Origin of the sequence: Streptomyces sp. NPDC047886, from assembly GCF_043204435.1 — a bacterium.
Taxonomy (GTDB): Bacteria; Actinomycetota; Actinomycetes; order Streptomycetales; family Streptomycetaceae; genus Streptomyces.
This window is the reverse complement of sequence record NZ_JBIDCF010000001.1, coordinates 251,179-308,483: the sequence shown is the minus strand read 5'-3', so window position 1 is coordinate 308,483 and position 57,305 is coordinate 251,179. Positions and strand designations below refer to the sequence as shown.

General features: G+C 73.1%; 51 protein-coding genes (2 of these 51 only partly in view). 32 read left to right on the top strand and 19 right to left on the bottom strand.

Annotated features, from left to right (window positions below):
* The 4 genes from ACGF5U_RS01390 to ACGF5U_RS01375 form a co-directional block, all read right to left on the bottom strand.
* Positions 1–588, bottom strand: the 5' portion of a protein-coding gene (locus ACGF5U_RS01390) for an alkaline phosphatase D family protein (protein ID WP_392713981.1). The gene continues 1,056 nt to the left of window position 1, outside the view; the window shows 588 of its 1,644 coding nt (coding positions 1–588); it begins with the start codon at positions 586–588; its stop codon lies beyond the left edge, outside the window.
* Between the two features lie 99 nt (positions 589–687).
* Positions 688–1,503, bottom strand: a complete 816-nt coding sequence (locus ACGF5U_RS01385) for a DsbA family protein (RefSeq protein ID WP_392713983.1) — start codon at positions 1,501–1,503, stop codon at positions 688–690.
* Positions 1,504–1,559: 56 nt separating this feature from the next.
* On the bottom strand, positions 1,560–2,273 hold the full coding sequence (locus ACGF5U_RS01380; RefSeq protein ID WP_392713985.1) for a hypothetical protein: 714 nt from the start codon (positions 2,271–2,273) through the stop codon (positions 1,560–1,562).
* Between the two features lie 239 nt (positions 2,274–2,512).
* Positions 2,513–3,841 (bottom strand): DUF2252 domain-containing protein, encoded by a 1,329-nt coding sequence (locus ACGF5U_RS01375; protein WP_392714397.1) that lies wholly within the window; start codon positions 3,839–3,841, stop codon positions 2,513–2,515.
* A 168-nt stretch (positions 3,842–4,009) separates the two neighbouring features.
* On the opposite strand from ACGF5U_RS01375, the gene dnaE reads away from it, so the two are divergent.
* Positions 4,010–7,549, top strand: a complete 3,540-nt coding sequence (gene dnaE, locus ACGF5U_RS01370) for a DNA polymerase III subunit alpha (RefSeq protein WP_392713987.1) — start codon at positions 4,010–4,012, stop codon at positions 7,547–7,549.
* 111 nt (positions 7,550–7,660) lie between these two features.
* On the opposite strand, the gene ACGF5U_RS01365 is transcribed toward dnaE, so the two are convergent.
* Positions 7,661–7,834, bottom strand: a complete 174-nt coding sequence (locus tag ACGF5U_RS01365) for a hypothetical protein (protein ID WP_392713989.1) — start codon at positions 7,832–7,834, stop codon at positions 7,661–7,663.
* 222 nt (positions 7,835–8,056) lie between these two features.
* On the opposite strand from ACGF5U_RS01365, the gene ACGF5U_RS01360 reads away from it, so the two are divergent.
* From ACGF5U_RS01360 to ACGF5U_RS01340, 5 genes are all read left to right on the top strand, one after another.
* Positions 8,057–9,352, top strand: a complete 1,296-nt coding sequence (locus ACGF5U_RS01360) for an NYN domain-containing protein (protein ID WP_392713991.1) — start codon at positions 8,057–8,059, stop codon at positions 9,350–9,352.
* Between the two features lie 85 nt (positions 9,353–9,437).
* Positions 9,438–10,418 carry an ABC transporter ATP-binding protein gene (locus tag ACGF5U_RS01355; RefSeq protein WP_392713993.1) on the top strand — a complete coding sequence of 327 codons (981 nt, stop codon included), beginning with the start codon at positions 9,438–9,440 and terminating at the stop codon, positions 10,416–10,418.
* A gap of 17 nt (positions 10,419–10,435) precedes the next feature.
* The gene (locus ACGF5U_RS01350) at positions 10,436–10,645 is read left to right on the top strand and encodes a hypothetical protein (protein WP_392713995.1); all 210 of its coding nucleotides are present in this window, start codon (positions 10,436–10,438) and stop codon (positions 10,643–10,645) included.
* Positions 10,646–10,665: 20 nt separating this feature from the next.
* Positions 10,666–11,535 carry an ABC transporter permease gene (locus ACGF5U_RS01345; RefSeq protein WP_392714399.1) on the top strand — a complete coding sequence of 290 codons (870 nt, stop codon included), beginning with the start codon at positions 10,666–10,668 and terminating at the stop codon, positions 11,533–11,535.
* A 50-nt stretch (positions 11,536–11,585) separates the two neighbouring features.
* Complete coding sequence (locus ACGF5U_RS01340) at positions 11,586–12,368, top strand: DUF2567 domain-containing protein (RefSeq protein ID WP_392713997.1); 783 nt, start codon at positions 11,586–11,588, stop codon at positions 12,366–12,368.
* Between the two features lie 166 nt (positions 12,369–12,534).
* Here ACGF5U_RS01340 and ybaK read toward each other — a convergent pair whose 3' ends face one another.
* The 4 genes from ybaK to ACGF5U_RS01320 form a co-directional block, all read right to left on the bottom strand.
* Positions 12,535–13,032, bottom strand: a complete 498-nt coding sequence (gene ybaK / locus ACGF5U_RS01335) for a Cys-tRNA(Pro) deacylase (protein ID WP_392713998.1) — start codon at positions 13,030–13,032, stop codon at positions 12,535–12,537.
* A 96-nt stretch (positions 13,033–13,128) separates the two neighbouring features.
* Positions 13,129–13,869, bottom strand: coding sequence for an LON peptidase substrate-binding domain-containing protein (locus ACGF5U_RS01330; protein WP_392714000.1), 741 nt, complete (start codon positions 13,867–13,869; stop codon positions 13,129–13,131).
* A 5-nt stretch (positions 13,870–13,874) separates the two neighbouring features.
* Positions 13,875–15,116 carry a hypothetical protein gene (locus tag ACGF5U_RS01325; protein WP_392714002.1) on the bottom strand — a complete coding sequence of 414 codons (1,242 nt, stop codon included), beginning with the start codon at positions 15,114–15,116 and terminating at the stop codon, positions 13,875–13,877.
* A gap of 134 nt (positions 15,117–15,250) precedes the next feature.
* Positions 15,251–16,864 (bottom strand): oxidoreductase, encoded by a 1,614-nt coding sequence (locus tag ACGF5U_RS01320; RefSeq protein WP_392714004.1) that lies wholly within the window; start codon positions 16,862–16,864, stop codon positions 15,251–15,253.
* A gap of 163 nt (positions 16,865–17,027) precedes the next feature.
* On the opposite strand from ACGF5U_RS01320, the gene hisD reads away from it, so the two are divergent.
* The 8 genes from hisD (at position 17,028) to hisF (ending at position 22,820) form a co-directional block, all read left to right on the top strand.
* Positions 17,028–18,362 carry a histidinol dehydrogenase gene (hisD, locus tag ACGF5U_RS01315; protein ID WP_392714401.1) on the top strand — a complete coding sequence of 445 codons (1,335 nt, stop codon included), beginning with the start codon at positions 17,028–17,030 and terminating at the stop codon, positions 18,360–18,362.
* Positions 18,359–19,468 (top strand): histidinol-phosphate transaminase, encoded by a 1,110-nt coding sequence (locus ACGF5U_RS01310; RefSeq protein ID WP_392714006.1) that lies wholly within the window; start codon positions 18,359–18,361, stop codon positions 19,466–19,468. Before hisD ends, ACGF5U_RS01310 begins: the two co-directional genes overlap by 4 nt.
* Positions 19,465–20,058 carry an imidazoleglycerol-phosphate dehydratase HisB gene (hisB, locus tag ACGF5U_RS01305; RefSeq protein WP_058941846.1) on the top strand — a complete coding sequence of 198 codons (594 nt, stop codon included), beginning with the start codon at positions 19,465–19,467 and terminating at the stop codon, positions 20,056–20,058. Before ACGF5U_RS01310 ends, hisB begins: the two co-directional genes overlap by 4 nt.
* Complete coding sequence (locus ACGF5U_RS01300) at positions 20,055–20,222, top strand: hypothetical protein (protein ID WP_392714007.1); 168 nt, start codon at positions 20,055–20,057, stop codon at positions 20,220–20,222. The genes hisB and ACGF5U_RS01300 overlap by 4 nt, the downstream gene beginning before the upstream one ends.
* Entirely contained in the window at positions 20,219–20,860 is a 642-nt protein-coding gene (gene hisH / locus ACGF5U_RS01295) for an imidazole glycerol phosphate synthase subunit HisH (RefSeq protein ID WP_392714008.1), read from the top strand. The genes ACGF5U_RS01300 and hisH overlap by 4 nt, the downstream gene beginning before the upstream one ends.
* Before the next feature lie 72 nt (positions 20,861–20,932).
* Positions 20,933–21,658, top strand: coding sequence for a bifunctional 1-(5-phosphoribosyl)-5-((5-phosphoribosylamino)methylideneamino)imidazole-4-carboxamide isomerase/phosphoribosylanthranilate isomerase PriA (gene priA, locus ACGF5U_RS01290; RefSeq protein ID WP_392714010.1), 726 nt, complete (start codon positions 20,933–20,935; stop codon positions 21,656–21,658).
* Complete coding sequence (locus ACGF5U_RS01285) at positions 21,655–22,053, top strand: RidA family protein (RefSeq protein ID WP_392714012.1); 399 nt, start codon at positions 21,655–21,657, stop codon at positions 22,051–22,053. Before priA ends, ACGF5U_RS01285 begins: the two co-directional genes overlap by 4 nt.
* Positions 22,050–22,820: an imidazole glycerol phosphate synthase subunit HisF gene (hisF, locus tag ACGF5U_RS01280; protein WP_392714013.1), complete on the top strand. Its 771-nt coding sequence runs from the start codon at positions 22,050–22,052 to the stop codon at positions 22,818–22,820. The genes ACGF5U_RS01285 and hisF overlap by 4 nt, the downstream gene beginning before the upstream one ends.
* Before the next feature lie 23 nt (positions 22,821–22,843).
* Here the strand turns inward: hisF and ACGF5U_RS01275 are convergent, their stop codons facing one another.
* Together ACGF5U_RS01275 and ACGF5U_RS01270 are read right to left on the bottom strand one after the other, a co-directional pair.
* Entirely contained in the window at positions 22,844–23,230 is a 387-nt protein-coding gene (locus ACGF5U_RS01275) for a VOC family protein (RefSeq protein ID WP_392714015.1), read from the bottom strand.
* A gap of 282 nt (positions 23,231–23,512) precedes the next feature.
* Entirely contained in the window at positions 23,513–24,148 is a 636-nt protein-coding gene (locus ACGF5U_RS01270) for a TIGR03085 family metal-binding protein (RefSeq protein WP_392714017.1), read from the bottom strand.
* 83 nt (positions 24,149–24,231) lie between these two features.
* Here ACGF5U_RS01270 and hisI point away from each other — a divergent pair, with 83 nt between their 5' ends.
* The 11 genes from hisI (at position 24,232) to lgt (ending at position 33,482) form a co-directional block, all read left to right on the top strand.
* The gene (gene hisI, locus ACGF5U_RS01265) at positions 24,232–24,597 is read left to right on the top strand and encodes a phosphoribosyl-AMP cyclohydrolase (protein WP_392714019.1); all 366 of its coding nucleotides are present in this window, start codon (positions 24,232–24,234) and stop codon (positions 24,595–24,597) included.
* A gap of 11 nt (positions 24,598–24,608) precedes the next feature.
* Entirely contained in the window at positions 24,609–26,099 is a 1,491-nt protein-coding gene (locus ACGF5U_RS01260; RefSeq protein ID WP_392714021.1) for an anthranilate synthase component I, read from the top strand.
* 14 nt (positions 26,100–26,113) lie between these two features.
* Positions 26,114–26,773, top strand: a complete 660-nt coding sequence (locus ACGF5U_RS01255) for a TIGR02234 family membrane protein (RefSeq protein WP_392714022.1) — start codon at positions 26,114–26,116, stop codon at positions 26,771–26,773.
* Between the two features lie 139 nt (positions 26,774–26,912).
* Positions 26,913–27,164 (top strand): HGxxPAAW family protein, encoded by a 252-nt coding sequence (locus ACGF5U_RS01250; protein WP_392714024.1) that lies wholly within the window; start codon positions 26,913–26,915, stop codon positions 27,162–27,164.
* Positions 27,165–27,485: 321 nt separating this feature from the next.
* Positions 27,486–27,950: a DUF2752 domain-containing protein gene (locus ACGF5U_RS01245; protein ID WP_392714402.1), complete on the top strand. Its 465-nt coding sequence runs from the start codon at positions 27,486–27,488 to the stop codon at positions 27,948–27,950.
* 116 nt (positions 27,951–28,066) lie between these two features.
* Positions 28,067–28,876, top strand: a complete 810-nt coding sequence (gene trpC / locus ACGF5U_RS01240) for an indole-3-glycerol phosphate synthase TrpC (protein ID WP_392714026.1) — start codon at positions 28,067–28,069, stop codon at positions 28,874–28,876.
* Positions 28,877–28,884: 8 nt separating this feature from the next.
* The gene (gene trpM, locus ACGF5U_RS01235) at positions 28,885–29,175 is read left to right on the top strand and encodes a tryptophan biosynthesis modulator TrpM (protein WP_392714027.1); all 291 of its coding nucleotides are present in this window, start codon (positions 28,885–28,887) and stop codon (positions 29,173–29,175) included.
* Positions 29,176–29,331: 156 nt separating this feature from the next.
* Positions 29,332–30,576, top strand: coding sequence for a tryptophan synthase subunit beta (gene trpB / locus ACGF5U_RS01230; protein WP_392714031.1), 1,245 nt, complete (start codon positions 29,332–29,334; stop codon positions 30,574–30,576).
* On the top strand, positions 30,573–31,400 hold the full coding sequence (gene trpA / locus ACGF5U_RS01225) for a tryptophan synthase subunit alpha (protein WP_392714033.1): 828 nt from the start codon (positions 30,573–30,575) through the stop codon (positions 31,398–31,400). The genes trpB and trpA overlap by 4 nt, the downstream gene beginning before the upstream one ends.
* A gap of 72 nt (positions 31,401–31,472) precedes the next feature.
* A complete protein-coding gene (locus ACGF5U_RS01220) occupies positions 31,473–32,432 on the top strand; it encodes a DsbA family protein (RefSeq protein ID WP_392714035.1) in 960 nt (319 codons plus the stop codon).
* 87 nt (positions 32,433–32,519) lie between these two features.
* On the top strand, positions 32,520–33,482 hold the full coding sequence (gene lgt / locus ACGF5U_RS01215) for a prolipoprotein diacylglyceryl transferase (RefSeq protein ID WP_392714037.1): 963 nt from the start codon (positions 32,520–32,522) through the stop codon (positions 33,480–33,482).
* 113 nt (positions 33,483–33,595) lie between these two features.
* Here lgt and ACGF5U_RS01210 read toward each other — a convergent pair whose 3' ends face one another.
* Genes ACGF5U_RS01210 through ACGF5U_RS01180 form a run of 7 tightly spaced genes read right to left on the bottom strand, consistent with a single transcriptional unit; the run spans position 33,596 to position 41,649 of the window.
* Positions 33,596–34,399 (bottom strand): HpcH/HpaI aldolase/citrate lyase family protein, encoded by an 804-nt coding sequence (locus tag ACGF5U_RS01210; RefSeq protein WP_392714039.1) that lies wholly within the window; start codon positions 34,397–34,399, stop codon positions 33,596–33,598.
* Positions 34,396–35,694, bottom strand: a complete 1,299-nt coding sequence (locus tag ACGF5U_RS01205; RefSeq protein ID WP_392714041.1) for a CaiB/BaiF CoA transferase family protein — start codon at positions 35,692–35,694, stop codon at positions 34,396–34,398. The genes ACGF5U_RS01210 and ACGF5U_RS01205 overlap by 4 nt, the downstream gene beginning before the upstream one ends.
* Positions 35,691–36,575 carry a ribokinase gene (rbsK, locus tag ACGF5U_RS01200; RefSeq protein WP_392714043.1) on the bottom strand — a complete coding sequence of 295 codons (885 nt, stop codon included), beginning with the start codon at positions 36,573–36,575 and terminating at the stop codon, positions 35,691–35,693. The genes ACGF5U_RS01205 and rbsK overlap by 4 nt, the downstream gene beginning before the upstream one ends.
* Positions 36,572–37,954 carry an ADP-ribosylglycohydrolase family protein gene (locus tag ACGF5U_RS01195; protein ID WP_392714045.1) on the bottom strand — a complete coding sequence of 461 codons (1,383 nt, stop codon included), beginning with the start codon at positions 37,952–37,954 and terminating at the stop codon, positions 36,572–36,574. Before ACGF5U_RS01195 ends, rbsK begins: the two co-directional genes overlap by 4 nt.
* Entirely contained in the window at positions 37,951–39,123 is a 1,173-nt protein-coding gene (locus ACGF5U_RS01190) for an ADP-ribosylglycohydrolase family protein (protein ID WP_392714047.1), read from the bottom strand. Before ACGF5U_RS01190 ends, ACGF5U_RS01195 begins: the two co-directional genes overlap by 4 nt.
* Complete coding sequence (locus ACGF5U_RS01185; protein ID WP_392714049.1) at positions 39,053–40,501, bottom strand: ADP-ribosylglycohydrolase family protein; 1,449 nt, start codon at positions 40,499–40,501, stop codon at positions 39,053–39,055. The genes ACGF5U_RS01190 and ACGF5U_RS01185 overlap by 71 nt, the downstream gene beginning before the upstream one ends.
* Positions 40,498–41,649 (bottom strand): ADP-ribosylglycohydrolase family protein, encoded by a 1,152-nt coding sequence (locus tag ACGF5U_RS01180; RefSeq protein WP_392714051.1) that lies wholly within the window; start codon positions 41,647–41,649, stop codon positions 40,498–40,500. Before ACGF5U_RS01180 ends, ACGF5U_RS01185 begins: the two co-directional genes overlap by 4 nt.
* A gap of 238 nt (positions 41,650–41,887) precedes the next feature.
* On the opposite strand from ACGF5U_RS01180, the gene ACGF5U_RS01175 reads away from it, so the two are divergent.
* The 6 genes from ACGF5U_RS01175 (at position 41,888) to ACGF5U_RS01150 (ending at position 51,862) form a co-directional block, all read left to right on the top strand.
* Entirely contained in the window at positions 41,888–42,616 is a 729-nt protein-coding gene (locus tag ACGF5U_RS01175) for a VIT1/CCC1 transporter family protein (protein ID WP_392714052.1), read from the top strand.
* A 577-nt stretch (positions 42,617–43,193) separates the two neighbouring features.
* Positions 43,194–47,777, top strand: a complete 4,584-nt coding sequence (gene gltB / locus ACGF5U_RS01170) for a glutamate synthase large subunit (RefSeq protein WP_392714054.1) — start codon at positions 43,194–43,196, stop codon at positions 47,775–47,777.
* Positions 47,770–49,230, top strand: a complete 1,461-nt coding sequence (locus ACGF5U_RS01165; protein WP_392714056.1) for a glutamate synthase subunit beta — start codon at positions 47,770–47,772, stop codon at positions 49,228–49,230. The genes gltB and ACGF5U_RS01165 overlap by 8 nt, the downstream gene beginning before the upstream one ends.
* Before the next feature lie 185 nt (positions 49,231–49,415).
* Positions 49,416–50,381: a hypothetical protein gene (locus tag ACGF5U_RS01160; protein ID WP_392714058.1), complete on the top strand. Its 966-nt coding sequence runs from the start codon at positions 49,416–49,418 to the stop codon at positions 50,379–50,381.
* Positions 50,382–50,391: 10 nt separating this feature from the next.
* A complete protein-coding gene (locus tag ACGF5U_RS01155; RefSeq protein WP_392714060.1) occupies positions 50,392–51,033 on the top strand; it encodes a hypothetical protein in 642 nt (213 codons plus the stop codon).
* A complete protein-coding gene (locus ACGF5U_RS01150) occupies positions 51,014–51,862 on the top strand; it encodes an inositol monophosphatase family protein (RefSeq protein WP_392714062.1) in 849 nt (282 codons plus the stop codon). Before ACGF5U_RS01155 ends, ACGF5U_RS01150 begins: the two co-directional genes overlap by 20 nt.
* 172 nt (positions 51,863–52,034) lie before the next feature.
* Here ACGF5U_RS01150 and ACGF5U_RS01145 read toward each other — a convergent pair whose 3' ends face one another.
* Complete coding sequence (locus tag ACGF5U_RS01145) at positions 52,035–53,198, bottom strand: SLC13 family permease (protein WP_392714404.1); 1,164 nt, start codon at positions 53,196–53,198, stop codon at positions 52,035–52,037.
* Between the two features lie 149 nt (positions 53,199–53,347).
* Between ACGF5U_RS01145 and ACGF5U_RS01140 the strand changes: the two genes are divergently transcribed.
* Positions 53,348–57,305 carry the 5' portion of a TIR domain-containing protein gene (locus ACGF5U_RS01140; protein WP_392714064.1) on the top strand. The gene runs 1,916 nt beyond the window's last position, so only the first 3,958 of its 5,874 coding nucleotides appear in the window; its start codon is at positions 53,348–53,350; its stop codon lies off the right edge, out of view.

The following is a 57,305-nucleotide window of genomic DNA, read 5'->3' as shown; positions in this document are numbered from 1 at the left end:
GCCGCCGCTCTCGTACTCGTAGATGTAGTCGCCGAGATGGAGGACGGCGTCCAGGTCCGCGCGCCGGGCGAGATGCCGGTACGCGGCGAAGTGGCCCGACTCCCAGTTGGCGCAGGACACCACACCGAACCGGACGCCGGGCGTCACGGCGTCGGCGGCCGGGGTGGTGCGGGTACGGCCGACGGACGAGACGGCCGTACCGGCGGTGAAGCGGAAGTAGTACGCGGTCGCCGGACGCAGACCGCGGACGTCCACCTTGACGGTGTGGTCGGCCGCGGCGGTCGCGACCGTCGTCCCGCGGGCGACGGTCCTGGCGAAGCCGCTGTCCTCCGCGACCTCCCATCTCACCTCGGTGTCCGGGCCCTTGCCGGAACCCGGGACCGCGTCGTCGGTCGGGGTCACCCGGGTCCACAGCAGGACGCCGTCGGAGAGCGGATCGCCGGAGGCGACACCGTGGAGGAACGCGGGGGAGAGGGTGGCGGCGACGGCGGAGGCGGCCGGGGCGATGACGGGAACCGCGACGGCGGCGGTGGCCGCGGCCTTGACAACGGCACGACGGCTTGGAGCAGAAACGTTTCGACTGGTCACGGCCGATCAGATTACTGATCAGTAAGGCCGACGGGCAGGCGAAAACCGGTAAGTTCGCCTGCCCGTTGGCCGACGGCCGTGGGGTCGTCACCAGCGGCGTTACCCCTGAAGGGCCTTGTCGATCGCCTTGGTGAACTCGGCCGACGTCATGGGGGAGTTCTGGCCGCCCTCGTCGGTCACCTTCCTGCCGTCCATCTGCAGCGTCGGCGTACCCGTCACCCCGCTCTTGTCGAACGTCTCGGACATCTTCATCGCCCAGGCGTCGAAGGTGCCCTCCTCGACGTTCTTCTTGAACGCCGCGTTGTTCTTCAGCGCGGGAACGGTGTCCGCGATCTCCAGCAGGTACGCGTCCTTGGCGAACTTGTCCTGCGGCTCCTCCGGGTGGAACTTCGCGGAGTACAGCGCCGCCTTGAAGTCCAGGAACGCCTCCGGGCTGACGTCCAGCGCGGCGCCCATGGCCGACAGCGCGTTCTTGGAGCCCTCACCGTTGTCGGAGTTGTCGAGGAACGTCGCGCCGATGAACCGGAGCTTGTACTTGCCGGCCTCGACGTCCTTCTCGATCGTCTCGCCCACCTGCTGCTCGAAGATGCCGCAGACCGGGCAGCGCGCGTCCTCGTACACCTCCAGCGTCTTCTTCGCGGTCGGCTTGCCGACGACGACCGTCGTGCCGTTCTCGCCCGAGGTGTTCCTGGGCGCCGTGACGCTCTTCGCGTCCTTCGCCGCGTCCCAGGCGGACGGCTTGCCCGCCTGCACGACGGCGTAGCCGATACCGCCGGCCAGCGCCAGCACGGCGACCGCCGACAGGGCGACGGTGAGCTGCCGGCGCGCCTTCTCCTTCTTGGCCTGACGCTCGCGCTCCTCGCGCAGCCGCTCGCGCGCCGCCGCCTTGTTGGCCTTGCTGTTACGTGAACTCATGGTGATGCTCTCCGTCGATGGATCGTGAAAAGAAAAGGGGGTTCGGGACTGCCGGCTCAGGCGGCGAGAGCCGTGCGCGGCGGTCCCCGCCGTCCGACGGAGTGCACGAGAAGGCGCGTACGGGACGACCGGGGCCGGCTCGCGGGCGGCGCGGCCCGCCGTACCCGGAAGCGGGGCGCCCCCACGGCGGCGAACGCGACCAGCAGCGGCCGCAGCGTGAGAGCAGCCGCCGACCGCAGCAGCCGGGCCAGCGCGCTCTCGCCGCGCCGCAGCCAGGCGGCGGCGAAGAGGCCGACCGCGACATGGGCGGCGAGCAGCAGCCACGGCACCGCGGGGTCGGGCGAGTGCAGCAGCGAGGCCATCCGGTCGGCGGGGGTGACGGCACCGGCGAGTCCGGCGCCCAGAGTGCCCGCGCCCGCGCTCGCGCCGGGGCCCGTGCCGCCGCACAGCACGTCGACGCCGAAGGAGCGCAGGGAGCCCGCGACGGGCCCGCCGGCCGGTCCGTAACAGGCGTGCTGCCCGGTGGTGAAGACCGTGTCGGCCGCCAGCTCCAACGGGACGAACAGCCCCGCGATGCGCCAGTAGCCGCGCTCGCGCCCCGCGGTCGCGTACGCCACGGCGTAGACACCGGCCGTGACGAGGCCGACGGTGGCGAGCGGCAGAGGAACTCCGGACAGCAGCACATGGGAGGCGACGGACAGCGTCACGACCAGTGCCGTGAAGATCGCCGCCCGCAGCCCTCTGAGCCGCGTCCCTGTCATGTCCTCCATCGCCGCAAGAGTGTGCCATGCCCATGGATAAGCGATGCCTAAGGTGCCCCCTCCGGCCCCGCCCGAGAAGACCCCGCAGGTCCCCGCCCGGCTTCCGCCCGGGACGCCCTCGGCTTCCGCCTGGGACGCCGCTCGGCTTCGGCCCGGGACGCCCTCGGCTCCGCGCCCCGGGCGGCCTCGGCTCCGCGCCCCGGGCGGCCTCGGCTCCGCGCCCCGGGCGGCCCCGGCCGCCGGGCGCCCTACAGGCCCGGTATGCGGCCGTTGCGGAACAGGTCCACGAAGATCTGGTGGTCCGCCCGCGCCCGCGCGCCGTAGCGGTGTGCGAAGTCCACCAGGAGCTCCCCGAAGCCCTCCTCGTCGGCCGCGATCGCCGCGTCGATCGCCCGCTCCGTGGAGAACGGCACCAGCGAGTGGCCGCTCTGGTCGTCCGCCGCCGCGTGCATGGTGGCCGTCGCCCGCCCGAGGTCGGCGACGGTCGCGGCCATCATCGGGAGGTCGTCGATATCGGACCAGTCCAGGTCCACGGCGTACGGGGAGATCTCCGCGACCAGCTGGCCCGCGCCGTCCAGCTCGGTCCAGCCCAGCCACGGGTCGGCGTGCGCCTGGAGGGCCCGCTGCGAGATGACGGTGCGGTGCCCCTCGTGGTGGAAGTAGTCGCGGACCGCCGGGTCGGTGACGTGCCGGGCGACCGCCGGGGTCTGGCCCTGCTTCATGTAGATCACGACGTCGTTCTCCAGGGCGTCGCTGTTGCCTTCGAGCAGGATGTTGTACGACGGCAGGCCGGCCGACCCTATGCCGACCCCGCGCCGGCCCACGACGTCCTTCACCCGGTACGAGTCGGGGCGGGCCAGGCTCGACTCCGGCAGCGTCTCCAGGTAGCCGTCGAAGGCGGCCAGCACCTTGTAGCGGGTCGCCGCGTCCAGCTCGACCGTCCCGTCGCCCGGCGCGAACCGGCGCTCGAACTCCCGGATCTCGGTCATGCCGGCGAGCAGCCCGAACCGGGTCAGCGAGCGCGCGGCGCGCAGCGCGTCCAGCAGCGGGCCGTCGGCGGTGTCGAGCGTGAAGGGCGCGGGCTCCTCGCCCCGGGCGCCCGTCGCCAGCGCGTGCACCCGCTCGCGGTAGGCGGCGGCGAAGATCCGCACGAGGTCGCCGATCTGCTCGTCGCCGAGCGCCTTGGCGTACCCGAGCAGCGCCAGCGAGGCGGCCAGCCGCTTCAGGTCCCAGGTGAAGGGCCCCACGTACGCCTCGTCGAAGTCGTTGACGTTGAACACCAGCCGGCCGTTGGCGTCCATGTACGTGCCGAAGTTCTCGGCGTGCAGGTCGCCGTGGATCCAGACCCGGCCGGTGCGGTCGTCCAGATACGGCCCGCCGTTCTGCCGCCCGGTGTCCAGATCCGCGTAGAAGAGGCAGGCCGAGCCCCGGTAGAAGGCGAAGGCGGAGGCCGCCATCTTGCGGAACTTGATCCGGAACGCGGCCGGGTCGGCGGCCAGGAGCTCACCGAAGGCGGTGCCGAAGACGGCGAGGATCTGTTCGCCGCGCTCCTCGGCGGGGGACTGCGGGACCGTCATCGCGGGCTGCCTCCAGACGTGCACGCCGCTGACGGCGTGCATGACAAAACGGACGGATGTTCCGCCCCCTCCAACGCCCGGCCGCCGCCGCGAGTGCCCGCCGGGTGTCGGTCGCGAGACGTAGACTTCCGAGCTGTCCCCTTCTCCCGACCCCCGGAGGCCGCAGCCGTGTCGAAGCCGCCGTTCACGCACCTTCACGTGCACACCCAGTACTCGCTGCTGGACGGTGCCGCGCGGCTCAAGGACATGTTCAACGCCTGCGGCGAGATGGGCATGACCCATATCGCCATGAGCGACCACGGCAACCTGCACGGGGCGTACGACTTCTTCCACTCGGCGAAGAAGGCGGGCATCACGCCGATCATCGGCATCGAGGCGTACGTCGCGCCGGAGTCCCGGCGCAACAAGCGCAAGATCCAGTGGGGCCAGCCCCACCAGAAGCGCGACGACGTCTCCGGTTCCGGTGGTTACACGCACAAGACGATCTGGGCGGCCAACGCCACCGGCCTGCACAACCTGTTCCGGCTCTCCTCCGACGCGTACAAGGAGGGCTGGCTCCAGAAGTGGCCGCGTATGGACAAGGAGACCATCGCCCAGTGGTCCGAGGGGCTCATCGCCTCCACGGGCTGCCCCTCCGGCGAGCTCCAGACCCGGCTGCGCCTCGGCCAGTTCGACGAGGCCCTGAAGGCCGCCTCCGAGTACCAGGACATCTTCGGCAAGGACCGGTACTTCCTGGAGCTGATGGACCACGGCATCGAGATCGAGCGCCGCGTCCGCGACGGCCTGCTGGAGATCGGCAAGAAGCTCGGCATCCCGCCGCTGGTCACCAACGACTCGCACTACACGTACGCGCACGAGGCCGGCGCGCACGACGCGCTGCTGTGCATCCAGACCGGCAAGAACCTCTCCGACCCGGACCGCTTCAAGTTCGACGGCACCGGCTACTACCTCAAGTCCACCGACGAGATGTACGCCATCGACTCGTCGGACGCCTGGCAGGAGGGGTGCAGGAACACCCTCCTGGTCGCCGAGCAGATCGACACCACCGGGATGTTCGAGAAGCGCGACCTGATGCCGAAGTTCGACATCCCCGAGGGCCACACCGAGGTCACGTGGTTCAAGGAGGAGGTCCGGCGCGGCATGGAGCGCCGCTTCCCCGGCGGCATCCCCGAGGACCGCCAGCGGCAGGCGGACTACGAGATGGACGTCATCATCCAGATGGGGTTCCCCGGCTACTTCCTCGTGGTCGCCGACTTCATCATGTGGGCCAAGAACAACGGCATCGCCGTCGGCCCCGGCCGAGGCTCCGCGGCCGGTTCGATCGTGGCGTACGCGATGGGCATCACCGACCTCGACCCCATCCCGCACGGACTGATCTTCGAGCGGTTCCTCAACCCCGAGCGCGTCTCCATGCCCGATGTCGACATCGACTTCGACGAGCGCAGGCGCGTCGAGGTGATCAGGTACGTGACCGAGAAGTACGGCGCCGACAAGGTCGCCATGATCGGCACGTACGGCACCATCAAGGCCAAGAACGCGATCAAGGACTCCGCGCGCGTGCTGGGCTACCCGTACGCGATGGGCGACCGCCTCACCAAGGCCATGCCCGCCGACGTCCTCGGCAAGGGCATCCCGCTCTCCGGCATCACCGACCCCTCCCACCCCCGCTACAGCGAGGCGGGCGAGATCCGGTCGATGTACGAGAACGAGCCGGACGTGAAGAAGGTCATCGACACCGCCCGCGGCGTGGAGGGCCTGGTCCGGCAGATGGGCGTGCACGCCGCCGGCGTGATCATGTCCAGCGAGACCATCACCGACCACGTCCCGGTCTGGGTCAGGCACACCGACGGCGTCACCATCACCCAGTGGGACTACCCGAGCTGTGAGTCGCTCGGCCTGCTGAAGATGGACTTCCTGGGCCTGCGCAACCTCACGATCATGGACGACGCCGTCAAGATGGTGAAGGCCAACAAGGGGATCGACATCGATCTCCTGAGCCTCCCGCTCGACGACCCCACGACCTTCGAACTGCTCCAGCGCGGCGACACCCTCGGCGTCTTCCAGTTCGACGGCGGCCCCATGCGGTCCCTGCTGCGGCTGATGAAGCCCGACAACTTCGAGGACATCTCCGCCGTCTCGGCCCTCTACCGGCCGGGCCCGATGGGCATGAACTCGCACACCAACTACGCGCTGCGCAAGAACAAGCAGCAGGAGATCACCCCGATCCACCCCGAGCTGGAGGAGCCGCTCAGGGAGGTCCTGGACGTCACCTACGGCCTGATCGTCTACCAGGAGCAGGTGCAGAAGGCCGCCCAGATCATCGCCGGCTACTCGCTCGGCGAGGCCGACATCCTCCGCCGCGTCATGGGCAAGAAGAAGCCCGACGAGCTGGCGAAGAACTTCACCATCTTCCAGGCAGGCGCCCAGAAGAACGGCTACAGCGACGAGGCCATCCAGGCCCTGTGGGACGTGCTGGTCCCGTTCGCCGGCTACGCCTTCAACAAGGCCCACTCCGCCGCGTACGGCCTCGTCTCCTACTGGACCGCCTACCTCAAGGCCAACCACCCCGCCGAGTACATGGCGGCGCTGCTCACCTCGGTCAAGGACGACAAGGACAAGTCCGCGATCTACCTGAACGAGTGCCGGCGCATGGGCATCAAGGTGCTCCCGCCCAACGTCAACGAGTCCGAGGCGAACTTCGCCGCGCAGGGCGACGACGTGATCCTCTTCGGTCTGTCGGCCGTGCGGAACGTCGGGACGAACGTGGTCGACTCGATCATCAGGTGCCGCAAGGCGAAGGGGAAGTACTCCTCCTTCCCCGACTTCCTCGACAAGGTCGAGGTCGTCGTCTGCAACAAGCGCACCGTCGAGTCGCTCATCAAGGCGGGCGCATTCGACGAGATGGGCCACACCCGCAAGAGCCTCGTCGCCCACCACGAACCCATGATCGACAATGTGGTCGCGGTCAAGCGCAAGGAGGCCGAGGGGCAGTTCGACCTCTTCGGCGGCATGGGCGAGGAGGAGACCGACCAGCCGGGCTTCGGCCTCGACGTCGAGTTCTCCGACATCGAGTGGGAGAAGTCCTACCTCCTCGCGCAGGAGCGCGAGATGCTCGGCCTGTACGTCTCCGACCACCCCCTGTTCGGCATCGAGCACGTGCTGTCCGACAAGGCCGACGCGGCGATCGCCCAGCTCACGGGCGGCGAGCACGCCGACGGGGCGGTCGTCACCATCGGCGGCATCATCTCGGGCCTCCAGCGCAAGATGACCAAGCAGGGCAACGCCTGGGCCATCGCCACCGTCGAGGACCTGGCCGGCTCCATCGAGTGCATGTTCTTCCCCGCCACGTACCAACTGGTGTCGACACAGCTCGTCGAGGACACCGTCGTCTTCGTCAAGGGCCGCCTCGACAAGCGGGAGGACGTGCCCCGGCTGGTCGCGATGGAGCTGATGGTCCCCGATCTGTCGTCGGCCGGCACCAACGCCCCCGTGGTCCTCACCATCCCCACCGTGAAGGTCACCCCGCCGATGGTCAGCCGCCTCGGCGAGATCCTCAGCCACCACAAGGGCAACACGGAGGTCCGGATCAAGCTCCAGGGCCCCCGCAAGACCACCGTGCTCCGGCTCGACCGGCACCGGGTCCAGCCCGACCCGGCCCTCTTCGGCGACCTGAAGGTGCTGCTCGGCCCGTCCTGCCTGGCCGGCTGACACCACGCCGACGCACCGGCCGGTACGGCGCACCCGGGGGTGCCCGGTGCGTACGCACGCGGAAGGGGCGCGCCCGTCGTCACGGGCGCGCCCCTTCCGGCGTACTGCGCGTCAGTTGTGGCCGAACCTCTTCTGGCGGCCCTTGTGCGCGATGTCGGCCGGGGTCACATGCGTCATGCGCTGTTCGGCCTGCGACTCCATCGACGTGCTCTTGGCCTGCTGAGCGCCTCGCTCGGCGGGCGACGCCTTCTGCTGATTTCGGTCCTGCTTCTTGTTCTTGGCCATGGTGTTCCTCCGTGGGGGTGTAGGGGCCAGGGCCGCGTTCAGACTCACACACCCGTACAAGCCGCGCATTTTGGATCATTGCGGACCGTAGTCGTGACTCCTGCGGAAGGCGTACGGTGATCCGCCACGCCGATGATCGAGTTCCGGCCGTCAACCTTCCGGCAGTCGGGCAGACTCGAAGGAACCCGAAGCACCTCCCGATCCCGAGGTTCCCGAAAGAGGGTGGAACACGTGGACCGCTGCGTCGTTCTCGTGGACGCCGGCTATCTGCTGGGCGCCGCCGCCAGCCTTCTCGCCGGGGAACCGGCCCGCTCCCGGATCACCGTCGACCACGCGGCCCTCATCCAGGGGCTGCGCGAACGCGCCGAGGCGGACACCCAGCAGCCGCTGCTGCGGATCTACTGGTTCGACGGCGCTCCCGACCGGGTCCCCCAGCCGGAGCACCGCAGGCTCCGCGTCATGCCCCGGGTCACCGTCCGGCTCGGCGCCCTGACCCGCAGCGACGGCCGCTGGGCGCAGAAGGGCGTCGACGCCGCGATGCACGCCGAACTCACCGAACTGGCCAGAAACCGCGCCTGCTCCGATGTCGTCCTCGTCACCGGCGACGGCGATCTGCTCCCCGGGCTGATGTCCGCCAAGGAGCACGGGGTCGCCGTCCACCTGTGGGCCGTCCAGGCCGCCGACGGCGACTACAACCAGTCGGAGGACCTCGTCGCCGAGGCCGACGAACGCCGCGTACTCGACCGGCAGTGGATCACCCGCGCGGTCCGGGCCAAGGACCTCAGCGGCATCTGCGCCCCGCCGCCCGTCCCGCGCCCCGAGATCGCCGCCATCCTCTCCGCGCCGCTGCCCGAGTCCGCTCTCGCCGCGTCCGCCGCCGAACGAGCCGCCGAACGCGCGGCCGAGGCCGCCGCGCCCCCGCCCACCCGCAACGGCACCCCCGCGCCCGCCGCCCCCGCGCCCACCGAACGGAACGGCACCGCCGAGGCCGCCGTGGCCGCGCCCGCCGCCGGCCCCAAGGGCGTACCGACCCCCAAGGACCTCGCGGGGCTCCGCGCCCCCGCCCACCAGCCCGCCCCGCCGGCGCCCGCCAACGCCACCCTCCGCTGGTCATCGGACCGGGGCTGGGTCGAACGCCCCGGCGGCCAGCTCGGCGAACCGCCCGAGACCGCCTCACTGCCCACCCTCGCCCAGCTCACCAGCGCCGAGCAGCGCTGGGCTGACCGCGAGGAGGACATCACCACGGTCGGCGGCGACCCCTACGAGGTGGGCCAGGTCTTCGCCCGGCGCTGGATGGAACGGCTCCCCGACCAGAACCATGTGCAGAAGCTGTCCACGATGTACCCGCGCATCCCGCACCGCATCGACGGAGAACTCCTGCGGTACGCGGCCAGGTTCGGACTCCTCGCCCACAAGGACGACCAGATCGACGAGCACGACCGGTACGCGATCCGCGCGGGCTTCTGGCGCGAGATCGACGTCCGCGCGGCGGCGGGGCACACCGCGCCCGGCGAGTAGCGGGCCGGCCGCCGGGACCACGGCCGGGGGCGAATCGGCGCCCCGGCCGCATTCCGGACGGTCCGACCCCTTAGGCTCATCCCTCGTGAGTACGGTGTGCGTGGTGCGGGATCTGGTCAAGACGTACCCCGCCACGCGCGCCCGCCGGGGCACGCCCGCGACCCCCGCGATCCGGGCCACCGACGGCGTCTGCCTGGACGTGCGCGGCGGTGAGATCTTCGGCCTGCTCGGCCCCAACGGCGCCGGCAAGTCCACCCTCGTCCGCCAGCTCACCGGGCTGATGCGCCCCGACTCAGGCACCGTCGAGATGCTCGGCCACGACCTCGTACGCCACCCGGACCGCGCCGCCCGCCTCGTCGGCTACCTCGGTCAGGAGTCCACCGCGCTGGACGAGCTGACCGTCGCGCTCGCCGCCGAGACCACCGGCCGGCTGCGCGGCCTCACCGCCCGGGACGCGCGCGCCGAGCGCGACGGCGTCCTGGACGAGCTGGGACTGACCGGGCTCGCGGGCCGGCCCCTGAAGAAGCTGTCCGGAGGTCAGCGCCGACTGGCCTGCTTCGCCGCCGCGCTGGTGGGGGAGCGGCCCGTGCTCATCCTGGACGAGCCGACCACCGGCATGGACCCGGTCGCCCGCCGCGCCGTGTGGTCCGCCGTCGACCGGCGGCGCGCCGAGCACGGGACGACGGTGCTGCTGGTCACCCATAACGTCATCGAGGCCGAGACGGTCCTCGACCGGGTCGCCGTCATGGAGCGCGGCCGGGTGATCGCCTGCGACACGCCGTCCGGGCTCAAGGAACGCGTCGCCGGTGAGGTACGGGTCGAGCTGGTGTGGCGGGAGCGCGCGCCGCTGGACGTCCCCGAGGTCGCCGCGCTGCGCGGCTCGGCGACGGAGTCCGGGCGCCGGTGGGCGCTGCGGCTCGCCCCGGACGAGGCCCGCGCGGCGGTGGCGGCGGTGACGGGCGGCGCGGCGTTCGCGGCGCTGGACGACTTCACGGTCGCGACGCCGAGCCTGGAGGACGTGTACCTGGCTCTGGGCGGCACCGCGAAGGGGCTGGTCAAGGCGTGAGCGGCGAACATCAGGGCATGAGCGGCGAACATGACATGAGCGCCGGTGAGCGCGGCCTGCGGGGCGAGCACGGAGTGAGCGCCGGTGCGGGCGTGCGCGTAGGCCACGGTATGAGCGCCGGTGCGGGCGTGCCCGTACACCTCGGTATGAGCGCCGCCGGTCACGGCGGGAACGTACGCCACGGCGTGCACACAGCTGTCGGTGAGGACAGGAGCGGCATCCGGTGAGCACACTGCCCGTACAGGCCATGGCACCCGGCGCCGTCCGGCCCGGCGACGCCGGAGCCGATACCGGAGCCGATACCGGGGCCGGCGCCGACGGCCGGTCGGACCCGTACGGCCGGGACGCGGCCGGGCGCGGCGCCGCGCCCCTCGCGCCGCGTGCCCGGCTGCTGCCCGCGCTCGCCGCCGTCTACCGCGCCCAGCTCTCCCGGGCGCGGGTCGCCCGGATCCCGCTGCTGTTCGTGGCGACCTTCCAGTCCATCGGGATCATGGTCCTGATGCGCGGGGTCGTCGACGGCGGCGCCGAGGCGCGGGCCGTCGTCGCCGGGTCGTCCGTCCTCGTCGTCGCGTTCGTGGCGCTGAACCTGCTCGCCCAGTACTTCGGACAGCTACGGGCGAGCGGCGGGCTCGACCACTACGCCACGCTCCCCGTGCCGCCCGCCGCCGTGGTGCTCGGCGCGGCCGGCGCGTACGCCTCTTTCACCGCGCCCGGCACGGTCGTCACCGCCGTCACCGGTGCGGTGCTGTTCCAGCTGCCGATGACCCACCTGTGGGTGCTGGTCGCGGTTGTCCCGCTGGCCGGCGCCGCGCTGGCCGGGCTGGGCGCCGCGCTGGGACTGCTCGCCCCGCGGCAGGAGCTGGCCACCCTGCTGGGCCAGCTCGGCATGTCGGCGGCCCTGCTGCTGGGCGTCCTGCCGGCCGAGCGGATGCCGGAGCCGATCGGCTGGGCGCGGGACCTGCTGCCGTCGACGTACGGCGTGGAGGCGCTGGCGCGGGCGTTCGACGCCCGGCCGGACTGGGCGGCCGTCGGCGTGGACCTCGCGGTCTGCGCGGCCGTCGGCGTGGTGTCGCTGGCCGTCGCCACCTGGGCGTACCGGCGGGCCGCGGTCCGCTGACGCCGTGATCCGGTGAGGCGGGCCGGGGAGCCGCCTGGCACGATGGCAGGGTGACCGCACCCCTGACGCCGCCTCACCGGCCATCGAACGAGCCACCCGGCGACCTTCCGAGAGACACCGTGCCGAACGACGACATGCGTCACGACGGCGTGCCGGGCACGCCCCACGGCGGTACGCCGGGTACGCCCGGTGCGCCTGGTGAGCCCGGGACGCCTCACGGCGGACCCGCGTGGCCGCCGCGCCGGCCGTTCACCGAGGACGCGCTGGGGGACGAGACGCACGACACGGCGGCCGAGGTGCGTCAGGGCGCCCTGGTCACCGGGGCCGTGGCGCTCCTCGGTGTCGCGCTGGGGCTGCTGTGGCTGTGGCTCGCGCCGCGCATCCCGCTGGTCTCGGACGGCAGGGCGGTGTTCCTGGAGAACACGGAGGGCGAGGGCGCGGTCGGCGCCGACGGTGTCTTCACACTGATCGCCCTCGTCTGCGGCGCGGTGAGCGCGGCCGCCGTGTTCCTCCTCCGCCGGCACGGCGGCATCGGCGTGGTGCTGGGCCTCGCGCTGGGCGGGCTGCTCGGTTCGGTCATCGGCTGGGGCATCGGCACGCTGCTGGGGCCCACGCACGACGTGGTGGCCCACGCGCGGGCGGTGGGGGAGGGCGTCACGTTCGAGGCGCCGCTGGAGCTGAACGCGTACGGTGCGCTGCTGGCCTGGCCGGTCGCGGCGATGGTCGTCCATCTGGCCCTCACGGCCCTGTTCGGGCCCCGGGACCCGGAGCCCGACTGGGACCTCGGTCCGTTCGGGCCGCCGCCCCCGCCGCCGGGGGACGCGCGGCCCTGACGGTCCGCCGCCGGTCAGGCCGGGCGGCGGCCGTGGTTGGCGCGCTTCTTCCTGATCCGCCAGGTGCGCTTGCGGGTCCTCTTCGACATGCGGGTCCCCTTCCCCGAGGCGTGCGCGGCGTGCCGTATCCACCGTCGTAGCCGAGGGGGCGGGGCACGTCGAGGGGTTACGCCCGCCCGATCGGAGCGAGTACGGCGCCGGTGAGCTCCGCGAGGTGCGCCGGAGCCAATTCGACCTCCAGGCCACGCCGTCCCGCCGACACGCAGATGGTGTCGTGCCCCGACGCCGACGCGTCCAGCACCGTCGGCAGCTTCTTGCGCTGCCCGAGCGGTGAGATCCCGCCCCGTACGTAGCCGGTCGTCCGCTCGGCGGCAGCGGGGTCGGCCATCGTCGCCCGCTTGCCGCCCACCGCCGCGGCCAGCGCCTTGAGGTCCAGCTGGCCCGCCACCGGCACCACCGCGACCGTCAGCGTGCCGTCGACGTCGGCGACCAGCGTCTTGAAGACCCGCTCGGGGGAGACGCCGAGCGCCTCGGCGGCCTCCTCGCCGTACGAGGGCGACGCCGGATCGTGCGCGTACTCGTGCACGGTGAACGGTGTCCCGGCGGTGGTCAGGGCCACCGTCGCCGGTGTGCCGCCCGCCTGCTTCTTCGCCTTCTTCGCCATACGAGGGTCCCCTCCGGTCCGTTCCATGAGCATCGGTCAGCGCGGTTCAGCCCGGCCCGGCGCCGCCCCGACCACCGCCGCGCCCGGTGGCGCCTCTCAGTTCGGGCTCGTCGGCGCGCGCGTCAGGTCGACGGCCGGCAGCGACGGAAGGTGCCGCAGCACGGCGGTCTCCGCGCGGAGCATCCGCAGCTCGTCCCGCAGCCGCGTCGCCGTGTCCGGCGCCTGCAGCAGCCGCTGCTTCGCCGGCGTGTCCAGCACCGCCGCCGCGGCCACCAGGTACGACACCACCGACGGCTCGTCCGGCAGCTCCGTACCGCTGGCCAGCGACCGCTCCCGCGCTCCCGCCAGCCGCTTCTGGTACGTGCGGAACGCCCGCAGTACGCCTTCGGCGAGCGCCCCGGCGCCCTCGCCCTGCTCCTCCTCCAGCTCCTCCACCTCGGCGGTGAGGAACGGTCCCGTCGCGTCGACGGAGAGCAGCTTCACCCGGGTCGTGCCGGTCGCCAGGACCTCGAAGCTGCCGTCGGCGCGCTCCCGGATCGTCGCCGCGTCGGCGACGCAGCCGACCCGGTGGAACGCCTCGATCGGGTCGTCGCCGAAGCCCGCCGCCGGTCCCTTCTCCGGCATGGCGGTCTGGTCGGGCAGGCCCGGTGCGGTCGGCGCCACCTCACGGCCGTCGCGGATGGCGACGACGGCGAAGCGGCGCGGCTGCGAGTCGTCCGTCTTCAGGAGCTCGCGCATCATGGCGCGATAACGCTCCTCGAAGACGTTCAGGGGCAGCACGAGACCCGGGAACAGCACCGCGTTCAGCGGAAAGAGTGGCAGGCGAGCGGTGGTCACAGCCGCTAAGCGTAATGGCCGCCCGACCGAGCGCGTCCGGCCCGTCCGCGGGACGGGACCCCGGCCGCCGCCGCGAGGCGTGCCCGGTCACGCGCGTCGAGGAACCGGCCGAGCGCGTCGTCACCCGGCGGGGACCACGGGAGACCGGGCGAGGCCCACGGCAGCGAGGTCGCGTACGGGCCGATCAGCCGGAACTGGTGCAGTGCCGCCGCCCAGCGCTCCCGGCCGACCAGGACGTACGCCAGGACGTTGCGCACCTCGGCAGGCCACGGGTCGCCCGGGGCGTACCGCGCCGACAGCAGGATGGCCCGGTCGGCCGCGGCGTCCGCCCGGCCCGCCGGTACGCAGCCCGGACCGCCGTTGACCAGCCGGGTGAGCGCCGCGCGGACCGGAAGGGCCTGGATCAGCGAGTCGGGCAGGGCGTCCAGCGCCGCCTGCTCGGCGAAGTCGAAGCACTCGCTGTGCGCCCCGTGCGCCGGCCGCGCGGGCCCGCCCGGCACCCGCGAGGAACCGTCCGGCACGAAGGTGCCGCCCGGCACCCGGAACGTGTCGCCCGGCACCCGTGGCGAGTCGCCCCTCGCCTGGAACGTGTCGCCCGGTACGAAGGTGTCGCCCGGCGCCCGGAACGGCGCCCCGGCCTCCTGGAACGGGTCGGCCGCCTCCCGCCGTACCCCGCAGCACTGCGCCGACAGGTACGCGAGCGCCGACACATGGCAGCCGTAGTGGTGCGGGGCGCGCCGCACCGCCTGCTCCCACAGCGAGGCGAAGACCCGGTGCGGAGCCCGGGTGCCGCGCGCGTGGTCCAGGGCCACCCGCCACGGCACCGGATCGCGCGGCGCCGCCTCGGCCGCCCGGTCGATCAGCGGCCCGACCTCCCGCAGCCGCTCGGCCCGCGCGGGCGACTCCCATGCCCGCCGCACCGCGAGCTGGGCGTCCACGATCAACGCGTCCGCGTCGCGGGGATCGTCTTCCAGCCACCGGGTCAGCCACTCGCCGCGCCCGTGGGCGAACGCGGCCAGCCGCACCACGTACCGGTCCCTGTCCTCCCAGCGCGCCGCGTCGCGCGTGGCGGCCAGCAGCCGGGCGGCCGGCCGGTGGTCGCCGAGAGCGGCCGAAACCAGCGCCGGGGCGAGCCGCCCGTCCGGCGCGTCGAGCAGTACCCCGTCGTCCGGCGGCAGTCCGTCGGCGACTGCCGGGGCGGGCCGGACCGAGCGGGCGGGTCCCAGGATGGCGCGCAGCAATGACATGGTGCGGACCATTGAAAACCGCAGGTGGGAGCCGCGCCAGGGCCTTGCTGTGAAGCTTTGGTGGCGGCGGAATGGTTGTAGGGGCGAACACCAAGAGAGCGCAAAGAAAACGACCGGGCGCTGGTGCGGGAGGGTCAGCTGCGACGCAGGAGACGTGAGGCGCCTGCCGCGACGGTCGTGGCGAGTATCCACCCCAGCAGGATCATCACCGCCGACAGCCACTGCCACATCCCCGCCAGCCGCCAGAACCCGTCCTGGCCCAGATTGATCACCGGCAGCAGCAGATCCAGCGCGTACAGCGCGGCGTTCCAGTTCGGGTGCTCGTCGCCCTTGATCGCCACCGGCTCGTACCGGGAGAAGGCCAGGGTGCCCAGCGCCCACAGCACGGCCATCCACAGCGCCGCCCGCCCCGGACGGTAGCCGTACGCCACCGTCCAGTCCTGGAGGTACCCCCACAGCTTCGCGGCCAGCGGCAGCGTCTCGCGCCGCCGGCGCTGCTTGGCGAGCAGCACCTCACGGGCGTCCGCGTCCTCGCCGCTGCTCCGCAGCACGGTCGCCAGCCGCTCGTACGGCTCGGGCGCGAACTCCGGTGTCGCCGCCGCGACCCACTCCAGCCGCCGGGAGAGCGGGAAGTGCCCGTACGGGACGAGGTTCTCGTACACGAAGCCGCCCATCGCCAGCCCGCCGGGGCCCGGCCAGCTGTCCCACAGGTCGATGAGCGTCACCACCTTCGCGCCGTTCAGCACCACCCGGCCCTCCTCCGGGCGTTCGCAGGTGAACCGCAGTTCCGGTGTGACGATCCGGCGCAGTGACAGCTCCTCCTTACGGGCCGGCGACAGCAGCAGCCGGGCCTGGTGCATGTCGATCGCGTCCCCGAACCGGCCGTCGTCCAGCCGCACCCCGCCGTGGCACTCGAAGGGCTGCATCCGGGTGCCCCGCATGGGCGTGTGGAGATCCGCCAGCCCGTGCGGAGGGGTCGCCCCGGCCGCCGTCTCGGCGACGCTCTCGCTCACCCACGCGTACGTCATGTACAGCGTCCGCTCCACGCTGAGCTGCGGCGCGTTCAGCGCGCGCCGGCCCTCGGCGCCCCGCAGCCGGCTGCCGCGCAGACTGAGCGAGACGCCCACCTTCGCGCCGCGCAGGCTGAACTCCCCGTACGTCTCGATCAGTTCCGCCTGGAGGTCCTGCGCCACGGACATGCCGTCCGCGATGATCGCCCGGCCGCGCCGGTCCGGCCGTACGTGGATCTGGCTGATCAGCAGGTCCGTGCCGATCTGCGCGTCCGTCAGCCGGACGCCCCGCTCCACCCGGCAGCGGGGGAGGTGCAGATCGCCCTCCGTGTGCAGCCGTGCCGCCTCCAGCCGGGGGATCGCGCAGGCCACCATGCGCAACGTCGTGAACCGCGACTCCGGCAGCACCACCTCGTTCTCGAACCGGCACCCCTGGAGCTCCACGTACGGCGCGACCGTGCCGCCCGCCAGGTCCAGCGTCCCGGTGATCCGCACCCCGCGCAGCTTCAGCGCCGACACCCGCCCCGCCCGTGCCGGCGGCCCGTCGAGCAGCAGCAGCGCGACCACGCGCGCGCGGACACTGCGCTCGGGCGGCCAGGGGCGGGACGAGAACGGATCGTCGAGGGCCGGATGCCCGGCGCTCAGGTCGTAGGTCGCGCCGATCCGGAACGCCTGCCACATGCCGAGCTCCGCGGGGCTCAGCCCGCCCGGCACATCGTCGTCGTGCGGCTCCGTCACCTGCCGCTCCCCCTCGCTTGCGCGTTCGTACGGATGTTCTTCCCGCTGAGTGACCAACTGAACGCTAACGGTCAGGTGTGACACGAAAGACGTGCCGTGGCGTGTATCAGCCAGTGATACGGGCGCCCGGCGGCGGGAAACCGTCTGCGAGAATTGACCTGTGCTGCGACTTATCTCTCTGGCCCGAATCGATCTGCGCGGCGACGCTCTTCCCCAGGGCGGCGCTCTGCGCGACCTGCTGCCCCGTGCCGAGTTCGACGTGGAGGCCGCCCTGGAGAAGGTGCGGCCCATCTGCGAGGCCGTGCATCATCGGGGCGACGCGGCGCTGATCGACTACGCCGAGCGGTTCGACGGCGTCACCCTGGACCAGGTGCGGGTCCCGGCCGCCGCCCTCACCCGCGCCCTGGACGAGCTGGACCCCGCCGTGCGCGCGGGCCTGGAGGAGTCCATCCGGCGCGCCCGGATCGTCCACCGCGAGCAGCGCCGCTCCCCGCACACCACCCAGGTCGTGCCCGGCGGCACGGTCACCGAGAAGTGGGTGCCGGTCGACCGGGTCGGTCTGTACGCGCCCGGCGGCCGGTCCGTCTACCCCTCGTCCGTGATCATGAACGTCGTCCCGGCGCAGGAGGCGGGCGTCGAGTCGATCGCCCTCGCCTCTCCGGCGCAGAAGGAGCACGGCGGTCTGCCGCACCCGACGATCCTCGCCGCGTGCGCGCTGCTCGGCGTCGACGAGGTGTACGCCGCCGGCGGCGCGACCGCCGTCGCGATGTTCGCGTACGGCACCGAGTCCTGCCCGCCCGCCAACATGGTCACCGGACCCGGCAACATCTGGGTCGCCGCCGCCAAGCGGTACTTCACCGGCAGGATCGGCATCGACGCCGAGGCCGGCCCGACCGAGATCGCCATCCTCGCCGACGCGACCGCCGACCCGGTGCACGTCGCCGCCGACCTGATCAGCCAGGCCGAGCACGACCCGCTCGCCGCCGCCGTCCTGGTCACCGACTCCGTCGAGCTCGCCGACGCCGTGGAGCGGGAGCTGGAGCCGCAGATCGCCGCCACCAAGCACGTCGAGGACCGCATCCTGCCCGCCCTGCGCGGCCGGCAGTCCGCGATCGTCCTCGTCGACGGCCTGGAGGAGGGCCTCCGCGTGGTCGACGCCTACGGCGCCGAGCACCTGGAGATCCAGACCGCCGACGCCGCCGCCGTCGCGCAGCGCGTCCGCAACGCGGGCGCGATCTTCGTCGGCCCCTGGTCGCCGGTCTCCCTCGGCGACTACTGCGCCGGCTCCAACCACGTCCTGCCCACCGGCGGCTGCGCCTGCCACTCCTCGGGCCTGTCCGTCCAGTCCTTCCTGCGCGGCATCCACATCGTGGACTACACGCGCGACGCCCTCGCCGATGTCACCCGGCACGTGGTGACCCTCGCCGAGGCGGAGGACCTGCCCGCGCACGGCGCCGCCATGAAGGCCAGGTTCGACTGGAAGGTGCCGCAGCGGTGACCGACGTGCGCATCGACGACCTGCCCATCCGCGACGAGCTGCGCGGCAAGTCCCCGTACGGCGCCCCCCAGCTCGACGTGCCCGTACGCCTGAACACCAACGAGAACCCGTACCCGCTGCCCGAACCGCTCGTCGAGCGGATCGCCGAGCGCGTCCGGGAGGCCGCCAGGTCCCTCAACCGCTACCCCGACCGCGACGCCGTCGAACTCCGCACCGAGCTCGCCCGCTACCTCACCCGCACCACCGGCCATGAGGTCCGCCCGGCCGGCGTGTGGGCGGCCAACGGCTCCAACGAGGTCCTCCAGCAGCTCCTCCAGACCTTCGGCGGCCCCGGACGCATCGCGATGGGCTTCGAGCCGTCGTACTCCATGCACGGCCTGATCTCGCGCGGCACCGGAACCGGCTGGATCTCCGGCCCCCGCCGCGACGACTTCGGCCTCGACGTGCCCGCCGCCACCGACGCCATCGCCCGGCACCGGCCCGACGTCGTCTTCATCACCTCGCCCAACAACCCCACCGGCACCGCCGTGGACGCCGAGACCGTCCTCGCGCTGTACGAGGCGGCACAGGCCGCCAAGCCGTCCCTGGTGGTCGTGGACGAGGCGTACGTCGAGTTCAGCCACCGGCCCTCCCTGCTGCCGCTCATCGAGGGCCGCCCGCACCTGGTGATCTCCCGGACCATGTCCAAGGCGTTCGGCGCCGCGGGCCTGCGCCTGGGCTACCTGGCCGCCCACCCGGCCGTGGTCGACGCCGTCCAGCTGGTCCGCCTGCCCTACCACCTGTCGGCCGTCACCCAGGCCACCGCGCTCGCCGCGCTCGAACACACCGATACGCTGCTGGCGTACGTCGAACAGCTGAAGACCGAACGTGACCGCCTGGTCACCGAGCTGCGCGCCATCGGCTACGAGGTCACCGATTCGGACGCGAACTTCGTCCAGTTCGGTCTGTTCGAGGACGCCCACGCGGTCTGGCAGCGGATCCTCGACCAGGGCGTCCTGGTCCGTGACAACGGAGTACCGGGCTGGCTGCGGGTGACCGCCGGCACGCCCGAGGAGAACGACGCGTTCCTCGATGCGGTTCGCGCGATCAAGAAGGAGAGCTCATGAGCCGCGTAGGCCGGGTCGAGCGCACCACCAAGGAAACATCCGTCGTCGTGGAGATCGACCTCGACGGCACCGGCAAGGTCGACGTCGCCACCGGCGTCGGCTTCTACGACCACATGCTCGACCAGCTCGGCCGCCACGGGCTGTTCGACCTCACGGTCAAGACCGACGGCGACCTGCACATCGACTCGCACCACACCATCGAGGACACCGCCCTCGCGCTCGGCGCCGCGTTCAAGCAGGCCCTCGGCGACAAGGTCGGCATCTACCGGTTCGGCAACTGCACCGTGCCCCTGGACGAGTCGCTCGCCCAGGTCACCGTCGACCTCTCCGGCCGCCCCTACCTCGTGCACACCGAGCCCGAGAACATGGCGCCGATGATCGGCAGCTACGACACGACGATGACCCGGCACATCCTGGAGTCCTTCGTCGCCCAGGCGCAGATCGCCCTGCACGTCCACGTGCCGTACGGGCGCAACGCGCACCACATCGTGGAGTGCCAGTTCAAGGCCCTCGCACGGGCCCTGCGGTACGCCTCCGAGCGCGACCCGCGCGCCGCCGGGATCCTCCCGTCCACCAAGGGCGCCCTGTGACCGGGCTGTCCACGATCCTGATCGTCGTCGGGCTGTTCCTCGCCGGTGGCGTGTACTCCTTCTCCAAGCAGCAGATGCCGAAGGGCGTCGTCGTCCTGCTGGCCGTCGCCTCCGCGATGTGCCTGCTGGCCGGCGTCCTGAGGATTCAGGGGATCTGGGAATGACCGCTACCAAGAACGTCGTCGTCTTCGACTACGGATTCGGCAACATCCGCTCCGCCGAGCGCGCACTGGCCCGGGTCGGCGCCGATGTCGAGATCACCCGCGACTTCGACACGGCCATGAACGCCGACGGGCTGCTCGTGCCCGGCGTCGGCGCCTTCTCCGCCTGCATGACGGGCCTGAAGGCCGCCCGCGGTGACTGGATCATCGACCGCAGGCTGTCCGGCGGCCGTCCCGTCATGGGCATCTGCGTCGGCATGCAGATCCTCTTCGAGCGCGGCATCGAACACGGCGTGGAGACCGAGGGCCTGGACGAGTGGCCCGGCACGGTCGGCCCGCTCAAGGCCCCCGTCGTCCCCCACATGGGCTGGAACACCGTCGAGGCGCCCGAGGACAGCGAGCTCTTCGCCGGCCTCGACGCCGACGCCCGGTTCTACTTCGTGCACTCCTACGCCGTGCACGACTGGAGCCTGCAGGTCACCAACGCCGCCATGCGCGAGCCGCGCGTCACCTGGGCCACGCACGGCGAGCGGTTCGTCGCGGCGGTCGAGAACGGCGCCCTGTGGGCCACCCAGTTCCACCCCGAGAAGTCCGGCGACGCCGGCGCCCAGCTGCTGACCAACTGGCTCAAGACCTTCTAGCCGACCGCCGGCCGCCGGCCGCCGCCGACCGCCTTCCCGCTCCTTCTAGCTCTAGACCGAGGACCCGCTGAGATGAGCAAGCTCGAACTCCTCCCCGCCGTCGACGTCCGGGACGGCCAGGCCGTACGGCTCGTCCATGGCGAGTCTGGTACGGAGACGTCGTACGGCTCTCCGCTGGAGGCGGCCCTGACCTGGCAGCGCGCGGGCGCCGAGTGGCTGCACCTGGTCGACCTCGACGCCGCGTTCGGCACCGGCGACAACCGCGACCTGATCGCCGAGGTCGCGGGCGCCATGGACATCAAGGTGGAGCTGTCCGGCGGCATCCGCGACGACGCGTCGCTCGCGGCCGCCCTCGCCACCGGCTGCACCCGCGTCAACCTGGGCACCGCCGCGCTGGAGACCCCCGAGTGGGTCGCCAAGGTCATCGCCGAGCACGGCGACAAGATCGCGGTCGGCCTCGACGTGCGCGGTACGACGCTGCGCGGCCGCGGCTGGACCCGTGACGGCGGCGACCTGTACGAGACGCTGGCCCGCCTCGACTCGGAGGGCTGCGCCCGGTACGTGGTCACCGACATCGCCAAGGACGGCACCCTCCAGGGCCCCAACCTGGAGCTGCTCCGCAACGTCTGCGCCGCCACCGACAAGCCGGTCGTCGCCTCCGGCGGCGTCTCGTCCCTGGACGACCTGCGGGCGATCGCCGCGCTGGTTCCCCAGGGCGTGGAGGGCGCGATCGTCGGCAAGGCGCTGTACGCGAAGGCGTTCACCCTGGAAGAGGCGCTCGCGGCGGTGGACGCATGACCGGTTCCGTACGCCGGGTGGTCACCGGGGCGCCCTGGGAGGAGCAGTTCGGCTACGCCCGCGCTGTGGAGCTGCCGACCGGTCTCGTCCTGGTGTCCGGCTGCACCTCCGTCGTCGACGGGCAGATCGCCGACGGCGGCCCCTATGAGCAGACGGTCAACGCGTTCACCGTGGCCTTCGACGCGCTGAAGCAGCTCGGCCTCACCCCGGCCGACGTGGTGCGCACCCGCATGTACCTCACCCACGCCCGGGACGTGGACGAGGTCGGCCGCGCGCACAAGGAGCTGTTCGACGCGGTCCGGCCCGCCGCGTCGATGCTCATCGTCTCCGGCTTCGTCGACCCGCGTCTGGTGGTCGAGGTCGAGGTGGAGGCCTACCGAGGAGGCACGGCATGACACTCGCCGTACGCGTCATCCCCTGCCTGGACGTGGACAACGGCCGCGTCGTCAAGGGAGTCAACTTCCAGAACCTGCGCGACGCGGGCGACCCCGTCGAGATGGCCAAGCTCTACGACGCCGAGGGCGCCGACGAGCTGACCTTCCTCGACATCACCGCGTCGTCCGGCGACCGGGAGACCACCTACGACGTGGTGCGCCGCACCGCCGAGCAGGTCTTCATCCCGCTGACCGTCGGCGGAGGCGTCCGCAGCGCCGAAGACGTCGACAAGCTGCTGCGCGCGGGCGCGGACAAGGTCGGCGTCAACACGGCCGCGATCGCCAGGCCCGAGCTCATCCGGGAGATCGCCGAGCGGTTCGGCCGCCAGGTCCTCGTCCTCTCGGTGGACGCCCGCCGCTGCCCGGAGGGCACCACCACCCCGTCCGGCTTCGAGGTCACGACCCACGGCGGCCGCCGCGGCACGGGCCTGGACGCCGTCGAATGGGCCCACCGGGCCGCCGAGCTGGGCGCGGGCGAGATCCTGCTCAACTCGATGGACGCGGACGGCACCAAGGACGGCTACGACACGGAGATGATCGCGGCCGTACGCGCGCACGTCACCGTCCCGGTGATCGCCTCCGGCGGCGCCGGCAGGCTCGCGGACTTCGCCCCGGCGATCGACGCGGGCGCGGACGCGGTCCTCGCGGCGTCCGTCTTCCACTTCGGCGACCTGCGGATCCCCCAGGTCAAGGGCGCCCTGCGCGAGTCCGGTCACCCGGTGCGCTGACACCACGACCGGGCGGCGGCGCGTCAGCCCAGGGGCTGGGCGAGCTGGACCAGGTTGCCGACGGTGTCGTCCAGTACGGCCGTCAGCACGGGGCCCTGCTCGGTCGGCCCCTGGGTGAACTCCACGCCGAGGCCCGTGAGCCGCTCGTACTCGGCACGCAGATCGTCCACGCCGAAGACGATGCACGGCAGCCCCGCGTCGCGCAGCCCCTTGGTGTACTGCCGCGCGATGGGGCTGTCGCCGGGCTCCAGCAGCAGTTCGACGTCCTGACCGGGAGCGCCGACGGTGATGAACAGGGCCTCGCCGAGGTCGATACGGGTACGGGTCTCGAACCCCAGCACCTCCGTGTAGAAGGCGTGGGCCCGCTGCTCGTCGTCCACGTAGACGCTGGTCATCGCGATCTTGATCATGGGCGTCCTCTCCGGGGGGTGCGTACGTCCGATCATGCCCGCCGCCACCGACAACGGCCCCCGGAGAGACCCCGCGCCCGTCCCACTCGGCGGGACTCCGTGCCGGTACTGACCCCGGAGAGACCCCGCGCCCGTACGGACCCGCAGAGACCCCCGCCGGTCCCACCCGGCGGGACTCCGTGCCGGTACCGCCCCCGGAGAGACCCCGCGCCCGTACGGACCCGCAGAGACCCCCGCGGGGCCCACCAGGCGGGAGTCCCTCCGGCCCGAGGACCGGCTGCCCTACTCGATGCCGAGACGCGCGTCGTGCAGGCGCGTCACCGCCTCCTTGTCGCCGTCGAGCTCGACCCGCGCCGCGTCCTGCCGGCCGTGGGCGAACAGCGTCAGCTCGCCCGGCTCCCCGGTCACCGTCACCACCGGCGTCCCCCGGTGCCCGACCGCTGTCTGGCCGTTCGGACGGCGCAGCACCAGGCCCACCGGCGCCCGCCGGCCCAGCACCCGCGCCACCTTCTCCAGCCGCGCCCAGAGCGCGTCCGCGAACACCGGGTCCAGCTGGCGCGGCGACCAGTCCGGCTGCGCGCGCCGGACGTCCTCCGCGTGCACGAAGAACTCGACGGTGTTCGCGCCCTCGTCCACCTGTTTGATCGAGAACGGGGACAGCTTCGGCGGCCCCGTCCGGATGAGCTGGATCAGTTCCTCGTACGGCTTGGCGGCGAACTCGGCCTGCACCCGCTCCAGCCGGTCGCGCAGCGCCGGCAGCAGTACCCCGGCGGCCGCGTCCGGCCGGCGCTCGCGCACGACGACATGGGCCGCGAGGTCCCGCGTCTTCCAGCCGTCGCACAGGGTCAGGGCGTCCGGGCCCGCGGCTTCCAACAGATCGGCGAGCAGAAGTCGTTCACGCTTGGCATGGGTCGACATGACCGCCAGGGTACGGCGGTGCGGGCCGGTCCGCCCAGTGGACGCCCGGCGGACGGCGCCCGGGCGCGCGGCACAATGGCGTCATGACCAGCAACCTTGACCCGGCCATCGCCGCCCGTCTCAAGCGCAGCCCCGACGGGCTGGTCCCGGCCATCGCACAGCAGTACGACACCGGTGAGGTGCTCATGCTGGGCTGGATGGACGACGAGGCCCTCCACCGCACCCTCACCACCGGCCGCTGCACCTACTGGTCCCGCAGCCGCCAGGAGTACTGGGTCAAGGGCGACACGTCCGGTCACGTCCAGCGGGTGAAGTCCGTCGCCCTCGACTGCGACGCCGACACCGTCCTCGTGAAGGTCGACCAGACCGGGGCCGCCTGCCACACCGGCGCCCGGACCTGCTTCGACGCCGACGTCCTGCCCCTCGGGCCGGCACTTTCCAACCAGTAGGGTCTGGCGCCATGGATCTCGACACCTTCCGCAAGCTGGCGGCCGACCGCCGCGTCATCCCGGTCAGCCGCCGCCTCCTTGCGGACGGCGACACCCCGGTCGGTCTGTACCGCAAGCTCGCCGCCGAACGCCCCGGGACGTTCCTGCTGGAGTCCGCCGAGAACGGTCTCGGCTCCTGGTCGCGGTACTCGTTCATCGGCGTCCGCAGCTCCGCGACGCTCACCGCGCGCGACGGCGCCGCCCACTGGCTCGGCACCCCGCCGGTCGGCGTCCCCGTCGACGGCGACCCCCTGCAGGCCCTGCGCGCCACCGTGGACGCCCTGCACACCCCCCGCGACCTCGCCTCCGGGATGCCGCCCTTCACCGGCGGCATGGTCGGCTACCTCGGCTACGACATCGTGCGCCGGCTGGAGCGCATCGGCGACCACGGCACCGACGACCTCCGGCTGCCCGAGCTGACGATGCTGCTCACCTCGGACCTCGCCGTCCTCGACCACGGGGACGGCACGGTCCTGCTGATCGCCAACGCGATCAACCACAACGACCTGGACACCGGCGTCGACGAGGCGTACGCGGACGCCGTCGCCCGCCTCGACGCGATGCAGGCGGACCTGTCCGAGCCCGTCCGGTCGGTACCCGCCGCCCTGCCGCCCTCCGAACTGCCCCCGTACACCGCGCTCTGGGGAGGCTCCGCCTACCAGGACGCCGTCGAGGACATCAAGGAGCGCATCCGCGCGGGCGAGGCGTTCCAGGTGGTGCCCTCGCAGCGGTTCGAGACCCCCTGCACGGCGAGCGCCCTCGACGTCTACCGGGTCCTGCGCGCCACCAATCCGTCCCCCTACATGTACCTGTTCCGCTTCGACGGCTTCGACGTCGTCGGCTCCAGCCCCGAAGCGCTGGTCAAGGTCGAGGACGGGCGCGCGATGGTCCACCCCATCGCCGGCACCCGCCCGCGCGGGGCGACGCCGCAGGAGGACCAGGCCCTCGCCGACGAACTCCTCGCCGACCCCAAGGAGCGCGCCGAGCACCTGATGCTCGTCGACCTCGGCCGCAACGACCTGGGCCGCGTCTGCGAGCCGGGCTCCGTCGAGGTCGTCGACTTCATGTCCATCGAGCGGTACTCGCACGTGATGCACATCGTGTCGACCGTCACCGGCCGCGTCGCCGACGGCCGCACCGCGTTCGACGTGCTGACCGCCTGCTTCCCCGCCGGGACGCTCTCGGGCGCCCCCAAGCCGCGCGCGATGCAGATCATCGAGGAGCTGGAACCCGCCAGGCGGGGCCTGTACGGCGGTGCCGTCGGCTACCTCGACTTCGCGGGCGACTCCGACACGGCCATCGCCATCCGCACCGCGCTCCTCCGCGACGGCACCGCGTACGTGCAGGCCGGAGCCGGTGTCGTCGCCGACTCCGACCCGGTCGCCGAGGACACCGAATGCCGCAACAAGGCCGCCGCGGTGCTGCGTGCCGTCCACACCGCCAACCGGATGAACCAGGCATGACGGCATAAGGGATAGTGGGGTACGTGAGTGCCGCATCCGTACCCCAGCCCCGCGCCGCCCGAGCGGACCGGACGGCGGCCGCCGCGGGCGGTCGCCGCAGCCTCGCCGCGGCCCTGTTCCTCGGCGCCGCCGGAGCCGCCGTCGTCCTCCTCTCGTCCGGCCAGACATGGACCGAGGGCACCGTCGCGGTCGGCGGCGGCAGCGTACGGCTGGACGCCACGGGCGGCGATGTCACCGGTCTGCCGACCGCGCTCGCGGTGGTCGGCCTTGCGGCCCTCGTCGCCGTCTTCGCGGTGCGCGGCACCGGCCGCCTCGTGGTGTCCCTGCTGCTCGCGCTCAGCGGCGCGGGCGCGGCCCTCTCCGCCCTCCTGGGCGCGGGCGACAGCGCCGCCCTCGACGAGCTGGCAGCCCGCACCACCGGCGACGCCGCCGCACGCGTCGGCGAGATCACCCAGACGCCGTGGCCCTACGTCACGACCGCGGCGGGCGTCCTCATCCTCGCCGCCGGACTCCTGGCCCTCCGCTACGGCCGCGCCTGGCCCGCCATGTCCGGCCGCTACGAGCGCGACGGCGGCCCCCGCGCGCGTGCGGCGCGTCCCGCCACCGACCCCGACCGGCCCGAGGACCTGTGGAAGGCCCTCGACCGCGGCGACGACCCGACCCGCGACGGGTGACTCCACCCGGCCCCCACGGGCCGACGCGCGAGGCACGACCCCCGACATCACGTCGCACGCGCGCGTGCGGGACAATGACGACGAGCGTCCGCACACAGCGGGGCCTCACCACAGAGCGACATTCAACGAGGAGCAACTCATGGCGGGCAGCGCCCACGGACACACCCCGGCCGCCTGGACCGGTGTCACCATCGCCTTCATCGGCTTCTGCGTCGCCGGTGTCTTCATGGTGGCCGCCAACCCGCTCGGCTTCTGGGCCGGCATGGGCGTGGTCCTCCTCGGCGGTGTCGTCGGTCTGGCCATGAAGGCCGCAGGACTCGGCATGCCGAAGGAGTCCGCCGAGGTCGTCAAGGCCCGCGCGGAGGCCGGCCGGGCCCAGGCCGCCTCCTGACCTCTCGTCAGCGGCTTCACGAGGCGCGGTCCGGCACCGACCGGACCGCGCCTCGCCGTATACGCCGTACGCGCCCCGCCCGTACGCCCCGGACGCGTCCCGCCGTACGCGCCCCGCCCGTACGCCCCGGACGCGTCCCGCCGTGCGAGGCCGGACCCGCGTCGCCGTACGCCTCCCGCCGTGCGAGGCCGGACCCGCGTCGCCGTACGCGTCCCGCCGTGCGAACCGGACCCGCGTCGCCGTACGCGCCGGACCGCGCCTCGCCGCACGGTCGCGCTGCGCCTCTCCGTACGACCGGACACAATCGACCGGGTGGACGCCATGCCTGAATCCGCCGCACACCGCCCCGCCCCCGCTGCCGCCTTCCCGCCGCCGCCCCCCGCGCCGGCCTCCCTCCTCCGGCGCCTCAGCGCGCCCGTGGGCACCCTCACGGTGGTCGCGGCGGCCTTCGCGTACGTCGGCGCAGTCGACCCCAACGAACCCGGCCACTACCCCGTCTGCCCCCTCCTGCGCTTCACGGGCCTCTACTGCCCCGGCTGCGGAGGGCTGCGCAGCGCCCACGCGTTCATCCACGGCGACCTCGGCACCGCCGTCGGCGCCAACGCCGTCGCCGTGGCCGGATACGGCCTCTTCGCCGTCCTGATGGTCCTCTGGCTGGTACGCGCGGTGCGCGGCCTGCCCGTGCGGGTGACGCTCTCCGCCGCCTGGTGGTGGGCGTTCGGCGCTCTGCTCGTGATCTTCACCGTGGTCCGGAACCTCCCGTTCGGGTCCATGATCGCTCCGTGATAACCGCAGGTCGGACGCTGTGTCGTCGGCCGGATGCGGACACTCGGCCGACCTCCGGATACCATCGAGGTGACTGGCTTGATCCAACATCACCGTCCCGGAAGGGGGCCTCTCGCGTGAGTGTGCTCGACGAGATCATCGACGGCGTGCGCGCCGACCTCGCAGAGCGACAGGCGCGGGTGTCCCTCGACGAGCTCAAGGAGCGGGCCGCCAAGGCGCCCCAGGCGAAGGACGGCGCCGCCGCACTGCGCGGTGACGGCGTCAAGGTCATCTGCGAAGTCAAGCGCTCCAGCCCCTCCAAGGGCGCCCTCGCCGCGATCGCCGACCCCGCCGGACTCGCCGCCGACTACGAGGCGGGCGGCGCGGCCGTCATCTCCGTCCTCACCGAGCAGCGGCGCTTCGGCGGCTCCCTCGCCGACCTGGAGGCCGTCCGCGCGCGCGTGGACATCCCCGTCCTCCGCAAGGACTTCATCGTCACGGCGTACCAGCTCTGGGAGGCCAGGGCGTACGGCGCCGACCTCGCCCTGCTGATCGTCGCCGCGCTGGAGCAGCCCGCCCTGGTGTCGCTGATCGAGCGTGCCGAGTCCATCGGTCTCACCCCCCTGGTCGAGGTGCACGACGAGGAGGAGGTCGACCGTGCCGTCGACGCCGGCGCCCGGGTCATCGGCGTCAACGCCCGCGACCTGAAGACCCTGAAGGTGGACCGCTCCACGTTCGAGCGGGTCGTCCCCGAGATCCCCGCCGGGATCGTCAAGATCGCCGAATCCGGCATCCGCGGCCCGCACGACCTGATCGCCTACGCCAACGCGGGCGCCGACGCCGTGCTCGTCGGCGAGTCCCTCGTCACCGGCCGCGACCCCAAGGCCGCCGTCGCCGATCTCGTCGCCGCCGGCGCCCACCCGGCCCTCCGGCACGGACGGGACTGACCCCCGCCATGACCGCCGCCCGCGCCACCGCCCCGACGCCGCACCGGACGCCGCCGCGCCCGGCCGGCGCGTCGGCCGCGGCCACGCGCGCGTACCCGGCGGTCACGCTCGCCGCCACCGCGGCGACACCCCCCGAGGCGTACGCGGGTCTGGCCCGCGGCTGCCGCCCGCGCGGCTGCCGCGCCCCGGCACGACGCGTGCACGGACGGCGCGTCCGCTATGTCATCGGCGACGAACCGGGCCAGGTCAACGGCATGCGATGGCGCGCCCGCTCCATGCGCTCCCACCACCGCCGGTAACGGCCCGCCACTCGCCCTGACCCCTCTTCGGCCTGCGACTTTCGGCCCAGAGGGAAGGTGCTCCGCTGCGGGCGCGATCCGGTGGTGACGGCGCATACCGTGATCACCGTCAGCCGAGACATCCCGGGGGTGACCGCCCCCGTGAGGAGCATTCGTATGCCCAGCGAGTTCTTCGTTCCCGATCCCGCAGGCCAGGTGCCGAACGCCGATGGCTACTTCGGCGCCTACGGCGGCAAGTTCATCCCGGAGGCGCTCGTCGCCGCCGTGGACGAGGTCGCCGTCGAGTACGACAAGGCCAAGGCCGACCCGTCGTTCGCCGCCGAACTCGACGACCTGCTCGTGAACTACACCGGCCGACCGAGCGCCCTCACCGAGGTGCCCCGGTTCGCCGAGCACGCGGGCGGCGCCCGTGTCTTCCTCAAGCGCGAGGACCTCAACCACACCGGCTCCCACAAGATCAACAACGTGCTGGGGCAGGCCCTGCTCACCAGGCGGATGGGCAAGACCCGCGTCATCGCCGAGACCGGCGCCGGCCAGCACGGCGTCGCCACGGCCACCGCGTGCGCCCTGTTCGGCCTCGACTGCACCATCTACATGGGCGAGATCGACACCGAGCGGCAGGCCCTCAACGTCGCCCGGATGCGGATGCTCGGCGCCGAGGTCGTGGCCGTGAAGTCCGGCAGCCGCACCCTCAAGGACGCCATCAACGAGGCGTTCCGCGACTGGGTCGCCAACGTGGACCACACCCACTACCTGTTCGGCACGGTCGCGGGACCGCACCCGTTCCCCGCCATGGTCCGCGACTTCCACCGCGTCATCGGCGTCGAGGCCCGCCGCCAGATCCTGGAGCGGGCCGGCCGCCTGCCCGACGCGGCCGTCGCCTGCGTCGGCGGCGGCTCCAACGCCATCGGCCTGTTCCACGCGTTCATCCCCGACGAGGGCGTCCGCCTCATCGGCTGCGAACCGGCGGGACACGGCGTCGAGTCCGGCGAGCACGCGGCCACGCTGACCGCCGGCGAGCCGGGCATCCTGCACGGCTCCCGCAGCTACGTCCTCCAGGACGACGAGGGCCAGATCACCGAGCCCTACTCCATCTCCGCCGGCCTCGACTACCCCGGCATCGGCCCCGAGCACTCGTACCTCAAGGACAGCGGCCGCGGCGAGTACCGCGCCGTGACCGACGACGCGGCCATGCGGGCGCTGCGCCTGCTGTCCCGCACGGAGGGCATCATCCCGGCCATCGAGTCGGCGCACGCACTCGCCGGAGCCCTGGAGGTCGGGCGGGAGCTCGGCGACGACGGCCTGCTCGTCGTCAACCTGTCCGGGCGCGGCGACAAGGACATGGACACGGCCGCCCGCTACTTCGGGCTGTACGACACCACCGAGGGGGACTCCAAGTGAGCGGGAACATCCAGCTGCTGAGCGACACCCTGGCGCGGGCCACGTCCGAGAACCGGGCCGCGCTCATCGCCTACCTGCCGGCCGGCTTCCCCACCGTCGAGGGCGGCATCGAGGCGGTCAAGGCGGCCTTCGACGGCGGCGCCGACATCGTCGAGGTCGGGCTGCCGCACAGCGACCCCGTCCTGGACGGACCCGTCATCCAGACCGCCGACGACATCGCCCTGCGCGGCGGTGTGAAGATCGCCGACGTGCTGCGCACGGTGCGCGAGGCGTTCGACGCGACCGGGAAGCCGGTCCTGGTGATGACGTACTGGAACCCGATCGACCGGTACGGCGTCGAGCGCTTCACCGCCGAGCTCGCGGAGGCCGGCGGCGCCGGCTGCATCCTGCCGGACCTCCCGGTCCAGGAGTCCGCCCTGTGGCGCGAGCACGCCGACAAGCACGGTCTCGCCACCGTCTTCGTCGTCGCCCCGAGCAGCAGGGACGAGCGGCTCGCCACCATCACCGCGGCCGGTTCCGGCTTCGTGTACGCGGCGTCCCTGATGGGCGTCACGGGCACCCGCGAGTCGGTCGGCGAGCAGGCCGCCGACCTGGTCCGCCGCACCCGCGCCACCACGGAGCCCGGCCGTGACCTGCCCGTCTGCGTCGGCCTGGGCGTGTCCAACGCGGAGCAGGCCGCCGAGGTCGCCTCCTTCGCGGACGGCGTCATCGTCGGCTCGGCCTTCGTCAAGCGGATGCTCGACGCCGCCGACGAGCGGGCCGGGCTGGCGGCCGTACGGGAACTGGCGGGCGAACTCGCCCGTGGCGTGCGACGTGCCCCCTAGGGTTTCGTAGCTCGTACGAGTGGTTGTCGACCGGGGAGGCACGCACGTGCCTCCCCGGTTCGTTTGCCGGTCGTGAGCGAGAAGAACAGCGCAGGGAAGCGGAGCGCGCGCGAGCGCCTCCAGATGGAACGCGAGCGGGAGAAGGCCCGGGACAAGCGCAGGCGGCTGCTGATCGTGTCGGCCGCCGTCGTCGGTGTGCTCGGTCTGGCCGCGGTCGTCGGTATCATCGCCGCGAACACCGGCGGTGACAGCGGTGGCGGCAGCGGCCCCGTCGCGGCGCCCACGGGCGCGACCGGCGAGGACCGGCTGGCGATCCAGGTGGGCAAGCCCGACGCCCCCTCCACGCTCACGGTGTGGGAGGACTTCCGCTGCCCGGCCTGCGCCCAGTTCGAGAACGCCTTCAGGGACGTCATCCACGAGCTGGAGGACGCCGGACAGATCAAGACCGAGTACCACCTCGCCACGATCATCGACGGCAACATGGGCGGCAGCGGCTCGCTGAACGCCGCGAACGCGGCGGCCTGCGCCCAGGACGCCGGCAAGTTCGCGCCGTACCACGACGTGCTGTACCAGAACCAGCCGCCCGAGCCGGACGACGCCTTCGCCAAGAACGCCAAGCTCTTCGAACTGGCCGGCAAGGTCGAGGGACTCGACACCCCCGAGTTCCGCGCCTGCGTCGAGGACGGCACGCACGACAGCTGGGTGAACAAGTCGAACGAGGCGTTCCGGAACGGCGGCTTCCGGGGCACGCCGACGGTGCTGCTCAACGGCGAATCGATCTTCCCGACCAAGGGGAACGAGCAGATCTCCCCGGAGAACCTGAAGAAGTGGGTCGCCGAGGCCAACAAGGGCAAGAAGCCGGGTACGGCATCGCCCTCCGTCCCCGCCGGTTCCCCCACCACCGGGAACGGCACGGCGCCGGGCACCGCCCCGGCGCCCGGCGCGCACCAGCGGACCGACCAGGAGACCGGCGCGGACCCGGACGCGGAGCCGGCCCCCGGGACCGTGCCAGGCTCCGGACAGCGCCCCTGACCCGCCCGTAGAGCCCCGGCTCGTTATGCAGTCTTTGCCGGGCGGGTTGCCCTGTCTCCCTCCCGGCAAGGTAGCGTCGGTCCTGCCATGGACCTTGCCTACATTCCCAGCCCGTCGACCGGCGTGATCAACCTCGGACCGATCCCGCTGCGCGGCTATGCCTTCTGCATCATCATCGGTGTCTTCGTCGCCGTCTGGTACGGCAACAAGCGCTGGGTCGCCCGGGGCGGCAAAGCGGGCACCGTCGCGGACATCGCCGTCTGGGCGGTGCCCTTCGGCCTCGTCGGCGGTCGGCTCTACCACGTCATCACCGACTACCAGCTGTACTTCAGCGAGGGTGAGAACTGGGTCGACGCCTTCAAGATCTGGGAGGGCGGCCTCGGTATCTGGGGCGCGATCGCGCTCGGCGCGGTCGGTGCCTGGATCGGCTGCCGCCGCCGCGGGATCCCGCTCCCGGCGTACGCGGACGCCATCGCCCCCGGTATCGCCTTCGCCCAGGCCATCGGCCGCTGGGGCAACTGGTTCAACCAGGAGCTGTACGGCAAGCCCACCGACCTGCCCTGGGCGCTGAAGATCACCGAGGGCGCGAACCGCGAGGCGGGGCTGTACCACCCGACCTTCCTCTACGAGTCGCTGTGGTGCGTCGGTGTGGCGCTGCTGGTCATCTGGGCCGACCGCCGCTTCAGGCTCGGACACGGCCGGGCCTTCGCCCTGTACGTCGCGGCCTACTGCGCCGGGCGCGGCTGGATCGAGTACATGCGCGTCGACGAGGCCCACCACATCCTGGGTCTGCGGCTGAACGTGTGGACCGCGATCGTGGTCTTCCTGCTCGCGGTCGCCTACATCGTGTTCTCGTCGCGGATGCGGCCGGGGCGCGAAGAGGTCGTGGAACCGGCGGCGCCGGAGAAGAAGACGGCGGCGGACGCGGAGGACGCGGACGACGCGGACGACGCCGAGACGGATGGCCCGGAGGCCACCGGCGTCGGCGACGGTTCGGACGCGGCCTCGTCCGACGGCACCGGGAAGACCACGTCCGCCAAGCGGGGCTGAGCCCCGGCGGGACGCGCCGACAACGAACGCGGCCATGAGGCGGCCGCCGGGACCGAGGGGTTCCGGCGGCCGCCTCTTCGCCCCCCGCCCGCCTCTTCGCCTGCCCGGCCGGTTCAGGCCCGCCGGGAGAGGGAGAGGGTGCGGCGGGCCGCCGCGACGACCGCCGCGTCCACGAACCGGCCGTCCGGGAGGGCCAGCGCACCGGCCTCCAGCGAGGCGGCCCCGACGATCCGCTCGGCCGCCTCGACCTCCTCCCGGGTGGGCAGGTACGCCCGCTCGATCACCGGCAGCTGGCCGGGATGGATCGCCGCCCGCCCCAGGAATCCGAGGGACCGGCCCCGGACGCAGGACGCGAGGAGACCGTCCAGGTCCCGGATGTCGGGGTGCACGGACTGGACCGGCGGCGGCAGGCCCGCCGCCCGGGCGGCCACCACGATCCGGCCGCGCGACCAGTCGAGCGCGCGGTCGTCCCGTACGCCCAGGTCGGCCCGCAGGTCCGCCTCGCCGAGCGCGATGCCGCGCACGGCCGGATGGGCCCCGGCGATGGCGTAGGCGTGCTCCACGGCCAGCGCGGATTCGAGCAGCGCGACCAGCGGTACGCCGGGAGCGAGGGCCGCGATCCGTCGAATGTCAGTGCCGTGTGTCACCTTGGGGATACGGAGAGCACTCAGGCCGGGCAGTCCGGCGAGTGTCTCGACGGCCGCGGTGTCGTACGGGGAGGGAACACGGACATGGACGGGTACGGGGTGAGGGGCGGACAGCAGCTCCGCGGTGGCGGCCAGGGCGTAGGCGCGGCGGTCCGGCGCGACGGCGTCCTCCAGGTCGACGACCACCACGTCGGCGCCCGACACCAGGGCCTTCTGCACGACGTCGGGGCGGTCTCCAGGGGCGTACAGCCAGGTCAGCGGCACGGTCATACGGCGCCCTCGGCGCGCAGGGCGGCGATCTCGGCCCCCGACAGGCCGAGTTCCCCGAGCACCTCGTCCGTGTCGGCGCCGTGCGGACGGCCCGGCCAGCGGATGGCGCCGGGTGTGCCGGACAACCGGAAGAGGACGTTCTGCATACGCAGCGGGCCCAGCTCCGGGTCGGCGACCTCGGTGATGGTGCCCAGGGCCCGGTACTGCGGATCCTCCATGACGTCCCGGACGTCCTGCACCGGGGCGATCGCGGCCTCGGCCTTCTCGAAGGCGGCCATGGCCTCGTCGCGGGTGTGCCGGGCGATCCAGGCGCCGACCGCGTCGTCCAGCTCGTCGGCGTGCTCGGCACGGGTGGTGCCGTGGGCGAACCACGGCTCGTCGACCAGTTCCGGGCGGCCCACCAGCCGCAGGACGCGCTCGGCGACGGACTGGGCGGAGGTGGAAACGGCCAGCCACGTGCCGTCGGAGGCCCGGTAGATGTTGCGGGGCGCGTTGTTGCGGGACCGGTTGCCGGTACGGGGCTGGACGTAGCCGAGCTGGTCGTACCAGAGCGGCTGCGGCCCCAGCACCATGAGGATCGGCTCGATGATCGCCATGTCGACCACCTGGCCCCGCCCCGTGACCGTCCGGCCGGCCAGCGCCGTCATCACGGCGTAGGCGGTGGCCAGCGCGGCCACCGAGTCGGCGAGACCGAAGGGAGGGAGCGTGGGCGGGCCGTCCGGTTCGCCCGTCACCGAGGCGAAGCCGCTCATCGCCTCGGCGAGGGTGCCGAAGCCGGGGCGGTGGGAGGAAGGGCCGAACTGCCCGAAGCCGGTCACCCGGGCCAGCACCAGCCGGGGGTTGGCGGTGGACAGCTCCGGCCAGCCCAGGCCCCACCTCTCCAGGGTGCCGGGGCGGAAGTTCTCGATGACCACGTCGGCGTCGGCGGCGAGCCGGAGCAGCGTGTCGCGGCCACCGGGCGCCGACAGATCGAGCGTGAGGGTGCGCTTGTTGCGGCCGAGCTGCTTCCACCACAGACCGACGCCGTTCTTCGCGGGGCCGTGGCCGCGGGACGGATCGGGCTTGCGGGGGTGCTCGACCTTGATGACATCGGCGCCGAAGTCACCGAGGAGCGCGGCCGCCAGAGGACCGGCGAAGAGGGTCGCGAGGTCGAGGACGCGCAGCCCTCGCAGCGGAGGAGCCGGCTCCGCCGGAGCAGCGGAAGGGGAGGGCGCGGACGCGGACGAGGCCGAGGCGGGAGAGGTGGGAGAGGTGGAAGGAGGGGGAGAGACGGGAGGCGTGGTCGGGGAGGTCATGCGGCATCGATCTCCGTACGCAGGGGCATGGAAGACGAGGCGCCCGGCCGCTGGACCGAGAGCGCCGCGGCCGATGACGCCCAGGCGAGGGCGTCGGGCATGGGCTTGCCCTCGCCGAGCGCGACCGCCAGCGCGCCGACGAACGTGTCGCCCGCCGCGGTCGTGTCCACCGCCCGGACCCGACGGGCGGGGACGGTGAGCGGCGCCGTGTCCCGGGACGCGTACAGGCTGCCCGCCGCACCCAGGGTGATGACGACCTCGGGGACGTCGCGCAGCAGTTCCTCGGCGGCGGCGACCGGGTCGGCGACACCGGTCAGGGCGGCGGCCTCGTGCTCGTTGGGCACGATCAGGTCGGTCGCCGCGAGGAGCTCGTGCGGCAGGTCCTGGGCGGGGGCGGGTGTGAGGACGGTGCGGACGCCGTGACGGCGGGCGGTCTCCGCACCGGCGATGACGACGGGGAGGGGGAGTTCGAGCTGGAGCAGCAGGGACCGGGCCGAGGCGATGAGCGTCTCGTCGCCGGCGGAGAGGGAGGTGACCGCGGCGTTGGCGCCGGGGATGACGACGATCGCGTTGCCGCCGTGGTCGTCGACGACGATATGGGCGGTGCCGGACGGCCCGTCGACGGTGCGCAGGAGGGCGGTGTCGATACCGGAGCCGTCCAGACCGGCGCGCAGCCGGGTGCCGAACTCGTCGGAGCCGACGGCGCCGATCATCGCGACGGGGGCGCCGGCACGGGCTGCGGCCATTGCCTGGTTGGCGCCCTTGCCGCCGGGAACCGTGCGGAACTCCCGCCCCGTGACGGTCTCCCCGAGCCGGGGAGCACGGTTCACATAGGCGACGAGGTCCATGTTGGTGCTGCCGAGCACCACGATGCGGGTCATGGGCGGAGTGCCTCCTGGAGGGTGAGCGCGGCGAGGGTGTCGAAACCGACACCGTCGAAGGTGTGGACGGACGTGGCGAGACGGTTCTTGAGGGGGGAGGTCCAGCGGTCCGGGATCCGGTCGGGACGCCCGGCGAGGAGTCCGGCGACACAGCCGGCGGTCGCGGCGTTGGAGTCGGTGTCCCAGCCCCCGGACACGGCGCGGCAGATCGAGTGGGTGAAGTCGCCGTCGGCGTGGGTGAGGGCGGCGGCGAGGAGGGCGGCGTTCGGCACGACGTGCACCCAGTGGTGGTTGTCGTAGGCGGCGTGCAGGCGGTCCGCCACCGTGTCGAAGTCGCCGTGGGCACGGGCGGTGGCGATACCGAAGCGGACGGCCCGGGCGAGCCGTGAGCCGTCGGGGACGACGGAGAGACCGGCGGCCAGCGACTCGTGGACGTCGGCGGTGCCGGAGGCGGCGGTGGCGATGGTCGCGGCGGCGAACATCGCGCCGTACACGCCGTTGGCGGTGTGGGTGAGCGTGGCGTCCCGGTGGGCCTGCTCGGCGGCGCCGCCCGGGTCCCCGGGGCGGGTCCAGCCGTGGACGTCGGCGCGGATCTGGGCGCCGATCCACTCCCGGAACGGGTTGCGGTAGGTGGCGGTGAACGGCGGTTCGAGGCCGGAGAGGAGGTTGCGGTAGGCGACACGTTCGGCGGTGAAGGTGCGTCCGGCGGGGAGCTCGTCGAGCCAGAGGCGGGCGACGTCGGCGGTGCGGAAGCCGCGCCCGTACCGCTGGAGGAGCAGCAGGTTCAGCACGGCGTAGTTGAGGTCGTCGTCCTCGGGCATGCCGTCGATGTTCTCGGCGAGGGAGGTGGTGGCGGAGCGGCGGTTCCAGGGGTGGGCGGCGGCCAGCGCGGGCGGCAGGCCCCGCGCGGTGAACCAGCCGTCGAGCGGCCAGTTGCCGGTGGCGCCGGCCAGGGCGCGGATCGCGGACAGGGGCAGCTTCTCGACGGGCTTGCCGAGCAGACACCCGGCGGCGCGTCCCAGCCATCCGGCGTGCAGCCGGGCGCCCAGCGCGGACCGCCCGGCGGGGCCGGGGTGCGGCTGTGCCGGTGGGGCGGGCCAGTCGGGGCAGGCGCGGCGGATGTCGGCCAGGGCCGTCGGTTCGGTCGCCGCCAACGGGCTGGGCAGCGCGCCGAGTTCGTCCAGGAGGCGGTCCGCGAGGGCGCGCAGGTGGGCGGGTGCCGGGGTGGGGGAGGCCCCGGCGGAGACCGGCGCAGGGGCACCCCCGGCGGCGGTCCAGCGGGCCTCGACCGCGGTGGCGTTGCGGCCGTCCTCCGCCGCCTGGCGCAGTTCGTGACCGAGCAGGTCCTCCGGCTGGACCCAGGTCAGGCGCAGGTTCACCGGGCCGCCCCCGGCGCGTCCGCCAGCTCGGTGAACGCCGCCTCGTGGGAGCGGCGGCGCGCCGTGTCGCGGGCGAACACCTCGCGGGCGACCCCGGCGAGTACGGCGGCCGGGGCGTGCAGGTCGAGCCGGCTCGCCTCCGCCACCTGCTTGGCCCAGGCGGCCGGGACGGCGGCCTCCCCGTGCAGGGCACCGGCCATGGCCCCCGCCATGGTGGCGATGGAGTCGCAGTCCCGCCCGTAGTTGACGGCGGACAGGACCGTACGGCGGTAGTCGCCCGCGCCGACCAGGAGCATGCCGAGGGCGATGGGCAGCTCCTCGATGGAGTGCACCCGGGACGGGCGGCGGGCCGCCCGCGACGGGGCGCGGTAGTCGGGGCCGACCGTGTCGAACGGGGCGACGGCCTCGCGCAGCGGGCGCAGCGCCGACTCGAAGTCGGTGTGGCGCGAGGCCACTTCGCACACCGCGTCGATGGCGGCGCGCGTACCGTCCTTGGCGAGGGACAGCGCCGCCGCCACGACGCTCTCCGGGCCCGCGCCGGGGCGGCACGCCTCGGCGACGGCGGCCGCGAACACCCCGGCGGCCTCGCGGCCGTAGGAGGACTGGTGGGCGCCCGCGATGTCGAGGGCCTCGGCGTACGCGGCGGACGGGTTCGCGGCGTTGACGAGGCCCACCGGCGCCATGTACATCGCGGCGCCGCAGTTGACGATGTTGCCGGTGCCCGCCTCGCGCGGGTCGACGTGTCCGTAGTGCAGCCGGGCGACGATCCACTTCTCGGCGAGGAAGATCCGCTGCAGCGGCAGCGCCTCGGCGTGCAGTTCGGGGATCCAGCGGGGGGTGGAGATCAGGTCGGGGACGAGGTGGTCGGCGACGGCGTAGGCGTCGAGGTGGTCGCGGACGGTGGCGTACACCCTGATCAGGGCGTGCGTCATCAGGGTGTCGTCGGTGACGTGGCCGTCGCCCTTGTGGTACGGGGCGATGGGGCGGGCGGTGCGCCAGGCGTCGCCGTTCCACGGGCCGACGACGCCGGTGACGCGACCGCCGTGACGTTCCAGGATCTGCTCGGGGCTGTAGCCCTCGACGGGTCCGCCGAGCGCGTCACCGACGGCGGCTCCGACGAGGCTGCCGGTGATCCGGTCCTCCAGCGACAGGGGGGTGGGGGTGGTCATGTCGGAATTGTCCACCCGCGGCGGTGAGTTCCGTGTGTGCGAGCTGTTCGGCGAGTTCGACCAGATCGGTGCCGGCGAGCCGGGGCAGGGCACAGCCGGCGAGGACGCGGCAGGTGTCGCGCCAGGTGCCGGGCACGGAGTCGCGGCCGCCGAGCGCCCCGGTCAGCGCGCCCACCAGGGCCGGGGCGGAGTCGGCGACCCGCGACAGGCAGGCGGCGGACGGCACCGCCTGGGCGCCGTCGCCCCGGGCGGCGGTCGCCAGGGCGAGGGCGACGGGGACCGTCTCGGCGGCGGCGATGCCGTAGCTGTAGACGTGGTCGACGATCTGGTGCTCCAGCAGGGGGACCAGTTCGAAGGCGCTCCGGGCGCGGCGGGCGAGCCCGACGGCGTGCCGGCCGTTGCGGCCGATCTCGGTGCCGGGCGGCAGCTGGGCGAGCGCGGCGTCCACGACCGTGTCGACGGGCGCGCCGCCGAGCGCCGAGGCGACGGCGGCGGCCATGGCGCGGGCGCCGTGCACCCCGTCGCCGTCCTGGGTGTACCGGGCGTCGAACTCGGCGAGTTCGGCGGCGGCCCGCGGGTCGCCCGGGTGGACGACGGCGAGGACGGCGGCCCTGACACAGGCCGCGTCGTCGAAGTAGTGCGGGTTGTCATGGCCGGTCGCGGGCGGGCGCAGGCCGGTGGCGAGGTTGCCGAGACCCGCGCGTACGGAGATCCGGGCGCGCAGCGGCAGGACGGCCGACTCCACCTCGGGGGCGCGTTCCGATGCCGCCGCGATCTCGGCGGCGAGCGCGTTCCAGGCGAGGTCGACGGCTGCGCACATCCGCCGCCCCGCGGGCAGCGCGTGGAACAGACCGCTCCCTGCGGCCAGCACCGTCTCGGCCGTGAACGCCGCCCACTCGGCGTCGTCGGACGGCCCCAGCCGCAGCGGCTCCGGCGGCTGGTTCAGGGCGATCGGTACGGGCAGGGTCGTCGTGGCGTTCTGCTCGGCGAAGGTGTCGAGCTCGCGGGTGAGCCGCCGGGTCCACTCGGGCATGCGCGCGGCGCGGTGCCGTGCGGCGGGCCACCCCGCCGCGTCGCCCGCGGCCAGCCCGAGGAGCAGCCCCTCGATCCGCGACGGGTCGTGCCCGGTCTCCGGCCGCGCCCGCCGCCGGACGCCCCCGACCCGCGGCGTCCCGGCGGCCGGCGCGGTCGCGATCGGGGCGGCGCCCTTCGGCGGCCGTCCGCGTACCCGCCCGGTGGCGGGCGGCGGTCCGTCCGGGTCGGCTGGTCCGTCCGGGTCGGCCGGGTCGGCCGGGTCGGCTGGTCCGGCCGGGGCGGAACCCGGGGCCCTGGTCGCAGTACCGACCGGGCCGACGTCCTCCTGCGCCGGGGCGCTCATGGCGTGGGCCCGGCGTCGTCGTCGGGCGTCAGCAGATCCGCGATGTCCAGGACGTGGTAGCCGCGCATCGACGGCAGGCAGCTGCCCCGTACCGGACCGATACCGGCGGCCCACTCCTCCGGGATCGCGCACTCGCCCCCCATCGCCCCCGCGAGCGCGCCGGCCACCGCCGCCGTCGTGTCGGCGTCCCGCCCCATGTTGACGGCGGTCAGCACCGACGTACGGAAGTCCCCCCGCGCCGCCGCGAACGCCCCGAACGCCAGCCCCACCGCCTCCGGCGCCAGGTCGGTCCACGGGTAGCCGCCGATGACGACCGCCGACCGTACGGTGCGTTCGCGGACGAGCGGATCCGGCTGGACGCGCTGTGCCGCGACGACGGCCCGCCGCATCGACCGGGCCGTCCAGGAGTCCATGGGCACCACCGACAGCGCGGCGGCGATCACCGACGCCGGACCCGCACCGGCCATCGCTGCGGCCACGCCCGCCGCCACCGCCTGCCCCCCGAAGATGCCCTCGCCCTCGTGGCTCACCGAGCCGTCGATGGCGACGAGCCGTGCCGCCTCGGCCGGGCGGCCCGCGGCGAAGACCCCGAACGGTGCCGCCCGCATGGCGAGACCGTCGCTCCAGGCGTGCCGGTGCTGGGCCGAGATCGGCGCGGCCAGACCCCGCCGCAGGTTCTCCAGGGTGCCGCGCTCACTGAACCCGGCGCCCCGGAACGGCCCCTCGTCCAGGTCGGCGATCCACTGGTGCCAGGCCGTCTCGACATGGGAGACGGTCAGCGCCGAGCCGTGCCGGGCCAGCAGCAGCCCGGAGAAGATGGCGTACTCGGTGTCGTCCGTACCGGCCGGCCGGTCCGCGACGTATCCGGTGACGCGTCCCCACCGGGCGCGGATCTCGGACGGCTTCATGTTCTCGGCGGGTGCGCCCAGCGCGTCCCCGACGGCCAGCCCCAGCAGGGCGCCTCTGGCCCGTGCGCGTAGGACCGGCGCCGGTACGGCGACCGCAGCCGCCGACGACGAGACCGACGACGAGACCGGGGACGGGGGCGGCGGCGCGGGCGCGGACGGCGACGCGGGCGCGGGCGTGGACGGTGGCGCGGGCGGGGACGGTGGCGCGGGCGGGGCGGGATCGTAGGCAATCGACTCCATCGCGTGGCCCTTCCGTGCGCACCGATCGGTGATCCGATTCCTGGATCCGTGCCACACGGACGCCTCCGCGATGCCAGGGGCAGGGGTGGTGTCACCCGCCTGGCGCCCAGGTAAGTAAAGCCTGCCTTGCTGGCGCGCCCCTTACATCGCGCGTATTTTCGACAGTGTCGAGGGGGAGCGGGATCACGCGGACCCGACGAGACGTAGCCGTTGAACGCAGCGGAGCAAGGGGAAAGCCGTGTCCATCATCGAGGTCGCCGCGCCACTCCACGAGGCGCACCGGGACAACCACACCCACCGCGATGTGAACGGCGGCTGGCTGCGGCCGGCCGTGTTCGGCGCCATGGACGGCCTGGTGTCCAACCTGGCGCTGATGACCGGTGTCGCGGGCGGCTCGGTGTCGCAGCAGACCATCGTCATCACCGGCCTGGCGGGCCTCGCCGCCGGCGCGTTCTCCATGGCCGCGGGCGAGTACACCTCCGTCGCGTCGCAGCGTGAGCTGGTCCAGGCCGAACTGGACGTCGAGCGCCATCAGCTGCGCAAGCACCCGGTGGACGAGATGGAGGAGCTGGCCGCCCTGTACGTGGCGCGCGGCGTCGAGCCCGCGCTGGCCCGCGAGGTGGCGATGCAGCTGTCCCGGGACCCGGAGCAGGCCCTGGAGATCCACGCCCGCGAGGAACTGGGCATCGACCCCGACGACCTGCCGTCGCCGATGGTCGCCGCCGTGTCCTCGTTCGGGTCGTTCGCGCTGGGCGCGCTCCTGCCCGTACTGCCGTACCTGCTCGGTGCCGCCTCGCTGTGGCCGGCGGTGCTCGTGGCCCTGCTGGGCCTCTTCGCCTGCGGTGCGCTGGTGGCCCGGGTGACGGCACGCAGCTGGTGGTACAGCGGCCTGCGGCAGCTCGTCCTCGGCGGCGCGGCGGCGGCCATCACGTACGGCCTGGGCGCGGCGTTCGGCGCGGCGCTCTAACAGGCCCAGGGACGGGGTCCCGGGCGCTGACACGGACCTCCCGGCCCCGTCCCGCCTCGCACCCCGGGCCCGCCCCGCCCCAGCCACCCGGCCCCCGACCCCCTCGCACGGCCACACCCCGGCCCCCCTCCCGCCCCGGACCGCGCGCACGCGAGTCCGGAGGGCCCGGCCGGCCTCGGCCCGATGGCCCTCGACGGGGGGTCGGGGTTGCTGTTGTGATGAACATCCAATGGCAGGAACGCCTTGTTGGTGGGACACTATGCAAGGCGCTACATAAGTAGTCGTAACGTGGCGGTTTCGATTCCTTCATCCAAGGGCATGAGCCGTTAGCGCCGCGGGCAATGAGGCCCGCTTCCCCCTTGTCAGGCCGATGGACGTCATCCGTGCGCGAACCGCGCGATCGAGGCGATTCGTCCGCCTGCGACCGAACTCCACCGCTTCGCGCGGTGTCCGCATGCTGGAATGAGCTATCCGCTTTCCGAGAAGCACTCCATCATGTAACCTGCACGAAATTTCAGCAGAGGGCCAACGTCGTCCCTCGGCACTCGCACATGCCACGACGACGACGGGAGAGCCGATGCGTTCCGACGCCTGGTCGCCCATGGACGGTCGCCCCGCCCCGCAGGGAATGTACGACCCCCGCAACGAACACGACGCCTGTGGTGTCGGGTTCGTGGCCACCCTCACCGGTGTTGCCGACCACCAGCTGGTCGAGCAGGCGCTGACCGTACTGCGCAACCTGGAGCACCGGGGCGCGACCGGCTCCGAGCCCGACTCGGGTGACGGCGCGGGCATCCTGCTGCAGGTCCCGGACGCGTTCCTGCGCGAGGTCACCGACTTCGCGCTGCCCGAGGCCGGCGCGTACGCCGTCGGAACCGCCTTCCTCCCACAGGACGGCCAGGACGACGCCGTCTCACGCATCGAGACGATCGCGGCCGACGAGGGTCTCACCGTCCTCGGCTGGCGCGAGGTCCCCGTCACGCCCGAGCTGCTCGGCGCGACCGCCCGCTCCACGATGCCGGCGTTCCGCCAGCTCTTCGTCGCCGACGGCGCCACCGCCGCCACCGGCATCGCCCTCGACCGCAAGGCGTTCGTGCTGCGCAAGCGAGCCGAGCGCGAGGCGGGCGTCTACTTCCCGTCGCTCTCCGCCCGCACCCTCGTCTACAAGGGCATGCTGACCACCGGGCAGCTGGAGCCGTTCTTCCCGGACCTGTCCGACCGCCGCTTCGCCACGGCCGTCGCCCTGGTGCACTCCCGGTTCTCCACCAACACCTTCCCGAGCTGGCCGCTCGCCCACCCGTACCGCTTCGTCGCGCACAACGGCGAGATCAACACGGTCAAGGGCAACCGCAACTGGATGCGGGCCCGCGAGTCGCAGCTCGTCTCCGACCTGTTCGGCGGCAACGGCAACGGCAACGGCAAGGACCTGGAGCGGATCTTCCCGATCTGCACCCCGGACGCCTCCGACTCCGCCTCCTTCGACGAGGTGCTGGAACTCCTGCACCTCGGCGGACGCTCGCTGCCGCACAGCGTGCTGATGATGGTCCCCGAGGCGTGGGAGAACCACGACTCCATGGACCCGGCCCGGCGCGCCTTCTACCAGTACCACTCCACCATGATGGAGCCCTGGGACGGCCCGGCCTGCGTCACCTTCACCGACGGCGTCCAGGTCGGCGCGGTCCTCGACCGCAACGGTCTGCGCCCCGGCCGCTACTGGGTCACCGACGACGGCCTCGTCGTCCTCTCCTCCGAGGTCGGCGTCCTCGACATCGACCCCGCCAAGGTCGTCCGCAAGGGCCGCCTCCAGCCCGGCAAGATGTTCCTCGTCGACACCGCCGAGCACCGCATCATCGAGGACGACGAGATCAAGGCCGGCCTCGCCGCCGAACACCCGTACCAGGAGTGGCTGGAGACCGGGATCATCGAGCTCGAGGACCTCCCCGAGCGCGAGCACATCGTCCACACCCACGCCTCGGTCACCCGCCGCCAGCAGACCTTCGGCTACACCGAGGAGGAGCTGCGCGTCCTCCTCGCGCCGATGGCCCGCGCCGGCGCCGAGCCGATCGGCTCCATGGGCACGGACTCGCCGATCGCCGCGCTGTCCGAGCGCCCGCGCCTGCTGTTCGACTACTTCACCCAGCTGTTCGCACAGGTCACCAACCCGCCGCTGGACGCCATCCGCGAGGAGCTCGTCACCTCGCTGCACTCCTCGCTCGGCCCGCAGGGCAACCTGCTGGAGCCGACCGCCGCGTCCTGCCGCAGCGTCACCCTGCCGTTCCCGGTGATCGACAACGACGAGCTGGCCAAGCTCATCCACATCAACGCCGACGGCGACATGCCCGGCATGACCGCCGCGACGCTGTCCGGCCTCTACCGGGTCTCCGGCGGCGGCGACGCCCTCGCCGCCCGGATCGAGGAGATCTGCGCCGAGGCCGACGCCGCCATCGAGGGCGGCGCCCGGCTCATCGTGCTCTCCGACCGGCACTCCGACGCCGAGCACGCGCCGATCCCGTCGCTGCTGCTCACCGCCGCCGTCCACCACCACCTCATCCGCACCAAGCAGCGCACCCAGGTGGGCCTGCTGGTCGAGGCCGGCGACGTCCGCGAGGTGCACCACGTGGCGCTCCTCATCGGCTACGGCGCCGCCGCCGTCAACCCGTACCTCGCCATGGAGTCCGTCGAGGACCTGGTCCGCGCCGGCACCTTCATCGAGGGCATGGAGCCCGAGCAGGCCATCCGCAACCTGATCTACGCCCTCGGCAAGGGCGTCCTGAAGGTCATGTCCAAGATGGGCATCTCGACCGTCGCCTCCTACCGGGGCGCGCAGGTCTTCGAGGCCGTCGGCCTGGACGAGGCGTTCGTCGAGAAGTACTTCAACGGCACCGCCTCCAAGATCGGCGGCGCCGACCTCGGCATCATCGCCCAGGAGGTCGCCGCCCGCCACGCCAAGGCGTACCCGGCCAGCGGCATCGCGCCCGCGCACCGCGCCCTGGAGATCGGCGGCGAGTACCAGTGGCGCCGCGAGGGCGAGCCGCACCTGTTCGACCCGGAGACGGTCTTCCGCCTCCAGCACGCCACCCGCTCCAAGCGCTACGACATCTTCAAGAAGTACACGGAGCGCGTGAACGAGCAGTCCGAGCGGCTGATGACGCTCCGCGGCCTGTTCGGCTTCAGCTCGGACCGGCCCTCGATCCCGATCGAGGAGGTCGAGCCCGCATCCGAGATCGTCAAGCGGTTCTCCACCGGCGCCATGTCGTACGGCTCCATCTCCAAGGAGGCGCACGAGACCCTCGCCATCGCCATGAACCAGCTGGGCGGCAAGTCCAACACCGGTGAGGGCGGCGAGGACCCCGACCGCCTGTACGACCCGGCGCGCCGCTCCTCCATCAAGCAGGTCGCCTCCGGCCGCTTCGGTGTGACCAGCGAGTACCTGGTCAACGCGGACGACATCCAGATCAAGATGGCCCAGGGCGCCAAGCCCGGCGAGGGCGGCCAGCTGCCCGGCCACAAGGTGTACCCGTGGGTCGCCAGGACCCGGCACTCCACCCCGGGTGTCGGCCTGATCTCGCCGCCGCCGCACCACGACATCTACTCCATCGAGGACCTGGCCCAGCTGATCCACGACCTCAAGAACGCCAACCCGGCCGCCCGCATCCACGTGAAGCTGGTGTCCGAGGTCGGTGTCGGCACGGTCGCGGCCGGTGTGTCCAAGGCCCACGCGGACGTCGTCCTCATCTCCGGCCACGACGGCGGCACGGGCGCGTCGCCGCTCACGTCGCTGAAGCACGCGGGCGGCCCCTGGGAGCTCGGCCTCGCCGAGACCCAGCAGACCCTGCTGCTCAACGGCCTGCGCGACCGGATCGTCGTCCAGACCGACGGCCAGCTCAAGACCGGCCGCGATGTCGTCATCGCCGCGCTGCTCGGCGCCGAGGAGTTCGGTTTCGCGACCGCGCCGCTCGTCGTCTCCGGCTGCGTCATGATGCGCGTCTGCCACCTGGACACCTGCCCGGTCGGCATCGCCACCCAGAACCCCGTCCTGCGCGAGCGGTTCACCGGCAAGCCCGAGTTCGTCGTCAACTTCTTCGAGTTCATCGCGGAGGAGGTGCGCGAGCTGCTCGCCGAACTCGGCTTCCGCACCCTCCAGGAGGCCGTCGGCCACGCCGAGCTCCTCGACACCGCGCGGGCCGTGAACCACTGGAAGGCGCAGGGCCTGGACCTGGCCCCGCTGTTCCACGTCCCCGAACTGCCCGCGGGCGCCGTCCGGCACCAGCTCGTCGAGCAGGACCACGGCCTGGAGAAGGCGCTCGACAACGAGCTCATCGAGCTCGCCGCCGACGCGCTCGGCGCCGCGACCCCCGAGGACGCCCAGCCGGTCCGCGCCCAGGTCGCCATCCGCAACATCAACCGCACCGTCGGCACCATGCTCGGCCACGCGGTGACGAAGAAGTTCGGCGGCGCGGGCCTGCCCGACGACACCGTCGACATCACCTTCACCGGCTCGGCCGGCCAGTCCTTCGGCGCGTTCGTCCCCCGGGGCGTCACCCTGCGCCTGGAGGGCGACGCCAACGACTACGTCGGCAAGGGCCTGTCCGGCGGCCGCGTCATCGTCCGCCCGGACCGGGGCGCCGACCACCTGGCCGAGTACTCGACCATCGCGGGCAACACCATCGCGTACGGCGCGACCGGCGGCGAGATCTTCCTGCGCGGCCGCACCGGCGAGCGCTTCTGCGTCCGCAACTCCGGCGCGCTGGTGGTCTCCGAAGGCGTCGGCGACCACGGCTGCGAGTACATGACCGGCGGTCACGCGGTCGTCCTCGGCGAGACCGGACGCAACTTCGCGGCCGGTATGTCCGGCGGCGTCGCGTACGTCATCGACCTCGACCGCGACAACGTCAACTCCGGCAACGTCGGCGCGATCGAGACGCCGGACGACACCGACAAGGCGTGGCTGCACGACGTGGTGCGCCGCCACCACGAGGAGACCGGCTCCACCGTCGCCGAGAAGCTCCTCGCCGAGTGGTCCGTCGCCGCGGACCGCTTCAGCAAGATCATCCCGACCACGTACAAGGCAGTGCTCGCCGCCAAGGACGCCGCCGAGCGGGCCGGTCTCTCCGAGGCCGAGACCACCGAGAAGATGATGGAGGCGGCGACCAATGGCTGACCCCAAGGGCTTCCTGACCACCGGCCGCGAGGTCGCCGAGACCCGTCCCGTGGGCGAGCGCGTCAAGGACTGGAACGAGGTCTACGTCCCCGGCTCCCTGCTGCCGATCATCAGCAAGCAGGCGTCGCGGTGCATGGACTGCGGCATTCCGTTCTGTCACAACGGCTGCCCCCTCGGAAACCTCATCCCCGAGTGGAACGACTTCGCCTACCGCGAGGACTGGGGCGCGGCGTACGAGCGGCTGCACGCCACGAACAACTTCCCGGAGTTCACCGGGCGGCTCTGCCCGGCGCCCTGCGAGGCGGCGTGCGTGCTCGGCATCAACCAGCCGGCCGTCACCATCAAGAACGTCGAGGTCTCGATCATCGACAAGGCGTGGGACTCGGGCAACGTGACGCCCCAGCCCCCGGACCGGCTCTCCGGCAAGACCGTCGCCGTCATCGGCTCGGGACCGGCCGGCCTCGCCGCCGCCCAGCAGCTCACCCGGGCCGGTCACACGGTCGCCGTGTTCGAGCGCGCCGACCGCGTCGGCGGCCTGCTGCGGTACGGCATCCCCGAGTTCAAGATGGAGAAGCGGCACATCAACCGGCGCATCGAGCAGATGCGCGCGGAGGGCACCCGCTTCCGCACCGGCGTCGAGATCGGCCGCGACCTCAAGGCCACGGACCTGCGCAAGCGGTACGACGCCGTCGTCATCGCCGCCGGCGCCACCACCGCCCGCGACCTGCCGGTCCCCGGGCGCGAGCTCAAGGGCGTCCACCAGGCGATGGAGTACCTGCCGCTCGCGAACAAGGTGCAGGAGGGCGACTTCGTCACCCCGCCGATCACCGCCGAGGGCAAGCACGTCGTCGTCATCGGCGGCGGCGACACCGGCGCGGACTGCGTGGGCACCGCCCACCGCCAGGGCGCGGCCTCCGTCACCCAGCTGGAGATCATGCCCCGGCCGGGCGAGGACCGGGCCCCGCACCAGCCGTGGCCGACGTTCCCCATGCTGTACAAGGTCACCTCGGCCCACGAGGAGGGCGGCGAGCGGGTCTACTCCGTCTCCACCACCCACTTCGAGGGCGACGAGGACGGCAACGTCCAGTTCCTGCACCTCGTCGAGGTCGAGTTCGTGGACGGCAAGCTCACGCAGAAGCCCGGCACCGAGCGGAAGATCCCCGCCCAGCTGGTCACCCTCGCGATGGGCTTCACCGGCACCGACGTCCAGAACGGCCTGGTCGAGCAGTTCGGCCTGGAGCTGGACGAGCGCGGCAACATCGCCCGCGACGGCGACTACGCCACCAACGTCGACGGCGTCTTCGTCGCGGGCGACGCGGGACGCGGCCAGTCGCTGATCGTGTGGGCCATCGCCGAGGGCCGTTCGGCGGCTCGGGGGGTGGACAGGTACCTTACGGGTACGAGCGAGCTTCCCGCCCCGGTCCGCCCGACGGACCGCGCGCTGACCGTCTGACCACGCGGGCCGCACGGTCCGTACCAGAACGTCCCGTACAACGGCGTACGGAACACAGCAGCGCCTGCCACGTCCCCGACCGGACCGGCAGGCGCTGCGCCCTGTCCGGCGCCGTGTGCGCCCTGGTGGGCGCCCCTCCCCATCTCCTACGATCGGCTGTCCGACCGGGAGGGGGAGGACACCCGATGGCATCGCCGCGGACGGGCAGACCGGCGGGGCGGCTGGAGCGCGCGGTCGCCTTCGCCCTGCGCAACTTCGAGGTCGTCTTCGCGGCCGGCATCGGCCTGACGATCGGTTTCCTCGACATCTTCGGCGACGAGCTCATCGAGAGCGACCTCGCGTCCGGCGCCACGCTCGTCGTGCTCGGCGCGCTCGCCGTCGGCTCCCTCGCCGAGCGGGCCCGCCGCCCCCTGGCCATCCAGGAGGCGATGGAGGGCACCCGCCGCGCCATCGAGGACCTCGCCATGGTCCGCTCCCTGGCGGGCAACGAGGTACGCGAGGCGCTGCGCGAGGCCCGCCAGGGCACCAACCTCTGGTACTTCAAGGGCGGCACCGGCACCTACCTGCGCGCCGTCACGCTGCCGAGCTGCGTCCGCGCCGCCAAGGAGAACCGCTCCCAGCTCAACGTCAAGATCGAGATCCTCAACCCGGCCGACGACCGCGCCTGCAACGCCTACGCCCAGTTCCGCCGCATGTTCTCCGGTTCCGGCACGCACGGCGGCGGCGTCTGGACACCCGGGCGCACCAGCAAGGAGTCGTACGCGACGATCCTCGCCGCCTGCTGGTACCGCATGCAGCTGTCGACGCTGGACATCAGCGTCCATCTGTCGTCGACCGTGCCGACGCTCCGCTTCGACCTGTCCGACTCCGGCCTGATCATCACCCAGGACGACCCCGCCAGGGTCAACCTCCAGGTCAGGCGGGGACAGCCGCTGTACGACTACTACCTGACCGAGCTTCACCAGAGCCGTGAGCAGGCCACCACGCTCGACCTGCGCAACGCCACCCTGCTGAGCCTGTCGCCCACCGTGGACGAGGTGCGTGCCCTGTTCGACGCGCTGGGGCTGCCCCTGCCGCGCACGTTCACCGAGGGCGACATCGGCGAGGTCATCCAGAAGGCCCTGCACGCGGAGGACCCCTACGGGAGGTGAGTCGCCCACCGTGGACGCCGTGGACCCCCTGCGCCCGCACCTGGACCGCGTCGTACCCGACCTCGAGGACATCGCCTCGGGGAAACGGGAGTTGCCCGCCGTGCGGCACCCGCTCGGCTTCCTGTGCCTGCCCCTCGTCAGAGCCGGCGCCGACGGGGTCTGCGTCCACCTCTACGGGACCGCGCGCGGGCCCGGCCGCGCCGATCCGCCCGTCCCGCCGCTGCACGCCCACAGCTGGGAGCTGCGCAGCCACGTCCTGTACGGCGAGGTCGGCAACGTACGCGTCCGGGTGCGGGACGACCCGGCCGACCCCACGCACCGGGTGTTCGAGGTGCACAGCGCACCCGGCGGCGTGGACGAGATACGGCCCACCGCGCGGCTGGTGCGCGGCGAACCGGGCCGGGTGCGGATGAGCACCGCGGGGGAGACGTACGCCCTCGGGGCCGGCGAGTTCCACACGACCGTGGTGACACCGGGGCGGCCCGCCGCCACCGTTGTCCTGGGCCGCACCGTACCGGGCGGCCGCGACCTGTCGCTCGGCCCGCTGGACGGGCCGCCCCGCCGCACGACCCGCCGGTTGTGCGGCCACGAGGAGACCAAGCGGGCCGTGCGGACCGCTCTCGGGAGGATCCATGGTGAACGGCGCGCTTGACCGGGACCGGCCCTTCGCGGCGGAGCGGCGGGTGGCCGTCGCCGCGGCCGTCGCCACCGGGCGGCTGCTGCGCGGCCACTTCGCCGCGTCCAGGACGGTACGGACGAAGGGCACCCACGGGGACGTCGTCACGGACCTCGACCTCGCCGCCGAGAAGCTGATCCTCGCCCGGCTGCGACGCCACTTCCCCGGCGACCGGATCCTCTCCGAGGAGGCCGGCCTGCTGGACACCGGCAACCGGCGCACCTGGCTGGTCGACCCGCTGGACGGCAGCAACAACGTGGCGATCGGGCTGCCCGCCTACGTCGTCGGCATCGGCCTGTGCGTGGACGACACGCCTGTCGTGGGCGTCGTCCACGAGCCCGTCACCGGCCGTACCTGGCACGCCGTCACCGGGCAGGGCGCCCTCGCCGACGACGGCGCCCGGCTGTCCGGGCCGTGCGGCGACCTGCCGGGCTCCGGGCCCGTCCTGGCCTGGACCCAGGGGCACGCGGTGGACCGCGCCGACCGCACGGCGCTGGCCCTGCGCGGCACCCTGGAGCGGGGCTCCCGGCGCGTCCTGCAGCTGTGGGCACCGCTGCTGGGCTGGAGCATGCTGGCCCGCGGCACCATCGACGGGTTCGTCGGCTACCGCGCGGAGGGCGTCGACCTCCCGGCCGGGGCCCTGCTCGCGGCGGAGGCGGGCGTGGAGCTGCGCACCCTGGACGGGGCCCCCTTCCGGCCCGGGTTCACCGGCCCCGACGCCGGGCGCAGCTTCGTCGCCGCCCGCGCCGACACCCTGGCGTACCTGCTGGCGGAGGTGGCGGCGACCCTGGCCGCCGACGGGTGACCGGCACGCCGTCACCGTCCGGCCCGACCCGACCAGGCCGTCGCCGTCACCGACCGGCCCGACCCGACCAGGCCGTCGCCGTCACCGACCGGCCCGACCCGACCAGGCCGTCTCCGTCACCGACCGGCCCGACCCGACCAGGCCGTCGCCGTCACCGACCGGCCCGGCCCGTCTACGCCGTCACCGTCAGCGCCGCCGTCGCCGCGAGCGTGCCCGTCGCCGCGAGGACCAGACTCGTCGCCATGAAGCGGCCCAGATCGATCCGGGTCCCGTGCCAGCGGCACCGCTCGAACCACAGCAGCGTCGCGAGCGACGCCCACGGCGTGACCAGCGGGCCCACGTTCACGCCGATCAGCAGGCCGAGCAACTGCTCGTGGTTGCCGACCGGGACGACCGCCTCACCGGCCACGTACGCCGGGAGGTTGTTCAGCGCGTTGGAGAAACCCGCGCCGACCAGCGCCGTACGCAGTATCGCCAGCGGGCCGTCGCCCGCGCCGATCGCCCGCACCAGTATCTCGTGCAGCCCGTGCGCGCTGACCGTCTCCACCACCAGGAACATCCCCGGCACCAGCACCAGCAGCCGCCACGGCACCAGCGAGAGCCGCAGCTCCTCCCGCCGCCGTACCGCGAACGCCACCACCACGACCAGCGCCGCCGTCGATGACGCCGCCCACAGCGGCACATCGGCGAGCAGCAGCGCCAGCAGGAAACCGCCGCACGCCCACGCGCACACCCGCAGCAGCACCCGGTCGACCGGGCGGGGCCGCTCCGGCGGGGTGTAGCGGGCCTCGCCGCGCCGCCCCCGGCGCCAGTAGAACACCCACAGGCAGACCATCGTGGCGGTGATCGACGCCAGTTGCGGCGCCCACATCACCTCCGCCATCCGCGACGGCGTCAGCGCCACCCGGTCGGCGGCGAGCAGGTTCGTCAGATTCGACACGGGCAGCAGCAGGCTCGCCGTGTTGGCGAGCCACACCGTCGTCATCGCCAGCGGCACGGCGGCGATGCCCACGCGGGTGGCCAGCGCCAGCATCACCGGCGTCAGCAGCACGGCCGTGGTGTCCAGGTTGAGGGTGATGGTCGTCACCGACGCGAACACCACGCACCACAGGAACAGCAGGACGTAACTGCCCTTCCCGGCCCGTGCCACCCAGGTGGCGACCACGTCGAAGACCTCCGCCTTCCCGGTGAGCTCGGCCAGCACGACCACCGTGGCGAGGAAGACGAGCAGCGGACCGATCCGGGCCAGCACACCGGACGCGTCCCCGGCCGGCAGCAGACCGGTGGCGACGGCGAGCAGACCGAGCCCCAGCAGACCGGCGGCCAGCCAGTCCAGTGGATGCGGGCGCCGCAGGACCCCCAGGTACCGCAGGGGCTGCGCGCTTCTCAGGCGTTCCGGGTCCCGCAGGCGTCTGAGGAAAGTCACGGAAATCAGCATAGATTTTCCGCCGGACATCGCACCGGCGCACGCCTAACCTGGATGACATGCCTGGACGCGCGCTGTCGAACGGCGAACCTGACCTCAACGCGGCCGAGTTGGACTTCTTCATCAGCTACTCGCCGGCCGACGAGGCCTGGGCCTCGTGGATCGCCTGGACCCTTGAGGAAGCCGGGTACCGTACGGTCGTCCAGGCCTGGGACTTCGTCCCCGGCAGCAACTTCATCGACTTCATGCACCGGGGCGTCAGCGAGTCCGCCGCCGTCATCGCCGTCCTCTCCCGGCACTACGAACGCTCCCTGTACGGGCGGATGGAGTGGACGGCCGCCCTGCGCGCCGACCCCGAGAGCCCCGAACGGCGGCTGCTGACCGTCCGCGTCGACGACACCCCCGTCGAGGGCCTCCTCGCCACCATCACCTACGTCGACCTCGTGGGCGTCGCCGACGCGGCCGCCGCCCGCGCCCTCCTCCTCACCCGTGTCGAGCAGGCCATCGACGGGCACGCCCGGCCCGCCCGCCGCCCCGGCTACCCCGGCGACGCCGCCACCGCCCGTACCACCGGACGCCCCGTCACACCAGGGACCACCCTCCCGGCGCAGCGCTGGCTCGGCGGCGCCGGCCGGGCGGGCCGCCGAAGGCCCACGCGGGCGCCCCACTACCCGCAGGGCCCGACGGCCGCCGCCCGACAGGACGCCCTCACCGTCCTCCACCTCGCGGGCCCCGACTTCGGGCGCGGCCGCGAACCCGACGCCCTCGTCCGCGAGCTGCGCGGCGAGCTCATCGTCCTGCGCAACAACGGCGCCCCCGCCCCCGACCTGCTCGTCGTCTCCGGCGACCTCACCGCGTCCGGCAGCCCCCGCGAATGCGACCAGGCCCTCAGCTTCCTCACCTCGCTGCGCGCCCAGCTCGACCTGCCGCCGCAGCGCGTCGTCGTGGTCCCCGGCGCCCAGGACGTCAACCACGCCGCGTGCCGCGCCTACTTCCACACCTGCGAGGCCGACGAGGTGGCGCCGCAGCCGCCGTACTGGCCGAAGTGGCGCCACTACACCCGGCTGTTCCGCGGCTTCTACCACGGCCTCGACACCGTCTTCGACAGCGACCAGCCCTGGACGCTCTTCCCGGTGCCCGAGCTGAACACCGTCATCGCCGGGTTCAACTCCTCCATCGCCTACAGCCACCGCCTGGAGGACCAGTACGGGCACATCGGCCGCGACCAGGCCGCCTGGTTCGCCGAGGCGCTCCGCCCGTACGAGGACGAGGGCTGGTTCCGCGTCGGCGTCCTGCGCCACCCGCTCACCGCGGGCACCCGGCCCGGTGACGCGCTGGGCGGGCCCGGCGCCCTGGAGGACACCGGCACCCTCACCGAACTCGCCGGCCCACGCCTGCACCTGCTGCTGCACGGCCCCACCGGCGGCCCCCGCTCCACCGGCTCCGTCCCCAGCCACACGCGCCTCACCGGCACCGGCGCCGACCCGGCATCCGGGCTGCCCGTACTCGGCGCGGCCGCCCCGGCCCGCTTCCAGCTGCTGCGGGTCGGCGCCGACGGCCTCACCCGCTGGTACGACCGGGGCCGCACAGGAGCCGAGACGTTCCCCGGGACCTGGCGCCGCGCCGCCCGTATCTTCCCCGCCGCGGACCGCCCGGTGACCGCGGCCGGCCCCGACCCGGTCCATGAGCGCACCCCGTTCGACACCCCCGACGACTCCCTCACCGAACGCGTCAAAGAGGTGTGCCTGGCCCGCCGCGACGGGGTACGGCTACGCGACGTACCGCGCCGCACGGCGGGCGACATGGCCCAGATCATGGTCACCTGGCGCGAAGAGGACGTCGTACGCCAGTCCCGGATCGCCGTCCACTCCGGCACCCCCGACGCCGACCACCTCGACCGGTTCATCGCCCAGCTGCACGCGGCGGGACCCGGCACCGAGGCCGAACTCGTCCACGACGGGCCCGCCCCCGACACGGCCCTGCGCGAGCGCGCCGTCCGGCACGGCATCCGCGTCCGCAGCTTCCTCGAATTCCAGGGCCTGCTGGACCTGCGCGGCTACGTCGCCGCCCAGACCGGCCGGCTCCTCGCCAGCGACAGCTACGCCCCCGTCCGCTACCTCCCCCAGCGCTACCGCGACGCCGACCGCCCCGACGGCGCCGAACACGACAACCTGGTCGACGACCTGCTGGAGCTCCTGGAGGCCGACCACGGCCGGTTCGTCCTGCTCCTCGGCGACTTCGGGCACGGCAAGACGTTCGCGCTGCGCGAGCTCGCCCGCCGCATCCCCGACGAACTCCCGCACCTCACCCCGCTGTTCATCCCGCTGAACGCCCTCGACCGCGCCCACAGCCTCGAAGGGCTGGTCGCCGCGCACCTCGCCGGCCACCACGTCGACACCATCGACCTGCGCGCCCTGCGCTACATGCTCGCCCAGGGACGGGTCGTCCTCCTCTTCGACGGCTTCGACGAACTCGTCAACCGGGTCAGCTACGACCGCGCCGCCGACCACCTCCAGGTCCTCCTGGACGCCGCCGTCGACAACGCCAAGATCGTCGTCAGCAGCCGCACCCAGCACTTCAAGTCCCACGAACAGGTCCTCACCGCCCTCGGCGAACGCGTCGGCCTGCTGCCCCAGCGGCGCATCCTCTCCGTCGAGGGGTTCACCCCCGAGCAGATCCGCTCCTACCTGGAACGCACCTACGGCGACGAGGACGCCGCCGCCCGCCGCTTCCAGCTCCTGCGGAACATCCCCGACCTGGTCGGCCTGTGCCGCAACCCCCGGCTGCTGTCCTTCGTCGCCCAGCTCGGCACCGACCGGCTGCGCGCCGTCGCCGGAGCCGGCCGCGCGCTCAGCCCCGCCCGGCTGTACGAGGACATCTTCACCTCCTGGCTCCAGCACGAGGAGGAACGCGGACGCAAGGGCCCCGGCTCCCCGCCCGGCCTCACCGTCGCCGAACTGTGGATGGCCGTCACCGCCCTCGCCCAGCGCCTGTGGGAGAGCGGACGCACCGCCCTGCGCCACGACGAACTCACCGACGCCGTCGCCGACACCCTCAGCCGCCTCGCCGACACCGACCGCTCCCCGGCCACGCCCGGCGTCGGCCGCTCACCCCAGGAACTCGGCCACTCCATCGGCGCGGGCAGCCTCCTCGTCCGCACCGACGACGGTCTGTTCCACTTCATCCACGGCTCCGTCGTGGAGTGGCTCATCGCCCGCGAGGCCGCCCGCCGTCTCGGCGAGGGACAGGACGGACTGCTCCGCGTCCGCACCCTGAGCAGGCTCGCCGTCGAGTTCCTCTGCGACCTCGCCGACCACCAGAAGTGCGTCGACTGGGTCCGCGACACCCTCGACGGCAGCCACCCCGCCCGCGGCGACGCCGCCCGCGCCAACGCCGTACGCATCGGCGACCGGCTGCGCGTACCCGCCCACTCCGACCTGCGCGGCGCCCGCCTCGCCGGCGAGGACCTCTCCCAGCGGGACTTCACCGACGTCGACCTGACCGGAGCCGACCTCACCGACACCCGCCTCGTCGGCGCCAACCTCACCGGTGCCCGTCTCACCGGGGCCCGCCTCGTCGGCGCCCGCCTCGACCGGGCCGACCTGCGCGGCGCCGACCTCACCGACGCGGACCTGCGCCGCGCCCGCCTCACCCGCACCGACCTGCGCGGCGCCACCCTCACCGGCAGCCGCTGGTACCGCGCCGCCCTCATCGACCCGGTCATGGACGACACCACCCGCGCGGCCCCCGAACTGCGCACCGCGGCCGTGGCCCCCGGGCTGCCCGTCGACGCCGGGTTCCGCCCGTCATCCGTCGGCGTGCCCTACGGCTACGGCGTGCGCACCAGCCGACTGCCCGAACCCGTCGCCTACAGCCCCGACGGGGAACTCCTCCTCGTCGGCAGCGAGGACGGCGGCATCCTCGTGTGCGCCCCCGACACGGGCCGCGCCCTGCGCACCCTCCAGGGGCACGGCGGCCGCGTGTACGCCGTGAAGTCCGCGCCCGGTGTCATCGCCA

What these genes read in the sequence shown, in the direction of transcription:
- ACGF5U_RS01385 (WP_392713983.1), bottom strand. Translation starts at nt 1,503, where the DNA reads ATGAGTTCACGTAACAGCAAGGCCAACAAGGCGGCGGCGCGCGAGCGG.
- ACGF5U_RS01380 (WP_392713985.1), bottom strand. Translation starts at nt 2,273, where the DNA reads ATGGAGGACATGACAGGGACGCGGCTCAGAGGGCTGCGGGCGGCGATC.
- ACGF5U_RS01375 (WP_392714397.1), bottom strand. Translation starts at nt 3,841, where the DNA reads ATGACGGTCCCGCAGTCCCCCGCCGAGGAGCGCGGCGAACAGATCCTC.
- ACGF5U_RS01365 (WP_392713989.1), bottom strand. Translation starts at nt 7,834, where the DNA reads ATGGCCAAGAACAAGAAGCAGGACCGAAATCAGCAGAAGGCGTCGCCC.
- ACGF5U_RS01350 (WP_392713995.1), top strand. Translation starts at nt 10,436, where the DNA reads ATGAGCGGCGAACATGACATGAGCGCCGGTGAGCGCGGCCTGCGGGGC.
- ACGF5U_RS01345 (WP_392714399.1), top strand. Translation starts at nt 10,666, where the DNA reads ATGGCACCCGGCGCCGTCCGGCCCGGCGACGCCGGAGCCGATACCGGA.
- ybaK (WP_392713998.1), bottom strand. Translation starts at nt 13,032, where the DNA reads ATGGCGAAGAAGGCGAAGAAGCAGGCGGGCGGCACACCGGCGACGGTG.
- ACGF5U_RS01325 (WP_392714002.1), bottom strand. Translation starts at nt 15,116, where the DNA reads ATGTCATTGCTGCGCGCCATCCTGGGACCCGCCCGCTCGGTCCGGCCC.
- hisB (WP_058941846.1), top strand. Translation starts at nt 19,465, where the DNA reads ATGAGCCGCGTAGGCCGGGTCGAGCGCACCACCAAGGAAACATCCGTC.
- hisH (WP_392714008.1), top strand. Translation starts at nt 20,219, where the DNA reads ATGACCGCTACCAAGAACGTCGTCGTCTTCGACTACGGATTCGGCAAC.
- priA (WP_392714010.1), top strand. Translation starts at nt 20,933, where the DNA reads ATGAGCAAGCTCGAACTCCTCCCCGCCGTCGACGTCCGGGACGGCCAG.
- ACGF5U_RS01285 (WP_392714012.1), top strand. Translation starts at nt 21,655, where the DNA reads ATGACCGGTTCCGTACGCCGGGTGGTCACCGGGGCGCCCTGGGAGGAG.
- hisF (WP_392714013.1), top strand. Translation starts at nt 22,050, where the DNA reads ATGACACTCGCCGTACGCGTCATCCCCTGCCTGGACGTGGACAACGGC.
- ACGF5U_RS01275 (WP_392714015.1), bottom strand. Translation starts at nt 23,230, where the DNA reads ATGATCAAGATCGCGATGACCAGCGTCTACGTGGACGACGAGCAGCGG.
- ACGF5U_RS01270 (WP_392714017.1), bottom strand. Translation starts at nt 24,148, where the DNA reads ATGTCGACCCATGCCAAGCGTGAACGACTTCTGCTCGCCGATCTGTTG.
- hisI (WP_392714019.1), top strand. Translation starts at nt 24,232, where the DNA reads ATGACCAGCAACCTTGACCCGGCCATCGCCGCCCGTCTCAAGCGCAGC.
- ACGF5U_RS01260 (WP_392714021.1), top strand. Translation starts at nt 24,609, where the DNA reads ATGGATCTCGACACCTTCCGCAAGCTGGCGGCCGACCGCCGCGTCATC.
- ACGF5U_RS01250 (WP_392714024.1), top strand. Translation starts at nt 26,913, where the DNA reads ATGGCGGGCAGCGCCCACGGACACACCCCGGCCGCCTGGACCGGTGTC.
- ACGF5U_RS01245 (WP_392714402.1), top strand. Translation starts at nt 27,486, where the DNA reads ATGCCTGAATCCGCCGCACACCGCCCCGCCCCCGCTGCCGCCTTCCCG.
- trpM (WP_392714027.1), top strand. Translation starts at nt 28,885, where the DNA reads ATGACCGCCGCCCGCGCCACCGCCCCGACGCCGCACCGGACGCCGCCG.
- trpB (WP_392714031.1), top strand. Translation starts at nt 29,332, where the DNA reads ATGCCCAGCGAGTTCTTCGTTCCCGATCCCGCAGGCCAGGTGCCGAAC.
- lgt (WP_392714037.1), top strand. Translation starts at nt 32,520, where the DNA reads ATGGACCTTGCCTACATTCCCAGCCCGTCGACCGGCGTGATCAACCTC.
- ACGF5U_RS01210 (WP_392714039.1), bottom strand. Translation starts at nt 34,399, where the DNA reads ATGACCGTGCCGCTGACCTGGCTGTACGCCCCTGGAGACCGCCCCGAC.
- ACGF5U_RS01205 (WP_392714041.1), bottom strand. Translation starts at nt 35,694, where the DNA reads ATGACCTCCCCGACCACGCCTCCCGTCTCTCCCCCTCCTTCCACCTCT.
- rbsK (WP_392714043.1), bottom strand. Translation starts at nt 36,575, where the DNA reads ATGACCCGCATCGTGGTGCTCGGCAGCACCAACATGGACCTCGTCGCC.
- ACGF5U_RS01190 (WP_392714047.1), bottom strand. Translation starts at nt 39,123, where the DNA reads ATGACCACCCCCACCCCCCTGTCGCTGGAGGACCGGATCACCGGCAGC.
- ACGF5U_RS01185 (WP_392714049.1), bottom strand. Translation starts at nt 40,501, where the DNA reads ATGAGCGCCCCGGCGCAGGAGGACGTCGGCCCGGTCGGTACTGCGACC.
- ACGF5U_RS01180 (WP_392714051.1), bottom strand. Translation starts at nt 41,649, where the DNA reads ATGGAGTCGATTGCCTACGATCCCGCCCCGCCCGCGCCACCGTCCCCG.
- gltB (WP_392714054.1), top strand. Translation starts at nt 43,194, where the DNA reads ATGCGTTCCGACGCCTGGTCGCCCATGGACGGTCGCCCCGCCCCGCAG.
- ACGF5U_RS01165 (WP_392714056.1), top strand. Translation starts at nt 47,770, where the DNA reads ATGGCTGACCCCAAGGGCTTCCTGACCACCGGCCGCGAGGTCGCCGAG.
- ACGF5U_RS01160 (WP_392714058.1), top strand. Translation starts at nt 49,416, where the DNA reads ATGGCATCGCCGCGGACGGGCAGACCGGCGGGGCGGCTGGAGCGCGCG.
- ACGF5U_RS01150 (WP_392714062.1), top strand. Translation starts at nt 51,014, where the DNA reads ATGGTGAACGGCGCGCTTGACCGGGACCGGCCCTTCGCGGCGGAGCGG.